Source organism: Polynucleobacter sp. Nonnen-W13 (assembly GCF_018881735.1).
Taxonomy (GTDB): domain Bacteria; phylum Pseudomonadota; class Gammaproteobacteria; order Burkholderiales; family Burkholderiaceae; genus Polynucleobacter.
Genome location: NZ_JACVPU010000003.1, coordinates 114902 through 171754, shown reverse-complemented (window position 1 = coordinate 171754; position 56853 = coordinate 114902). Strand labels below are relative to the sequence as shown.

At 45.6% G+C, this 56853-nt stretch carries 56 protein-coding genes and 1 tRNA gene (2 of these 57 only partly in view); 29 read left to right on the top strand and 28 right to left on the bottom strand.

The window, feature by feature from the left end; translation table 11 throughout:
* Together murU and ICN27_RS09380 are read right to left on the bottom strand one after the other, a co-directional pair.
* On the bottom strand, positions 1-249 hold the start of the coding sequence (gene murU, locus ICN27_RS09385) for an N-acetylmuramate alpha-1-phosphate uridylyltransferase MurU (protein ID WP_216269838.1). Its footprint begins 468 nt before the window's first position; only the first 249 of its 717 coding nucleotides appear in the window; the start codon lies at positions 247-249; the stop codon falls past the left edge of the window.
* 18 nt (positions 250-267) lie between these two features.
* Positions 268-1263, bottom strand: coding sequence for an aminoglycoside phosphotransferase family protein (locus ICN27_RS09380; protein ID WP_216269837.1), 996 nt, complete (start codon positions 1261-1263; stop codon positions 268-270).
* Between the two features lie 33 nt (positions 1264-1296).
* Between ICN27_RS09380 and ICN27_RS09375 the strand changes: the two genes are divergently transcribed.
* From ICN27_RS09375 to rsmA, 4 genes are read left to right on the top strand one after another with little or no spacing between them, the layout of a single operon-like run.
* A complete protein-coding gene (locus ICN27_RS09375) occupies positions 1297-3831 on the top strand; it encodes an LPS-assembly protein LptD (protein ID WP_216269836.1) in 2535 nt (844 codons plus the stop codon).
* Positions 3828-5276: a peptidylprolyl isomerase gene (locus tag ICN27_RS09370; RefSeq protein WP_216269835.1), complete on the top strand. Its 1449-nt coding sequence runs from the start codon at positions 3828-3830 to the stop codon at positions 5274-5276. The genes ICN27_RS09375 and ICN27_RS09370 overlap by 4 nt, the downstream gene beginning before the upstream one ends.
* Positions 5251-6279: a 4-hydroxythreonine-4-phosphate dehydrogenase PdxA gene (pdxA, locus tag ICN27_RS09365; protein WP_216269949.1), complete on the top strand. Its 1029-nt coding sequence runs from the start codon at positions 5251-5253 to the stop codon at positions 6277-6279. The genes ICN27_RS09370 and pdxA overlap by 26 nt, the downstream gene beginning before the upstream one ends.
* Positions 6276-7055: a 16S rRNA (adenine(1518)-N(6)/adenine(1519)-N(6))-dimethyltransferase RsmA gene (rsmA, locus tag ICN27_RS09360; RefSeq protein ID WP_215308460.1), complete on the top strand. Its 780-nt coding sequence runs from the start codon at positions 6276-6278 to the stop codon at positions 7053-7055. Before pdxA ends, rsmA begins: the two co-directional genes overlap by 4 nt.
* A gap of 10 nt (positions 7056-7065) precedes the next feature.
* On the opposite strand, the gene ICN27_RS09355 is transcribed toward rsmA, so the two are convergent.
* The 9 genes from ICN27_RS09355 to ICN27_RS09315 are packed head-to-tail and all read right to left on the bottom strand — an operon-like array spanning position 7066 to position 17061.
* Positions 7066-7800, bottom strand: a complete 735-nt coding sequence (locus tag ICN27_RS09355) for a 1-acyl-sn-glycerol-3-phosphate acyltransferase (RefSeq protein WP_216269834.1) — start codon at positions 7798-7800, stop codon at positions 7066-7068.
* 7 nt (positions 7801-7807) lie between these two features.
* Positions 7808-8380, bottom strand: coding sequence for a D-glycero-beta-D-manno-heptose 1,7-bisphosphate 7-phosphatase (gene gmhB, locus ICN27_RS09350; protein ID WP_216269833.1), 573 nt, complete (start codon positions 8378-8380; stop codon positions 7808-7810).
* Positions 8377-10515, bottom strand: a complete 2139-nt coding sequence (gene glyS, locus ICN27_RS09345; protein ID WP_215308457.1) for a glycine--tRNA ligase subunit beta — start codon at positions 10513-10515, stop codon at positions 8377-8379. Before glyS ends, gmhB begins: the two co-directional genes overlap by 4 nt.
* A 16-nt stretch (positions 10516-10531) precedes the next feature.
* The gene (gene glyQ, locus ICN27_RS09340) at positions 10532-11416 is read right to left on the bottom strand and encodes a glycine--tRNA ligase subunit alpha (protein WP_215308456.1); all 885 of its coding nucleotides are present in this window, start codon (positions 11414-11416) and stop codon (positions 10532-10534) included.
* A gap of 60 nt (positions 11417-11476) precedes the next feature.
* Positions 11477-13000 (bottom strand): apolipoprotein N-acyltransferase, encoded by a 1524-nt coding sequence (gene lnt, locus ICN27_RS09335; RefSeq protein ID WP_255535102.1) that lies wholly within the window; start codon positions 12998-13000, stop codon positions 11477-11479.
* Positions 13001-13008: 8 nt separating this feature from the next.
* Positions 13009-13848 (bottom strand): HlyC/CorC family transporter, encoded by an 840-nt coding sequence (locus ICN27_RS09330; protein ID WP_215308455.1) that lies wholly within the window; start codon positions 13846-13848, stop codon positions 13009-13011.
* A 56-nt stretch (positions 13849-13904) separates the two neighbouring features.
* A complete protein-coding gene (gene ybeY / locus ICN27_RS09325) occupies positions 13905-14381 on the bottom strand; it encodes an rRNA maturation RNase YbeY (RefSeq protein WP_216269832.1) in 477 nt (158 codons plus the stop codon).
* Between the two features lies 1 nt (position 14382).
* Positions 14383-15741 carry a tRNA (N6-isopentenyl adenosine(37)-C2)-methylthiotransferase MiaB gene (miaB, locus tag ICN27_RS09320; protein ID WP_216269831.1) on the bottom strand — a complete coding sequence of 453 codons (1359 nt, stop codon included), beginning with the start codon at positions 15739-15741 and terminating at the stop codon, positions 14383-14385.
* Positions 15742-15798: 57 nt separating this feature from the next.
* On the bottom strand, positions 15799-17061 hold the full coding sequence (locus tag ICN27_RS09315) for a putative Na+/H+ antiporter (RefSeq protein WP_216269830.1): 1263 nt from the start codon (positions 17059-17061) through the stop codon (positions 15799-15801).
* A gap of 81 nt (positions 17062-17142) precedes the next feature.
* Between ICN27_RS09315 and ICN27_RS09310 the strand changes: the two genes are divergently transcribed.
* Both ICN27_RS09310 and htpG read left to right on the top strand, forming a co-directional pair.
* Complete coding sequence (locus ICN27_RS09310; RefSeq protein WP_216269829.1) at positions 17143-17553, top strand: rhodanese-like domain-containing protein; 411 nt, start codon at positions 17143-17145, stop codon at positions 17551-17553.
* A 90-nt stretch (positions 17554-17643) separates the two neighbouring features.
* Positions 17644-19545, top strand: coding sequence for a molecular chaperone HtpG (htpG, locus tag ICN27_RS09305; RefSeq protein WP_216269828.1), 1902 nt, complete (start codon positions 17644-17646; stop codon positions 19543-19545).
* Positions 19546-19629: 84 nt separating this feature from the next.
* Here the strand turns inward: htpG and ICN27_RS09300 are convergent, their stop codons facing one another.
* Positions 19630-19917: a glycine zipper domain-containing protein gene (locus ICN27_RS09300; RefSeq protein WP_215308449.1), complete on the bottom strand. Its 288-nt coding sequence runs from the start codon at positions 19915-19917 to the stop codon at positions 19630-19632.
* 47 nt (positions 19918-19964) lie between these two features.
* Positions 19965-20327: a Rap1a/Tai family immunity protein gene (locus ICN27_RS09295; protein ID WP_216269827.1), complete on the bottom strand. Its 363-nt coding sequence runs from the start codon at positions 20325-20327 to the stop codon at positions 19965-19967.
* A gap of 138 nt (positions 20328-20465) precedes the next feature.
* Here ICN27_RS09295 and ICN27_RS09290 point away from each other — a divergent pair, with 138 nt between their 5' ends.
* Genes ICN27_RS09290 through ICN27_RS09280 form a run of 3 tightly spaced genes read left to right on the top strand, consistent with a single transcriptional unit; the run spans position 20466 to position 23178 of the window.
* A complete protein-coding gene (locus tag ICN27_RS09290) occupies positions 20466-21668 on the top strand; it encodes an ammonium transporter (protein WP_216269826.1) in 1203 nt (400 codons plus the stop codon).
* Between the two features lie 35 nt (positions 21669-21703).
* A complete protein-coding gene (locus ICN27_RS09285) occupies positions 21704-22228 on the top strand; it encodes a gamma carbonic anhydrase family protein (RefSeq protein ID WP_216269825.1) in 525 nt (174 codons plus the stop codon).
* A 20-nt stretch (positions 22229-22248) separates the two neighbouring features.
* A complete protein-coding gene (locus tag ICN27_RS09280) occupies positions 22249-23178 on the top strand; it encodes an AEC family transporter (protein WP_216269824.1) in 930 nt (309 codons plus the stop codon).
* On the opposite strand, the gene maiA is transcribed toward ICN27_RS09280, so the two are convergent.
* A complete protein-coding gene (gene maiA / locus ICN27_RS09275) occupies positions 23149-23829 on the bottom strand; it encodes a maleylacetoacetate isomerase (RefSeq protein WP_216269823.1) in 681 nt (226 codons plus the stop codon). The genes ICN27_RS09280 and maiA overlap by 30 nt on opposite strands.
* An 81-nt stretch (positions 23830-23910) precedes the next feature.
* Between maiA and ICN27_RS09270 the strand changes: the two genes are divergently transcribed.
* Positions 23911-24540, top strand: a complete 630-nt coding sequence (locus ICN27_RS09270) for a trimeric intracellular cation channel family protein (RefSeq protein ID WP_215308443.1) — start codon at positions 23911-23913, stop codon at positions 24538-24540.
* Here ICN27_RS09270 and ICN27_RS09265 read toward each other — a convergent pair.
* Genes ICN27_RS09265 through ICN27_RS09250 form a run of 4 tightly spaced genes read right to left on the bottom strand, consistent with a single transcriptional unit; the run spans position 24527 to position 29253 of the window.
* A complete protein-coding gene (locus ICN27_RS09265) occupies positions 24527-26125 on the bottom strand; it encodes a gamma-glutamyltransferase family protein (protein WP_216269822.1) in 1599 nt (532 codons plus the stop codon). The genes ICN27_RS09270 and ICN27_RS09265 overlap by 14 nt on opposite strands.
* A gap of 37 nt (positions 26126-26162) precedes the next feature.
* Positions 26163-27608 (bottom strand): TRAP transporter large permease subunit, encoded by a 1446-nt coding sequence (locus ICN27_RS09260; protein ID WP_216269821.1) that lies wholly within the window; start codon positions 27606-27608, stop codon positions 26163-26165.
* Positions 27605-28147, bottom strand: coding sequence for a TRAP transporter small permease subunit (locus tag ICN27_RS09255; protein ID WP_215308440.1), 543 nt, complete (start codon positions 28145-28147; stop codon positions 27605-27607). The genes ICN27_RS09260 and ICN27_RS09255 overlap by 4 nt, the downstream gene beginning before the upstream one ends.
* A gap of 20 nt (positions 28148-28167) precedes the next feature.
* Complete coding sequence (locus ICN27_RS09250) at positions 28168-29253, bottom strand: TRAP transporter substrate-binding protein (protein WP_215325756.1); 1086 nt, start codon at positions 29251-29253, stop codon at positions 28168-28170.
* 304 nt (positions 29254-29557) lie between these two features.
* On the opposite strand from ICN27_RS09250, the gene ICN27_RS09245 reads away from it, so the two are divergent.
* Positions 29558-31228 (top strand): MFS transporter, encoded by a 1671-nt coding sequence (locus ICN27_RS09245; protein ID WP_215325755.1) that lies wholly within the window; start codon positions 29558-29560, stop codon positions 31226-31228.
* A 79-nt stretch (positions 31229-31307) separates the two neighbouring features.
* Here ICN27_RS09245 and ICN27_RS09240 read toward each other — a convergent pair whose 3' ends face one another.
* Complete coding sequence (locus ICN27_RS09240) at positions 31308-31919, bottom strand: MOSC domain-containing protein (RefSeq protein ID WP_216269820.1); 612 nt, start codon at positions 31917-31919, stop codon at positions 31308-31310.
* A gap of 41 nt (positions 31920-31960) precedes the next feature.
* On the opposite strand from ICN27_RS09240, the gene ICN27_RS09235 reads away from it, so the two are divergent.
* From ICN27_RS09235 to ICN27_RS09190, 10 genes are all read left to right on the top strand, one after another.
* Entirely contained in the window at positions 31961-32371 is a 411-nt protein-coding gene (locus ICN27_RS09235; RefSeq protein ID WP_216269819.1) for a hypothetical protein, read from the top strand.
* A gap of 100 nt (positions 32372-32471) precedes the next feature.
* The gene (locus tag ICN27_RS09230; protein WP_370624502.1) at positions 32472-33284 is read left to right on the top strand and encodes a fumarylacetoacetate hydrolase family protein; all 813 of its coding nucleotides are present in this window, start codon (positions 32472-32474) and stop codon (positions 33282-33284) included.
* 70 nt (positions 33285-33354) lie between these two features.
* Positions 33355-33431, top strand: a tRNA-Met gene (locus tag ICN27_RS09225).
* 65 nt (positions 33432-33496) lie between these two features.
* The gene (locus ICN27_RS09220; RefSeq protein WP_216269818.1) at positions 33497-34030 is read left to right on the top strand and encodes a DUF2878 domain-containing protein; all 534 of its coding nucleotides are present in this window, start codon (positions 33497-33499) and stop codon (positions 34028-34030) included.
* A 117-nt stretch (positions 34031-34147) separates the two neighbouring features.
* Entirely contained in the window at positions 34148-35236 is a 1089-nt protein-coding gene (gene recA / locus ICN27_RS09215; RefSeq protein ID WP_046330807.1) for a recombinase RecA, read from the top strand.
* Between the two features lie 7 nt (positions 35237-35243).
* Entirely contained in the window at positions 35244-35786 is a 543-nt protein-coding gene (locus ICN27_RS09210) for a RecX family transcriptional regulator (RefSeq protein WP_216269817.1), read from the top strand.
* Between the two features lie 157 nt (positions 35787-35943).
* Entirely contained in the window at positions 35944-37113 is a 1170-nt protein-coding gene (gene sucC, locus ICN27_RS09205; RefSeq protein WP_215308422.1) for an ADP-forming succinate--CoA ligase subunit beta, read from the top strand.
* Positions 37114-37127: 14 nt separating this feature from the next.
* The gene (gene sucD / locus ICN27_RS09200) at positions 37128-38021 is read left to right on the top strand and encodes a succinate--CoA ligase subunit alpha (protein ID WP_215308421.1); all 894 of its coding nucleotides are present in this window, start codon (positions 37128-37130) and stop codon (positions 38019-38021) included.
* 81 nt (positions 38022-38102) lie between these two features.
* Positions 38103-38810, top strand: a complete 708-nt coding sequence (locus ICN27_RS09195) for a TerC family protein (RefSeq protein ID WP_216269816.1) — start codon at positions 38103-38105, stop codon at positions 38808-38810.
* Between the two features lie 119 nt (positions 38811-38929).
* The gene (locus tag ICN27_RS09190; protein ID WP_215308419.1) at positions 38930-39427 is read left to right on the top strand and encodes a pilin; all 498 of its coding nucleotides are present in this window, start codon (positions 38930-38932) and stop codon (positions 39425-39427) included.
* Positions 39428-39503: 76 nt separating this feature from the next.
* Here the strand turns inward: ICN27_RS09190 and moaC are convergent, their stop codons facing one another.
* On the bottom strand, positions 39504-39977 hold the full coding sequence (moaC, locus tag ICN27_RS09185) for a cyclic pyranopterin monophosphate synthase MoaC (RefSeq protein ID WP_216269815.1): 474 nt from the start codon (positions 39975-39977) through the stop codon (positions 39504-39506).
* Between the two features lie 44 nt (positions 39978-40021).
* On the opposite strand from moaC, the gene ICN27_RS09180 reads away from it, so the two are divergent.
* Positions 40022-41719 (top strand): M48 family metalloprotease, encoded by a 1698-nt coding sequence (locus ICN27_RS09180; RefSeq protein WP_255535101.1) that lies wholly within the window; start codon positions 40022-40024, stop codon positions 41717-41719.
* On the opposite strand, the gene ICN27_RS09175 is transcribed toward ICN27_RS09180, so the two are convergent.
* From ICN27_RS09175 to ICN27_RS09155, 5 genes are read right to left on the bottom strand one after another with little or no spacing between them, the layout of a single operon-like run.
* A complete protein-coding gene (locus ICN27_RS09175) occupies positions 41720-42334 on the bottom strand; it encodes a DUF2946 family protein (RefSeq protein ID WP_216269813.1) in 615 nt (204 codons plus the stop codon).
* A 28-nt stretch (positions 42335-42362) separates the two neighbouring features.
* Positions 42363-42797, bottom strand: a complete 435-nt coding sequence (locus tag ICN27_RS09170) for a nuclear transport factor 2 family protein (protein ID WP_215308416.1) — start codon at positions 42795-42797, stop codon at positions 42363-42365.
* Between the two features lie 34 nt (positions 42798-42831).
* On the bottom strand, positions 42832-43869 hold the full coding sequence (waaF, locus tag ICN27_RS09165) for a lipopolysaccharide heptosyltransferase II (protein ID WP_216269812.1): 1038 nt from the start codon (positions 43867-43869) through the stop codon (positions 42832-42834).
* 45 nt (positions 43870-43914) lie between these two features.
* The gene (locus tag ICN27_RS09160) at positions 43915-44106 is read right to left on the bottom strand and encodes a zinc-finger domain-containing protein (RefSeq protein ID WP_082091923.1); all 192 of its coding nucleotides are present in this window, start codon (positions 44104-44106) and stop codon (positions 43915-43917) included.
* Between the two features lie 14 nt (positions 44107-44120).
* The gene (locus ICN27_RS09155) at positions 44121-45044 is read right to left on the bottom strand and encodes a branched-chain amino acid transaminase (RefSeq protein WP_216269811.1); all 924 of its coding nucleotides are present in this window, start codon (positions 45042-45044) and stop codon (positions 44121-44123) included.
* A 211-nt stretch (positions 45045-45255) separates the two neighbouring features.
* On the opposite strand from ICN27_RS09155, the gene ICN27_RS09150 reads away from it, so the two are divergent.
* The 7 genes from ICN27_RS09150 (at position 45256) to ICN27_RS09120 (ending at position 52798) form a co-directional block, all read left to right on the top strand.
* On the top strand, positions 45256-46467 hold the full coding sequence (locus ICN27_RS09150) for a phosphoglycerate kinase (RefSeq protein ID WP_216269810.1): 1212 nt from the start codon (positions 45256-45258) through the stop codon (positions 46465-46467).
* 2 nt (positions 46468-46469) lie between these two features.
* The gene (pyk, locus tag ICN27_RS09145) at positions 46470-47906 is read left to right on the top strand and encodes a pyruvate kinase (protein WP_215308412.1); all 1437 of its coding nucleotides are present in this window, start codon (positions 46470-46472) and stop codon (positions 47904-47906) included.
* A gap of 61 nt (positions 47907-47967) precedes the next feature.
* Positions 47968-49032, top strand: coding sequence for a class II fructose-bisphosphate aldolase (gene fba / locus ICN27_RS09140; protein WP_216269809.1), 1065 nt, complete (start codon positions 47968-47970; stop codon positions 49030-49032).
* 7 nt (positions 49033-49039) lie between these two features.
* Complete coding sequence (locus ICN27_RS09135) at positions 49040-49936, top strand: phosphoribosylaminoimidazolesuccinocarboxamide synthase (protein ID WP_216269808.1); 897 nt, start codon at positions 49040-49042, stop codon at positions 49934-49936.
* Positions 49937-50017: 81 nt separating this feature from the next.
* Positions 50018-50512 carry a 5-(carboxyamino)imidazole ribonucleotide mutase gene (gene purE / locus ICN27_RS09130; protein WP_216269807.1) on the top strand — a complete coding sequence of 165 codons (495 nt, stop codon included), beginning with the start codon at positions 50018-50020 and terminating at the stop codon, positions 50510-50512.
* 4 nt (positions 50513-50516) lie between these two features.
* A complete protein-coding gene (locus ICN27_RS09125; protein ID WP_216269806.1) occupies positions 50517-51701 on the top strand; it encodes a 5-(carboxyamino)imidazole ribonucleotide synthase in 1185 nt (394 codons plus the stop codon).
* A gap of 2 nt (positions 51702-51703) precedes the next feature.
* On the top strand, positions 51704-52798 hold the full coding sequence (locus tag ICN27_RS09120) for an L-threonylcarbamoyladenylate synthase (protein ID WP_216269805.1): 1095 nt from the start codon (positions 51704-51706) through the stop codon (positions 52796-52798).
* On the opposite strand, the gene dacB is transcribed toward ICN27_RS09120, so the two are convergent.
* The 3 genes in view from dacB to ICN27_RS09105 are tightly spaced (at most 38 nt apart) and all read right to left on the bottom strand, a layout consistent with a single transcriptional unit that may run on beyond the window.
* Positions 52744-54300 (bottom strand): D-alanyl-D-alanine carboxypeptidase/D-alanyl-D-alanine-endopeptidase, encoded by a 1557-nt coding sequence (dacB, locus tag ICN27_RS09115; RefSeq protein WP_216269804.1) that lies wholly within the window; start codon positions 54298-54300, stop codon positions 52744-52746. The two genes, ICN27_RS09120 and dacB, sit on opposite strands and share 55 nt — an antisense overlap.
* A gap of 38 nt (positions 54301-54338) precedes the next feature.
* On the bottom strand, positions 54339-56765 hold the full coding sequence (locus tag ICN27_RS09110; RefSeq protein WP_216269803.1) for a response regulator: 2427 nt from the start codon (positions 56763-56765) through the stop codon (positions 54339-54341).
* Positions 56766-56772: 7 nt separating this feature from the next.
* Positions 56773-56853: the 3' end of a response regulator transcription factor gene (locus tag ICN27_RS09105; protein WP_046330786.1), read on the bottom strand. 543 nt of this gene lie beyond the right edge of the window; only the last 81 of its 624 coding nucleotides appear in the window; its start codon lies off the right edge, out of view; its stop codon occupies positions 56773-56775.

Sequence of the window (56853 nt, the reverse complement as noted above, 5' to 3'; positions counted from 1 at the left end):
GGAGTAGCTAATGTTGAGTCCAAATTGGCTGCCGTTTCCTAGCGCTTCCTCAATCTTCTTGCCAAGCCAGGCATGATTAATCACCACATCTTGAATACCTGCCGCACTCAATGCCTCCAAATGCCAGGCAAGTAAGGATTTATTGTTGATAGTCAGGAGTGGTTTAGGTAGTTCATCTGTCAGGGGGCGCATGCGCTCGCCTCGACCTGCTGCTAGTAAAAAGCATGGAATGAGATTGGGCTTATTCATGATGAGTGACTATTCATCCTAAGTAGCACGCGTTGATTCTAAAATGCGTGCCAAGGGCTTTAATTCGATATAACGATTCGCAGTGGCAATCGCATACTCGAGTACCAAAGGAATATCTTTGAGATAGCCATCTTTGCCATCGCGATGAAATAGCCTTGCAAAAATACCCAAGATCTTTAGATGTCTTTGTAAACCCATCCATTCAAAGTCACGATAGAACTGACCAAAATCGTTTGGCATTGGCAAGCCTACTTGACGACCTTCTTCCCAAAATTTAATCACCCAGTCAATCACACGTTCTTCAGGCCATGAAATATACGCATCACGCCAGAGTGAAGATGCGTCGTAAGTGATGGGGCCATAGACTGCATCTTGAAAATCAATTACGCCAGGATTATTTTTTTCAGTGACCATCAGATTACGTGAATGGTAGTCACGATGAACATAGACTTTTGCCTGCGTAAGATTGTTTTGAATAATCAGTTCAAATGCTTGCTTAATCTGTAAATTCTGAAGTTTGCTTAATTCGATGTGCAGATGTTTCCCTAAATACCATTCAGGAAATAAATCTAGCTCACGCTTCAGTAATGCCTCATCGTAGTTTGGTAGCACGTCTGCTTTGCTTGCTAATTGCATTTGCACTAAGGCATGTGTCGCATCTTTATAGAGATAGTCTGCACTCTCTGAATTGAGTTCTGCAAGGTAAGTTTTGGTACCCAGATCGTTGAGTAAAAGAAAGCCCTCAGCCACATCCTTTTCTAGGATTTTCGGAACATTTAAACCGGCACTTTCGAGTAATAAATCAACTTGAATAAAGCTATCTAAGGGCTCGTGTTGGGGTGGGGCATCCATCAAGATCAAAGTTGGAAAATCCGGGTTTTTGGACGCAATCCTGAAATACCGCCTAAAGCTGGCATCTGCCGAGGCGGGGGCCAAAGTGGGGAGATCTAATTGCCAGCTAGGTTCAAGGCCTTTTAGCCAGTTATGGAGGGTGTCTAAGCGAGAGTCAGTCATGGTCGATTCGTATAATAAGGCGGGTCTGGATCTATGAGTCATTATCGCCGTCGTGCCGGCCTTTGCGCCCCTCTTTTTGTAGCTGTTACCCTGCGCTTAATGATGGGGGTTGTATTGTCGCAATTTGCACTTGCAAGTCAGGCCCAGGCACCCGCACCTTTACCTCCTTCTGCACAGTCTTTAGGGAGCTCTGCCAACTCCGTTTTAATTCCTGATCGTGGCGATGTCACTGTCTTGAAGTTGGATGATCAATTACGGGTTGGTAAACCAATCAATGATGGGCAAGCTTTAACATTTACCTCTAGTGACTCGATTGATGGAATCGTTGATCGAGAAATGCGCCTGAAAGGGCGCGCACAAATTCGTCGCAATGGCGCAGTCATCAAAGCGGATGAAATTAAATACGACCCCGATTCTGATATAGCTAATTTATCTGGTAATACCGAATTTTCAAAAGGTAACGCATCCTTCAAGGGACCTAAAGCACGCTTTAGAGTTGATGCACGTGAAGGGGAAATGGAAACCCCCAATTACGAACTACGAGATAACCGAGCGAGTGGTAATGCAAAAAAACTGACGATCGAAACTGCTGATGTATTTGTGTTTGATAATGCCACCTACACTACCTGTACCCCCGAAAATTTAGATTGGTATTTCACAGCAACTACGCTGGAGATTGATAACGAGCAAAAAGAAATGGTTGGTACGCACGGCGTGATGCGATTCTTTGATGTGCCTATTGCTTACACGCCCTACTTCACTGCACCCACCTCTAATCAACGTCGTTCTGGAATCTTGGCACCGGTAGCTGGCTACAACTCTAATAATGGTATTGATGTAACGCAACCTTACTACGTCAATATTGCACCTAATCGTGATTTGCTTTTACTGCCTCGCGTTATGGGCCAACGTGGAGTTCAATTGGGTGCTAAGTATCAGTTTCTAGATAAGCAGTACTCTGGTAATTTGATGGGTGACTATCTTCCTTACGATCGCAAGACTGGTACGGATCGTTGGCGCTATGACTGGCAGCAGAGGCAAAACTTTAGTGGCGACTTGTTGGGTATGGGTGGGCTCCCCATTGCTGGTGCTTGGACGGGTTATGCCAATGTGGCGCGGGTTTCGGATAACTTATATCCAACTGACTTTTCGCAAAGCATGGCTGGTGCAATTACTAGCCAGTTCCGACAAGAGGTTGGCACCTCCAAGAACTTGACTGGTAGCTTAAGTAATTGGACTGTGGGAGCCAGGGCGATGACGTTCCAGACCTTGCAGCCGGATCCAACGGTAACCGTTCAGTCTCCATACAATATTTTGCCGAATGTCACAGCTGCTTACAATAATCGTTTAACACCTGCAGTTGCTGATACCAGTGGGAAATACATCACCTTACCCTCGGGCCCTGCAACCACTTTTTCAACCGATTTCACGCGCTTTGCCTACAATATTGGTGGTAACTTAGCAGCAACTGCCCCGGGTGCTTATAGCCAAGCTGATCGAACAGTGATCAAGGGCGCCATGGCTCTTCCCCAAATTACGCCTGGTTACTACATCACTCCGAAAGTGAGTTTTCAGTCCAATACCTACAACGTAACACCGTACAACCCTGTGGGTGCGCCAGCCGCTCAAGGCTTCACTATTCCGACCTTTAGTCTGGATTCAGGACTGGCGTTTGAAAGAGATGCCGCTGAGTTAAAAGGCTTCTTTGGACGCGATATGTTGCTCACAATGGAGCCAAGAGCTTTTTATGTTTACACGCCATTTGAGAGCCAGGCTCAAACTCCTTTGTTTGATACGGCGGATGCCGGTTTTGGCGTAAGTCAAATTTTTAGTGAAAATACTTTTGTTGGTAATGACCGTATTGCAGATAACAATAAGTTAACCGGCGGTATTACCAGTCGCATGATTGAGTCCAATACAGGCGCAGAACGAGCCAATGTAACCTTGGCGCAACGTCAAGCCTTTACGGGGCAGAAAGTGGGTCTCAATGGCACCATTGCAAATCCTACAACTTATTCGGACACATTGGGCTCCGCTTCAGTTCGCCTGCTTGGTAACTTCAGTACAGATGTGTTTGGGCAGTACAACACGCAATTGAATCGCTTAGTCCAAACAACAGTAGGCGGTAGTTGGCGACCTACACCTGGAAGAAGCTTGAATTTTGGCTATCGAAATGTTTGGACTCCACCAACACAAGCATCCGTTCAGAATAACCAGGCTTTTGTCCCTTCAGCAACCACTACTGATCAATACAATATTTCAGGCCAATGGCCTATTACGCGTGAAGTATCTGTCTTGGGTCGCTGGGGTTACGATGCTTTAACGACCAAAACGCTCAATACGCTAGTAGCTTTAGAGTGGATGCGTGATTGTTGGACCTTACGTGGTGCCTACTCTCAGATGCTCAACACCTCACAAATCACCACTACTCAGGTTTTATTCCAAATAGAATTTAGGGGCTTTGGTAGCGCTGGTAGTAATCCAGTTGATATCATGAAGCTAAATGTTCCTGGATATATGCCTACTTCCAAGCCTATACCACCTTCAATTTATGAGAACTATCAATGATGCGTAGGAATCAATTTAACCAAGCACTTGCGGCTATCATTTTGGCTGGCCTTGCTTTGCTGCCTCAGTTCGCGTTTGCGCAAGATAGCTCAAAGATTTCAGCTGATAGCAAAATTCGCAATATTGATGGTGTTGCGGCAGTGGTGAATACAGGCTATGTGACGCGTAAAGAAATTGATGATCGAATTGTTGCCCTACAAAAGCAGGGAGGTAAGCTTCCTGATGCTGCTGCGTTGCGCAAGACGGTGATGGAGCGCCTCATCCTTGAAAAAATTCAATTACAAAATGCAGAGCAAGAGGGTATTGCGGTTAGTAACAAAGAGTTAGATAAGATTATTGGTGATATTGCTGCCAAGAATAAATTAACACTTGCAGAGTTAAAAGTAAAAATTGCCGCTACTGGTAGTACTTATGAGCGCTATAGTCAAATGCTACGCGATGATGTGATTATTAGTCGTTACCGTGAGCGGGAGGTTGAGGGCAAGATCAAGATTTCTGATGCGGAGGTGGATAACTTTATTTCTGATCGTAATCGTGAGGCAGCTGGTGGAGGAAAGCCCGTACGCTCAAGCCCTGCTGTAAAAGGTGAGCCAGAAGAGATTGACGTTGCGCAGATTTTTATTCCTGCAGATGCTAATGCCGGTGCTGGTGCTCAGGCTGAGGCAAAGAAGAAGGCAGAAGTCCTTTTACGTGAAGCGCGTGGTGATGTCGATTTCTTGCAGTTAGGTGCAATGGCTGTAAAAGACAATCCAAAAATTAAGTTTCAAGATTTGGGTTACCGTACCCCAGATCGCCTGCCACAATTGTTTTATGAGGCCGTCAGAAATACAGGTAGTGGGCAAGTTGCTAACGCCGTAGTGAGGAGCCCAGCTGGTTATCATGTTTTGAAAGTTTTAGACCGTCGTGCGCTAGTTGCTGGTGCTCCCGAGCCTCAGCAAGCTGCACCTCAAGAAACTTCTACCACTCCACAAAATATCATGGTGACTCAGACTTTGTCTCGTCATATTTTGTTGCGTAGTCGTGCAGGCTTGACAGACCAAGATGCTGAAAGACGCCTCGCAGGTTACCGTGATCAGGTTCGTGCAAAAACTGCTGATTTTGGTGATTTAGCTAAAAAATATTCTGAAGATGGATCTGCTGCTAATGGAGGCAACTTAGGTTGGATGGGACCCGGTGATTTAGTTCCCGAATTTGATCAGGCAATGAATCGCTTGCAAATAGGTGAAGTTAGTAATCCAGTGAAGACTGAATTTGGTTGGCATTTAATTCAGGTTCTCGAGCGCCGTGAAGCACAGTTGACTTTAGAGAAGCAGCGCCAATTCGCCCGCGCAGCCATTCGTGAACGCAAGTTTGAGCAGGCTTATCAAGATTGGCTACGTGAATTACGCGACACCGCTACGGTAAAGATCATTAATGCAGATGATCCAGCAGCCAGTCCCCGTTAATCTCGTCATTAGCTCTGGAGAGCCTGCAGGGGTTGGTCCAGAGGTCTCTATTGCGGCTGCATTGGCCTTCTTGGAAGAGCAGCCTTCAAGCTCGATTACTTTGCTTGGCGATTACAGCTTATTTTCAGCCACTGATATCCCTAAAGAACTTTCTAATCGTTTGAAGCTTGAATCTATTGCGCTAGCTTCTCCAGTTACTGCGGGTCAATTAAATCCTGCTAACGCGCAATATGTTCTGAGTCTTCTGGACGCTGCGGTTAAGGGCTGCCTTGATGGTCGTTTTGATGCCATGGTGACTGCGCCAATACAAAAGAGCGTGATCAACCAAGGCCATACTTTAAATGATGATGTATTTACCGGACATACGGAATATCTAGCAAAGCTTTGCCATCAAGATCATGTTGTCATGATGTTGTGCGCGACATTACCAGCCGGCTTCTTAGGCTTGCATAAAAGCTGTGACCTTCGGGTGGCTTTGGTCACAACTCACCTACCTTTGAAGGAGGTTTCTGGTGCACTCAACCAACAGTATGTTCTGGAAACTATTCAAATTGTCGATCGAGATCTGCGGGCAAAATTTGGCATTGCTAAACCTATTATTCGGATGGCGGGGCTCAATCCACATGCAGGTGAATCTGGTTATCTAGGGCGCGAAGAAATTGATGTCATTCTTCCTGCTATCGAGGCTGCGAAAGATTTGGGTATTCAAGTCAGTGGACCTTATCCAGGAGATACGATGTTTGATGCCAAGGCTTTAGATGGCGTGGATACATTTATTGCGACGTTTCACGATCAAGGTCTAGCGCCATTCAAATTTGTCAGCTTTGGTGGTGGCGTGAATGTTACCCTAGGCCTACCGATTATTCGTACTTCAGTGGATCATGGTACTGCACTAGATATTGCTGGACAAGGTATTGTAGATCCAGGCAGCATGTTAGAGGCTTTGCGACTCGCCTATCAATTAGCGGTAAATGTAAAGAACACAAAGAATCTATCAATATGACCCATCAAGCTCGTAAACGATTTGGTCAGAACTTTTTGCAGGACTCCGGAGTAATCTATTCCATAGTTGCGGCAATTAATCCTAGTGAAAATATGCATGTGATTGAGATTGGCCCCGGCCTTGGTGCATTAACAAGACCTTTATTAAGTAATCTAGAGCACCTAGATCTTTTAGAGATTGACCGAGATTTAGTGGCCTACTGGAATCAAGAGAATCTCAAGGGTCTGAATGTAATTGAGGGAGATGCCCTCAAGTTTGATTTCCTGGAATGGGCAAATGCCCGGCCGGCTAATAGTGGTCTGTGTAAGGTGGTTGGTAACTTGCCTTACAACATCTCCTCCCCATTACTCTTTCATCTTGTTTCTGCTGCCCACGCAATTGATGAGCAGGTATTCATGCTGCAAGCTGAAGTGGTTGAGCGTATGGTCTCTAAAGCTGGTGGATCTGAATTCAGTCGGCTTTCCGTTATGTTGCAAGCGCGCTACGATATGGAGCAAGTCTTAGAGGTTCCCCCTGAAGCATTTGATCCTCAGCCTAAAGTCAATTCTGCTGTAGTGCGTATGATTCCGCGCAGAGATTTCAACTTGAGTGATGCGCAGTGGCATGCTTTAGAAAAATTAGTGGCTGCAGCATTCTCTCAAAGAAGAAAAATGCTTCGTACGAACTTATCGGCCTTTGCTGATCGACTGTCTCTATCTGAATCTGAATTAAAAGCGCGTGCTCAGGATATTCCCGTAGAACGCTACATTGAATGGGCTAAAACTTTAGCCCATTAAGCATCTGGTTTTACTGGTAAGCAGCAGGATCAATCACTCGCATTTCAGCTTCAATCCACTTCTCTACTTCTTGATGAAGTTGGCCACCTGTTTTTCCAGTAGAGCTAATGGCAGGACCGATTGAGAAGATCACTGTGCCTGCTTGCTTTAGAAAACTATTTTTAGGCCAGCAACGGCCGGCATTATGGGCAATCGGAATCACTAAAGCTTCAGTAGCGCTCGCTAGTCTTGCTCCGCCTTTGCTGTAGGGCTTGTGAGATCCAGTGGGCGTTCTAGTTCCCTCTGGAAATAACAAAATCCATTTACCTTCAGCCAAGCGTTTTTTCCCTTGGCCAACAACCGAGATAGCAGCCGTTTCTTTACTATTGCGATTGATATGAATCATCTTGAGTAAAGCCAAAGCCCAACCAAAGAAAGGGATCCAAAGCAATTCCCTTTTGAAAACAAAGCAAACCTGCTTAGGAAGCAGGGCGATATAAAAAATAGTTTCGTAAGCAGATTGATGCTTACTTAGAACGACAACAGGCTTATCCAAAACCGCCATCATGTTCTCTATCCCACGAATTTCGTAACGAATTCCACAAAGAGGCTGCAAAATCCAGATGACAGCTTTATTCCAAAGCCCAATAAAGCGATAACGATTCTCAGGATTGAGGAAGGGAAAAACTAGGATACACAGCACCGACCAAATCGGCGTGAATATCAGCAAAAAAAGGGTGAATATGGCTGAGCGGATAAAAGTCATATTGGCATTAAACCTGATCTTGTAGGAGTGCAGTAGCAAATGCCATCAAATCTATATGAATCTGCGTTCCCTCCGGTAGACCACCTTTATCTAGGGTTTTACTACCCTTACCGGTTAATACTAAATGCGGACTAGCGCCCAATGCAACTCCTGCCTGCAAGTCACGCAAGGAGTCGCCCACAATCGGCACTCCCAATAAAGGCGTGACACTCTGATTTTTCTTGTAGCGTAGTGCTATCTCTTTCATCATTCCCGGTAGGGGCTTGCGGCAATCGCATGCATTGGCATCAGTATGGGGGCAAAAGAAAATACTATCGATATGACCGCCCAAGGGTTTGAGGAGTTTATCCATCTTGCTATGCATTGCATGCAGGTCATTAATATTGAAATGGCCTCGCGCCAAACCAGATTGATTGGTTGCTACAGCGATTTGATAGCCAGCTTGATTCAGTAGTGCAATAGCTTCAAGACTACCTGGCAAGGGAACCCACTCATCACTCGACTTGACATAATCATCTCGGTCTTCATTGATCACGCCATCGCGATCAAGAATGATTAGTTTGGAAGAGCTGTTGCTCATGCTAATTTGCCGAGGTCGGCAATAAGATTCATTTTCTGGTGAAGTTGTTGCAGGAGAGCTAGGCGGTTATCACGCAGCTCTGGATTGGGGTCCATCACCATGACATCGGCAAAGAATTGATCGATTGGAGCACTTAAAGCTACGAGAGCTTTTAATAGATCCACAAACTGACGTTGCTCATAAGCAGTGGTCAGTGTTGGGGTGAGCTTCTTAAGCGCTTCGTATAGGGCGATTTCAGCAGGAACTTGTAAGAGCTTGCTTGAGCAGGCTCCCGGAATAGTAGCGGCATTCTTCTTCAGAATATTACTGATACGCTTGTTTGCAGCGGCTAACTGAGCAGCTTCTGCCAAGGCGTTAAATTCACGCAATGCAGTTAAGCGATCAATTAAGTCATTTAATTGGGCAGGTGATTGACTTAACACCGCATCAATCTCTTCGGTAGTGAATGACTTGCCAGCAACGGCCTGATCACGCAAGTAAGCACGTAGACGATCGATAATGAAGGCGTAAATATCTTCAGCCTTCGCTTTCTCTTGAACGTCTTTCTGGGGAAATTGTTTGCGTGCCAGTTCAATGAGCTTAGGTAGGCTAAGGCTGAGATTCTTCTCTAGCAAGAGCCGGCAGATTCCAAGAGCATGTCGACGCAGGGCGTAGGGGTCTTTATCACCAGTTGGCGCAAGGCCAACACCCCAGATACCAACAAGAGTTTCTAGCTTGTCGGCAATCGCTAAGATGGTCCCAGTTTGAGTTTGGGGTAATGCGTCACCAGCAAAGCGAGGCATGTAATGCTCGCTACAAGCAGAGGCTACTTCAGAATTTTCACCATCATGCGTGGCGTAGTAACGGCCCATAATACCTTGGAGCTCTGGGAACTCGCCAACCATATCGGTTAATAAATCCGTTTTAGCAATCTCAGCAGCACGGCTAGCAAGTGTCTCATCAGCCGATAAAGTTTTTGCAATACCAGAAGCAATACCTTGAACACGCTTGGTGCGATCTAATTGATTACCAAGCTGATTGTGATAAACCACTTTTCCTAGATCAGCTACGCGAGATGCCAGTGGGCGCTTTTGATCTTGCTGGAAAAAGAAGCGTGCATCGGAAAGTCGTGGACGTACTACACGTTCATTGCCAGAAATAATTGCTTCGGGTTTATCGGTCTGAATATTAGAAACGATTAAGAAGCGATTCCGTAACTTACCTTGCTGATCAGTCAGAGCAAAGTATTTTTGATTGGTCTGCATTGTCAAAATCAAACATTCTTGTGGAACCTCTAAGAACTCTTGATCAAAGTGACACTCGTAAATTGCTGGCCACTCTACTAAGGCCGTCACTTCGTCTAACAGACTATCTGGCATCAGCGCTAAATCAGTCCCAGCAGCTTTTAATAATGCAGATTCGATAAATTCACGACGTTTTTCAAAGCTGGGTAACACTTTTGCTTTAGTGGTGAGATCTGATTCATACTGATCTGCAGAGGCAATAGTAATGACGCCTGGAGCTAGGAAGCGGTGGCCTTCTGTTTGGTTGCCTGCGTCAATGCCTAATGCACTGATGTGCAATGTTTGTTTGCCGTGAAGAGCAATGATGCGGTGCGCCGGACGTGCAAACTCAACGTCAGCTAATTCACCATTTTTCTGTAGTACTTGGTAGTGCATCATTTTGGCAATGGGTAACTTACCCAGTGTTAGCTCGAGGGCTTGCTGTGCAGTTTTTTCTAATGCGGCACCTTTGGCAATGACATTGAGATAGAGCGCTTCATTTTTTCCTTCACCGGATTTTTCTAAGGTGGAGAGGTCGATATCAGGGTAACCCAGGGAAGCTAATTTCTTTTGTAGTGGTGCAGTTGGCTTCCCATCAACATCAAAAGCAATGCTGGTTGGCAGTAATTTTTCACGTACTGGATAGTCTGGAGCTTGGCTTAAGACATTAGTAATTTGAACAGCAAGGCGACGCGGTGTAGCGTAGCTAGTAGTAACAGAGTGATCGCCCAAAAGACCTGCGGCCTTTAGATGTGAATAAATACCTTCACTAAAAGCATCTCCTAAGCGGCGTAATGATTTTGGTGGAAGCTCTTCAGTAAACAATTCAAGCAGAAGGTTGTTTGCTTGAGAGAGGGAATTCGGTGTACTCATAATTAGTTTGAGTTGCTTAGGCTTTAGATTGACGTTGGCACATCGGGAATCCCAATTTCTCACGAGACTCAAAGTAAGCCTGCGCTACTGCGCGCGAGAGATTACGGATCCGTCCGATATAGGCTGCACGCTCGGTAACGGAGATAGCGCCACGGGCATCCAGTAAGTTAAAAGTATGTCCTGCCTTCAGTACCATTTCATAAGCGGGTAAGGCTAATGGCACTTCCATCAAACGTTTGGCTTCACTTTCATAGTTAGTGAAGTTTGCAAACAAGAGATCGGTGTTGGAGTGTTCAAAGTTATAGCAAGACTGCTCCACTTCATTCTGGTGGTACACATCACCATAAGAGATGCCATCTGCCCAAACGAGGTCGTAAACGTTAGAGCAATTTTGGATATACATTGCCAAGCGTTCAATACCGTAGGTGATTTCGCCTAAAACAGGTTTGCAGTCAATGCCGCCCACTTGCTGGAAATAGGTGAACTGCGTTACTTCCATGCCATTGAGCCAGACTTCCCAGCCTAAGCCCCAAGCACCTAAAGTTGGATTTTCCCAATCATCTTCAACAAAACGCACATCGTTTTGTTGAAGATCAAGACCCAAGGCAGCAAGCGAACCTAAGTAGAGCTCAAGGATATTTTCTGGTGCGGGTTTCAGTACTACCTGGTACTGGTAGTAGTGCTGCAGGCGATTTGGATTTTCTCCGTAGCGACCATCCTTGGGTCTACGTGAGGGTTGGACGTAAGCTGCTTTCCATGGCTCAGGGCCAATGGCTCTCAAGAAAGTAGCTGTATGAGATGTACCGGCACCGACCTCAAGGTCAATAGGTTGCAATAGGGCGCAACCTTGTTGGTCCCAGTAATCTTGGAGTTTAAGAATAATTTGCTGAAAAGTAAGCATGATTTACCTGGCTAAGTCTTTGATTTTACATGGCTAAGCAAGCCAACTAGGAAATTGCGATTAGATGCGTTTTTGGCGAATGAGGCCCAAGAGGAGCAAGAGGCATGAAAGACTCAGAATAGGTAGATTTCCCCAAAATACGTAAGGAGTTGTGCCTGAGTAGGCTTGGATCTTCAGGCTGAGCACTCCTTGTGTAAATTCATCGAGTTGTGACAGTACTTTGCCATCTGGCCCGAGCGCTGCCGTGATGCCTGTATTAGTGGCACGTAAGGCTGGAAGGCCAGTCTCTAAGGATCGTAACTGGGATAACCGCAACTGCTGAGCTGGTGCTTGAGAATCCCCAAACCAGGCTAGATTGGTCATGTTGATTAATAGGTTGACGGGTTGACTGCTGTGATGAATGCGGGAGGCTAATTCACCGCCAAAGACATCCTCATAGCAAATCGTAATGGCTGCATGAATCACATCTTTTCCAGAGCGAATAATGCTGAAAGGAGCTTGGTCTAGCTTGCCTCGTGCGAAGTCGCTCATAGGTACGTTAAAAGCATTTACAAACCAATGAAAGCCGGGCGGAATAAATTCTCCAAAAGGCACTAAGTGTGATTTGTCATATTGATAGCTTGCTACCTTGGGAGAGAGTCCAAGCGCACGGTTGGTGTACTGCACCCCAGCAGAATTACCCGTCTCTCCAATTAGGCCAAGTAAGACATTGCTAGAGGTATTAGTAGAAAACTGTTGGAGTGATCCCAATAAGCCAGCAGGCAAATTGCTTTGGGGCCAAGGATAAGCAGTCTCTGGAGTGATGATGAGATCGGCTGATTGACTCTCAATGGCATTGGTATAAAAACTAAATTGCTCTTCAATGGCTTTGGGATTGAATTTAAGGCTCTGCTCAAAATTACCTTGAATTAAACGAACACTGAGTGGTTCGCCAATTGGTTTTGTGAAAGTCCAGAGGCTAGCAAGTTGCGCAAGGGTAATGGCAGCAATAATGCAGGCACTACTAAATAAGATATTTTTCTTTAGTTGGCTGATTTCCCAGGAGACCCACACCACTAAAAATGTGCATGCCAGACCGCCGAAGAATGGCGCTATTGGTGCGAAGGGGCCATTGAATTGTGCCTCAGCAAATCCCATCCAAGGAAAGCCAGTTAACACTATGCTGCGCAGATATTCAATCATTGCCCAAGAGGCCGCTAGTACCAAACCCGTCAGGCGCCGATGTCTTGTTAGGCAGAGGGAGAGAGAGGCGCCGGAGAAAAATAAAGCCATTCCAGCAGCCAATAAAAATACCGCTGTGCAAGAAAGAACAGCATGCATTCTGCCTATGTCATGCAGGCTAATGTAGATCCACCACAGACCCAGAACAAAGTAGCCTAGTCCAAATAACATACCTAAAAAAAATTGATTTTTAATCGAAGGGCTTAACTGCTGATCCATTCGCCACCAAATTAAACTCAAGATGGGGATCTGTATCCAGCCTCCAAGAGGTAGTTCTGCTACAGCGGCTAGTAAGACTCCAAGAAAAAATAACAGCAATGCATTGGCACTATTACGAAGCCTTGTTGATTGCAAATCAATCAAGATGATTCTCAGGAGGGTTGTTTCGGGAGCTGTCGCGCAAGCAGAATATGAATCTGTCTCGGATCAGCACGCTGAACCTCAAATTCAACCCCGTCAATTTCAATCAGTTCACCCATCTTCGGTACTCGACCAAGATGCTGAATGACTAAACCGGCAACCGTTTCAATACCTTCAACTTCAAATTGCGTACCCAGGGTCTCGTTAAATTGCTCGAGCTCAGTAATGCCTTTCACGCGAATATCACCATTGTCTAAAGAGATCAGGTTATCTGCCTCTTCATCAATATCGTGCTCATCTTCAATGTCGCCAACAATTTGCTCAAGCACGTCTTCAATTGTAATAACGCCAGCGACGCTGCTGTATTCATCGACGACAATGGCTAAGTGATTGCGGTTATCTTTAAAGTCTCGTAGCAACACGCTTAAGCGCTTAGATTCAGGAATAAATACGGCAGGGCGAAGCCAATCGCGCACCTGAAAATCTTTTTCAGTGGAGTGACGCAATAAATCTTTCGCCAGCAGTATGCCAACCACATTGTCACGAGTACCTTCAAATACGGGGAAGCGTGAATGAGCGGCAGTAATCACACTTTTGATGATTTCCGACAAAGGCTGGCTAATGTCAATCCAGTCAATCTGCGCTCTGGGAATCAAAATATCGCGAGCACATAATTGCCCTACTTGGAATACACCCTCAATCATGGAGAGGGCATCTGCATCAATTAAGCCCTCTGTCTGGGCTTCTCTGAGGGTATCAATCAGTTCTTGACGACGTTCAGCTGGGCTGCTTGGCTGTGGCGTTAAAAAATCAGCCAAGCGTTCTAGAAGGGATTTGTTGGGGTCAGGCATATAGCAAGAATATCGCAGAAATAAGTAAATTCAATGAAGGAGGCATTAGGGACGCCTTAAATGGGTGCGTAGGGATTAGTAAAGCCCAAAGATGTTAGGAGGACGATTTCTTTGTCTTCCATTTTCTTTGCTTCTTTGTCGCGCTCATGGTCAAGACCTTGGGCGTGTAAGCAGCCATGTATTACTAGATGGGCTAAGTGCGCCCTCATAGGCTTACTTTGCTCTAATGCCTCTTTTTGAATCACGGGGAGGCAAAAAATAATGTCGGCAGTCACAGTCTTGTTGCTGAGCTCGTAGGAAAAAGTGAGGACATTAGTTGCGTAGTCTTTACTACGAAAGGCAAAATTCAGTTTTTTCCCTTCAGCTAAATTAACAAATCGTAAGGTGATCAGACCATTTAAATGAACCGTTGCTTTTACCCATTTTTTGATTGCTGCTGAAGAGGCTAACGCAAAAACTTTTTCTTCAATTGCTGCACTGGCAAACTGAATATCTATCTCTAATTTAGAGGGGGATGATTGCTTGGTAGACATCTTAATGGACTTGCGGAGCAGTGAACTCACTGATGAGATCACCTCGCAGCGTGTAATTGAGTACTTCAGTGATGCGGATGTCCACCATCTGACCGATGAGTAATTCAATATCTGTATCTGGCGCAGTAAAGTGAATTACCCGGTTATTTGCAGCACGACCTTGCAGATTTACGCCATCCTTTGCTAAGCCTTCAACAAGAACCCGTTCAGCGCTACCCAACATGTTTTTGCTAATTTGATTTGCTTGAGATTCAACTAGTGCCAGTAAGGTTTGCAGTCGCTTGAGTTTGACCTCATAAGGGGTCTCATCACTGAGATTAGCTGCCGGTGTGCCTGGACGTGCGCTGAAGATAAAGCAAAAGCTATTATCAAAATTGAGTTCTTCAACCATTTTGAGCAGTTTTGCAAAGTCTTCATCGGTTTCGCCAGGAAAGCCCACAATGAAGTCACTAGAGAGCGTCAGGTCGGGCCTCACAGCGCGCATCTTGCGAATAATACTTTTGTACTCAAGGGCGGTATAGCCACGTTTCATTGCAGATAAAACGGAGTCTGATGCATGTTGCACTGGAAGATGTAGGTGACTCACCAGCTTAGGAACTTTTGCGTAGACATCAATCAAGCGCTGAGTAAATTCCTTTGGGTGGCTAGTGGTAAAGCGAATTCTTTCAACGCCTGGTATTTCTGCGATGTATTCAATCAGTAGTGCAAAATCTGCAATCTCTTCCGTATTACCCATTTTGCCAAGATAAGCATTGACGTTTTGACCGAGTAAAACAATTTCTTTCACGCCTTGTGATGCAAGGCCGGCCACTTCTGTTAATACGTCATCAAAGGGACGCGAAACTTCTTCGCCACGAGTGTAAGGAACCACGCAGTAGCTACAGTACTTTGAGCAGCCTTCCATAATAGAGACGTAGGCTGAGCCGCGAGTTTGACGAGAGGCGGGTAGATGATCAAACTTTTCTATTTCTGGAAAAGAGATGTCAACTTGAGGTCTGCCGGTTTCGCGACGTTGTGTAATGAGATCAGATAAGCGATGCAGTGTTTGTGGACCGAAAACCACATCTACAAAAGGAGCTCTATTAATAATTTGTTGACCTTCTTGACTGGCAACACAACCGCCAACACCAATCAATAAATCGGGTTTGCTTTTCTTGAGCTCACGCAGGCGTCCTAAGTCAGAAAATACCTTGTCTTCCGCTTTTTCACGAATCGAGCAAGTGTTCAATAGAACCACGTCTGCATCTTCGGGGGTATTAGTCATGACCATGCCTTCATTGGCATGTAGGAGGTCAGCCATCTTGCCCGAGTCGTACTCGTTCATTTGGCAGCCAAAGGTTTTGATATAGAGCTTTTTCATATGCCGTTCTCAGGTTTATAGCTGGGGGCGAAGCTGAGATTTTACGGGATAAATCGCCTAGAGCAGGCGTAGAGCCAGAATCGCAACAATGGTTGGTGGAATAGCGGCTATGAGTAGTAAGCCTGCCGAAACAGCTGCATTTGGGAAGTAACTACGCAAAATAGCCAGTCCAGCAGGGTTAGGAGCATTGGCGATGACTGTGAGGCCGCCGCCTGCTACTGCGCCGCCAACTAAAGCTAACTTGAATTCTGGGGAAGTACCCTGCACTAGTGAGCCTAAGTACGTGAGTGCTGCATTATCGGTAATCGCAGTTAATGCCAGGCTGCCATAGAAAACGGCCGTTGGGCTCATGTTTTCCAGAATTGGCTGTAGCCACCAACCTTGCAGTCCGCCGAGCACTACGAGTCCGGCCAAGAAAAAGCCAACCAATAAAGCCTCGCGCAAAATCAGTGGGTTTTGATGTTTTGGATAAGCCGTGGTGTAGCCAATGAAAAAGAGTAGTAACCACATGAAAATTACTGGGTCATGTGCAAAAGCGACGATACCCAGTAAAAAAAGTAGATGAATGACTGTAATGGTGAGTGGAATACGAGTCTGATCTGCTTTGCTGATGGGCTCAATTAATTGCTTGTGAAAGAGCAGCGTTACGATTGTTGCATTAATAAAAATGGCGATCATCGCTTCAAGGCCAAAGTTGGCAAACATAAAAGCGCTACTCCAGCCCCAAGTGGATGCCACCATAAGCACCGGTGGTGCTGCAAAATTAGTTAGCGTGCCACCGATTGAAATATTGACGAACAGCACACCTAGAGTGCCGAACAGTAGTGGGGTTGAGCATTTATGGCGATAGACTAGGTCACGTAATAAGAATGCTGCCAGCGTCATTGCTGCAGGTTCAGTGATTAGCGAGCCTAACAACGGTGTGATGCTGAGGGTCAAGAAATATAGTGTAGGAGCTTGCTTAGTGCGCAAGAGGAGTTGAATTAGCTTGCCGAGTTTGTGAAGCAGCTGAGTGGCAAAATGCAAAATTGGCTTGCTACCAGCGACCACCATGATGGCAAAAACAAATAGCGGCTCGGTGAAGTTGCGTTTGTTGGCGTACTCTTTTGCTGTGGCTAGATCATTAGCAAGCCACATAAAAATAATGAGGATGGCCGCCCAAAATCCAAAAACGATTTCTACTTCGCCAAGGAGATGCCATAAGCCAGCGTGCTTTGGAGATTTTTTAGCAAGCGCTTCAAAATACGAAGTACAAAAGGTATGGAGTACTGCAATGGCAAAAATAAGGCTGGCACCAAGCTCGGTAGGGGTAAAGTTCATAAGTACATATTATCAGGGCAGAGTCGATATATCGCTCTTCATAACGACCAAATAAAAGTATTAGTAATTTAGGAGATTTTCATGAAATTGAAATTAGGCTATCAAGAATTAATTGCCAATGCGATGTCACAAATTGAGACCGTTCCATTGGAGCAAGCCCAGCAATTGCTGGATGATCTGAGCACGGTATTTGTAGATATTCGGGACGTGAGGGAGTTAGAACGTGATGGGATGATTCCGAATGCAATTCATGCGCCGCGCGGCATGTTGGAATTTTGGGTTGACCCAGACAGTCCTTATTTCAAGCCGGTTTTTGGTGAGGGCAAGCGTTTAGTGCTCTATTGCGCATCCGCATGGCGCTCTGCCCTGGCAACAGAAACCCTTCAAAAAATGGGAGTGCCCGGTGTTTGTCATCTCGAAGGCGGTTTTAGCGCCTGGAAAAAGGCTGACTTGCCTGTAGCTGAGAAACATTCAAAGCCACCCTCCGTCTAAATTTCTAGAGCTAGGGATCTTGAAATAGATTAAATAAGCCCCACTTACGTGAGGTGATGTTCATTGATTAAGAGGGAAGAGGGAATACGCATGACTGTAGCTAGCAAAGAAACTTTAGGCTTTCAGGCCGAGGTAAAACAACTTTTACAACTGATGATCCATTCCTTATATTCCAATAAGGAAATTTTCCTACGCGAGTTGATCTCGAATGCATCTGATGCTTCAGATAAGCTGCGCTTTGAAGGGATTGAGCATCCCGAGTGGTATGGCGATGATCCTGATTTGAAGATCAAAGTCAGTTTTGATCAGGCTGCCAGAACCGTGACTATTGCTGATAATGGCATCGGCATGAGCCGCGATGAAGCCATTGCAAACTTGGGCACCATTGCCCGCTCGGGTACGAAAGAATTTTTTTCCAAGCTATCCGGCGATCAGCAAAAAGATGCCGCTTTAATTGGCCAGTTTGGCGTAGGTTTTTATTCAGCATTTATTGTGGCCGACCGCATTACTGTAGAGACGCGTCGTGCTGGTCTGCCGGCGACCGATGGGGTTCGTTGGGAGTCTGATGGTTCTGGCGAATTTACGGTTGAAAGTATTGATCGCCCTCAACGTGGAACATCGATCACGATGCATTTACGTGAAGGTGAGGACGATTTCCTTTCTACCCATAAGCTCAAGTCGATCATACGTAAATACTCTGATCACATCTCTTTGCCGATTCAGATGAATAAAGAAGAGTGGGATGCGGATAAAAAAGAGCAAGTGATTAAAGATGAGCTTGAAAGTATTAACCAGTCAAGTGCTCTATGGGCGCGCTCTAAGGCGGAGATTACTCAAGAGCAGTATGACGAATTTTATAAGCACTTGTCTCACGACTACGAAAATCCATTGTGCTATTCCCTAAATCGGGTTGAAGGCCGTAGTGAATTTACACAGCTACTATATGTCCCTGCACGCGCACCATTTGATTTGTGGGATCGTAATAAGCGTGGTGGTATTAAGTTGTATGTGAAGCGGGTATTCATCATGGATGATGCCGAGCAATTAATGCCGATGTATCTGCGCTTTGTCACTGGTGTGATTGATTCAACTGATCTGCCTTTAAACGTTTCCCGTGAGATTCTCCAGGAATCACGTGATGTCAAAATCATTCGCGAAAGCTCTACCAAGCGTGTGCTCAGCATGTTAGAGGATCTGGCCAATAGCGATGATGAAGCTAAGAAAGAAAAGTACCGCACCTTCTGGACTCAGTTTGGACAAGTGCTCAAAGAAGGTGTTGGTGAAGATCAGCCAAATCAAGAGCGCATCCTAAAGCTCTTGCGTTTTGCAAGTACACAGATGGATTCTGCGGATCAAACTGTTTCCTTGGCTGAATATATTTCACGTATGAAGGAAGGTCAGGACAAGATTTATTACGTGACTGGCGATACTTTTAATGCTGCTAAAAATAGTCCGCATTTAGAAATCTTCCGCAAGAAGGGTGTCGAAGTGTTGCTGCTTACTGATCGAGTGGACGAATGGATGCTTTCTTTCTTTGCTGAGTTTGATGGCAAGCAGATGACCTCAGTAGCAAAGGGTGGTCTTGATCTCGGTAACTTAAGTGACGAGAACGAAAAGAAGGAGCATGAGGAAACTGAGAAGAATTTCAAAGGCTTACTCGATCGTATGAAAGCGGTATTGGAAGACAAGGTGAAAGATGTGCGTGTGACCTTCCGCTTGACTGATTCTCCAGCTTGTTTAGTCTCTGATGAGAACGAGCTTTCTGGAAATTTATTGCGCATGCTTAAAGCGGCGGGCCAGCAAGCGCCAGACACTAAACCTATTTTAGAGATCAATCCAGAGCATCCTTTGCTCCTCAAGTTGAAGTCAGATGATCAGCACTTTGATGAATGGACTCAGGTTTTGTTTGATCAAGCTCTTTTGGCAGAAGGTGGCCAATTGAATGATCCGGCCGCTTATGTAAAGCGTATTAATCAGTTGCTACTGTCTTAAATGACTGAAGTCTTAAAGAAAAACCCGACTTGCATTACGCAGGTCGGGTTTTTTTGATTTTCTTGCTACTAGAAATATTCAGTATTACTGAGGAGCTTTAGCTGGTTGATTATTTTTTCCAGCGTTATATCCAGAGTTGTACTCAGAAGCCTGCTCTTTTTTGTAGGCATCGTATACGTAACCAGAAGCTGCACCAACTGCTGCGCCACCGACTGCACCCCAGATTGGGTTGCCGTGGAAAATAGCTGTACCAACTGCACCAGCAGCTGCACCGATACTGGCGCCAGATAAAGTACGTTGTTCTGTATTGCTCATATTTGAGCAACCTGCGATTGCTAGAGTTGCGGCAGTAATGGCGATCATTTTTTTCATATCAACTGTTCCTTAGTCTATAGATTGAATTGGCTAAATAATTTTGATTATTTTTTGGCACAAGGGAAGCGTGATGCCAAGAAGCCCAAGAAAACACCTGCTGCTGGTTTGTCAGCAGTTTGTTGGTTGGATTGCCCAAATTTTACAAATTCACCAATTACTTCATCACGTGACGGCGCTGGTTGCTTTACACAAATATAGGGTTTTGCGCGCTGTGGATGGCGTGTAGCCAAATAGGTATCGTAAATGGCAGTTGTATAGCCTACGCAAAAGCTGCGGGATTCAGGACTTGCTGGCAATTTACAGACGTTAACAAGCTCTTGTGTGCTCAGGACCTGAATTTTTTCTTGAGCCTGAGCTAAGCCAGAAAATGCCCCTAAAGCAGCTAATAGAACTAAAACTTTTTTCATGGGTTCTCCCTTGGGTGTATGTAAATTTGATAATAAACCATATTCAAGGCCTTAAATTGCACTAAATAAGTGCATTAATATCGAAATTCTGTCTCGATATTCCCCATAATGATGCAAAAAACATGGGGAGTTATTTCAGTGGAAACTTTGAAATCAGGCAGTGATGTCTTATTTATTTTGCTCGGCGCCATCATGGTTTTGGCTATGCATGCAGGATTTGCATTTCTTGAGCTCGGCACTGTGCGCAAAAAAAACCAAGTTAATGCTTTGGTCAAAATCCTAGTGGACTTTGCAGTATCAACCATTGCCTATTTCTTTATTGGGTATAGCATTGCTTACGGCGTTGATTTTTTCTCAGGCGCTGAAATCTTGGCCGAGAAAAATGGCTATGAACTAGTCAAATTCTTTTTCTTACTGACTTTTGCTGCTGCTATTCCGGCAATTATCTCTGGCGGTATTGCGGAGCGTGCGAAGTTCAATCCCCAGCTGATAGCTACTTTTATTCTGGTGGGTTTCATCTACCCCTTCTTTGAAGGCATTGCCTGGAATCAGCATTACGGTATTCAAGCGTGGATTAAGACGCTGACTGGTGAGGAGTTTCATGACTTTGCGGGATCGGTTGTAGTGCATGCGGTCGGTGGTTGGATCGCATTGCCAGCAGTCATTCTCTTGGGCGCTCGTCGCGGTCGCTACACCAAGGATGGCAACGTTGCAGCGCATCCACCATCTAGCATTCCATTCTTGGCATTAGGTGCCTGGATTTTGGCGGTAGGTTGGTTTGGATTTAACGTCATGAGTGCGCAGACTATAGATAAAGTCAGTGGCTTGGTGGCCATGAATTCCCTCATGGCGATGGTTGGTGGTACTTTGGCTGCATGGGTAATTGGTCGCAATGACCCAGGCTTTACTTATAACGGGCCGCTAGCTGGCTTGGTAGCAGTTTGTGCTGGCTCAGATCTAATGCATCCAATGGGCGCCTTAGTAGTTGGCTTAATTGCTGGTGCTCTCTTTGTATATATGTTTACTTTGGTGCAAAACCGCTGGAAGATCGACGATGTGTTGGGCGTCTGGCCACTTCATGGTTTATGCGGTTTATGGGGTGGCTTGGCTGCGGGTATTTTTGGGACAAAAGCACTAGGCGGTCTTGGCGGAGTGACTTTCTTAGGGCAGTTGATTGGAACTGGCTTGGGGGTTGCAATTGCCCTTATTAGTGGTTTTGTAGTTTATGGATTGCTAAAAGTTGCTTTAGGTATCCGCATGTCACAGGAGGAAGAGTACGAAGGTGCCGATTTAAGTATTCACCGGATTTCTTCTACTCCTGATCGTGAGCCTAACTGGTAGGCTGTCATAAATATAGCCATTACCTATAATGGGTCATGGCTATATTTGAACTAGATGGAAATGCTCCTCGCTTAGACGACGGAGCTTGGGTTGCCGAGAGCGCAGAAGTGATTGGTAGAGTCGAGCTTCACAAAAATGCGAGTGTGTGGCCCAAGGTCGTGATCCGTGGCGATAACGATCTGATCCAAATAGGTGAGGGCAGTAATGTTCAAGATGCTTCTATCTTGCATACTGATCCTGGCTATCCCCTCATCCTCGGAAAGTACGTTACTGTTGGACATCAAGTAATGCTCCATGGTTGCCAAATAGGCGATGGTAGCTTGGTGGGCATTGGCGCAGTCATTTTGAACGGAGCCAAAATTGGCAAGAACTGTTTGGTAGGTGCCGGCGCATTAGTCACAGAAGGCAAAGAATTTCCTGATGGCTCGATGATTTTGGGTTCACCCGCCAAGGCAGTGAAGTCACTAACACCAGAGCAGATTGCGGGTATTGAAGATATTTCTGGTCGTTATGTCAAAAATGCGCAGCGATATCAGCAGACTCTGAAGAAAATTTCCTGATCTAAAAAAGCCCATCTAAATTGTTCTACGTTTTTAATGTTGTCTTTCCGGTATTTGCCCTTATTTTGATTGGCTATGCTTGTGGACGTACGGGCAAATTAGGTGAGAGTGCATCCATCGAGTTAAATCGCTTTGTCGTTTGGCTTGCGTTACCTGCGCAGTTATTTAATTTCGCATCGAGTAGTGGTTGGCAAACACTTTGGCAGCCTGGCTTTATTACTGCTTTCTTTCTAAGTTGCTTGCTAGTATTTACTTTGGTAATGGTAGTTAGCTGGGTTCGCAAGCGAGATTTGGCAGCCGCTAGTTTTTCAGGTTTAAGTGCGTCTTACTCCAACACGGGATACATGGGTATTCCGCTCTGTGTTTTGGCGCTTGGTCAAGATGGTTTGGCGCCAGCAATTATTGCGACCTTTATTGTCTTTGTGATGTTTGCTATAGCCACAGTACTCATTGAGGTTGGCATACAGTCCCATAAAAAATCCCATGAAATTATTTGGAATGTACTGCAGTCGCTTTGCACTAATCCACTATTGATTGCCCCAGTGGCAGGTTTACTATGGTCATCTACAGATTTGGTTCTATATGACCCATTAGCGCAAGTCATCGCTTTCTTAGCTACGGCTGCAACACCCTGCGCATTAGTTTCTATTGGGCTGTTTTTGATACAAAAAGAAAAGTCAGCATCACAGCAGGCGTGGGGTATTAGCGTCGCAAAACTCATTATTCAGCCGCTAGTCGCTTGGTTGATTGCCGGGCCAATCTTAGGTTTATCGGACTTATGGGTGAGTGCTGTAGTGATACTAGCCGCACTTCCTACTGGTACCGGCCCATTTATGTTGGCTCAATATTACAACGCAGATGGTCGAATTATTTCTCGAGTAGTGCTTTTAACTACAGTGGGATCTTTGCTAACACTGTCTTTATTCCTGTGGTGGAGTAAAAGGGTTTAATCCCTCAGCATCGATTTGCTTTTCCCAGGATGCATCAATAAATGCAGGTAGTGTCATACATTGATGAAATATTTTCATGAGTGTTGGGTAACTCGTCATATCGATCTTTGCACTGAGTGCATTAAAAATTTGCGGCACTAGGCAAATATCAATCAAGCCAGGCTGATCTCCACAAGCAAAACGACCCACTCTCATATCTACGTTTAATTGCTTTTCTAGGCTTTCTAACCCCAAAATCATCCAATGATGACTCCAGGTATCTTTTGCCTCTGTACTCACGCCCATGGTTTTCATGAGATAGCGCAATACCCTGACATTATTCAGTGGGTGAATTTCCATGGCGATATCCATGGCTACTGAACGCACCCACGCTCGATCGATTGCAGTTTGAGGTAGTAGCGGAGGATTTGATCGAACCTCTTCTAGATATTCAATGATGGCAAGCGATTGGTGAATGGTGTGAGAACCATTGGTATAAAGGGGCACTAAGCGATTGGGATTTTTTTTTGCATACTCACCAGCAGTTTGGGCGCCTCCACTTTGAATAATATGAATTGGAATCACCTCATAATCTAGACCCTTTAAATTGAGTGCAATGCGCACCCGAAAGGCTGCCGAGCTACGCCAAAAACTATAAAGCTGAGTTTTCATAACAGTTTCCTTAATGACATTCCCCTGAGTATATTGAGGACTTCATTGATTGGGTGCTATCGGTGATTTAGACTAGACGCTATGGATCAAATTAATTTCTGGATTGGCATCATTGCTACGGTGGCTTTTGCAGTCACTGGTGTACTCGTCATTGCTGATCGGGGCGTTGATCTTTTTGGCGTCATGGTATTGGGTGTGATTACTGCCATTGGTGGCGGAACTCTCCGCGACATCATTTTGGATGTCCCTTCATTTTGGTCGATTGCGCAAATTTACATCTGGGTAGCCTTGGGGGCGTGCGTCGTGACTTTTATAGCGGAATCTTTTTTTACGCAGCCGCAGATTTATCGCTGGATGCTCTATATCGACGGCCTGGGTGCTGCTTTGTTTGGTATTCAGGGTGCTGATAAGGCTTGGAACTTAGGGTTTGGTTTACCAGTTGCCCCGGTGATCTTAGGTGTAGTGACGGCTATCGGTGGTGGCTTGTTGCGGGATATTTTGGCCGGTAGAAAAACTTTACTCATGTCGCATGAGCTATATGCAATCCCCGTCACTTTGGGTTGCTTCATTTATGTTCTGATTCTGAATTTTTCCCCCGAATACACACTCGAAGGATCGGTGCTTTGCATGCTCGCTATTTTTGGATTACGCGCAGCTGCCATCTACTGGGATCTGCGCGTACCCAAATTATTTATTACTAAAACGCGCTAACGGCGCCATCACTGCGGGGATCCCAACCGCCATGCAAGGTACCAGAAGGATCGCGAATAATACAACCAGCGTGGCCAACGGTTTCATCAAAGGCATCGAGCATTTCAATCTCGTGTCCGAGGGCATGTAGTTCTTTAGCAACCCATGGACTAAAGCGCGATTCTAATTTCAAGCTATCACTAGTTTGTCCCCAGGTTCTACCAAGTAACCAGCGTGGGCGACTGATAGCGTCCTGAGGATCAAGTCCATAAGTTGCGGTGCGAGTGAAGACGGCACACTGAGTCTGTGGTTGACCATCGCCACCCATAGTGCCGTAGACCATCGATCGACCATCCTTGAATAAAGCCATCGCCGGGTTCAATGTATGGAATGGTTTGCGATAGGGTTCAAGGTGATTGAGTGTTTTTGGATCCAGCGAGAAGCTGCATCCGCGGTTCTGCCAGTTCACACCAGACTTGGGCAATACGATGCCAGCGCCAAACTCGTGATAAATACTTTGAATAAAGGAAACGCAATTTCCATTGCCATCAACCACGCCCATCCAAATTGTATCGGCTGGTCCTTTACCCTGACCCCAAGGCAGTGCCTTTTCAGGATCAATATTTTTTGCCAATTTCTTTAAGAATGCAGGATCTAAGAAAGACTGCGCATTTTTTATCATATACGCTGGATCGGTGACAAATTGATCGCGTACCTTAAACGCCTGTTTGGTAGCCTCAACACAGTGATGAACATACTCAGGACTATCGACTTTGAATCGTTTGAGATTGAGTTGATCCAAGATGCCAATGATCATCAAAGACACAACGCCTTGGGTTGGCGGCGTCATGTTGTATACATTGCCTGTGCTGTGCTTGAGCTCAAGCGGGTCAATCAGTTTCGCTTGATGGCGATGAAGGTCAGATAGTCTCAGAGGGCTACCAATCTCTGTAAGCTCTTTTGCGAGTAATTCAGCTAAATCGCCACGATAGTAATCTTCTGTTCCCTTGCGAGAGATTTGCCGCAGGGTTCTTGCAAGACGTTCTTGTTTAAAGATGCTGCCCACTTCAGGGGCTTTACCGTTCACTAAAAATGTCTCTGCAAATCCGGGAATGGGGCTTAACTCTACCCTCTTTTTCTCGGTCAAACTTGACTGACTGTGAGTAACCGGGACTCCAGCTTCAGCATAGTGAATAGCATCTGCCAGCAAGCGGGAGAGTGGAAGTCTTCCACCTAAACCTTGTTGTGATAGTTTCTGGGCGGCGCCCCAACCAGAGATGGTGCCTGCAACTGTATTGGCTGCAATGGCACCTCTAAAAGGAATGGCCTTGGTGATTCCACGCTCCGCATACCACTGTTTAGTCGCTAGACCAGCGGCTGCACCACAAGCATCAATGCCACCCATCGCTTTACCGGGAGAGTGAACTACCCAGAAAGAGTCACCACCAATCGAGTTCATGTGGGGGTAAACAACGGCAATGGTTGCTGCTGCTGCAATCATTGCCTCTAATGCATTACCGCCTTCACGTAGTACCGCTAATGCCGATTCAGATGCTAGTGAGTGTGGCGCTACCGCCATCCCTCGAATTCCCCATTTTTGTTGCATTACCAAATCCCTTTGACTGCTGTCTCAATAAGTATTGTTATTTATTCTCTCGTAGCTGACGTTCAATGTCAGAGCTGGAGTCTACCGTAATCTCATTTTGCTCTACACCAGCTAATGGATCAACCGATGGACCGCTAGCATCAAAGACAGCAGCAGGTTTATCAACAAAATAGGTCACAGTTTCTGGGATAAAGATAATGATGGCAACCAATATGAGTTGTAAGCCAACCCAAGGTAGCGCCCCATAGTAGATATCCGAACTTTTGAGAGATTTGGGTGCAACCCCACGCAAATAGAACAATGCAAAACCAAATGGCGGATGCATGAACGAAGTTTGCATATTAGCGCCCAGTAGAACGCCGAACCAAATCAGATCAATGCCAAGCTTTTCGGCAACTGGTGCCAATAAAGGGATGATGATGAAGGCAATCTCAAAGTAATCTAGGAAGAAGGCTAAGAAGAATACAAATAAGTTCACCGCAATTAGGAAGCCAACTTGACCACCTGGTAGGCCAGATAGCAGGTTCTCAATCCATAGATCACCATCCACTCCTCTAAATGCAAGTCCAAATACAGTTGAGCCAATCAAGATAAAGATCACCATGGCATTGATGCGCATAGTGGAAGTCATTGCTTCCCAAACCAGTGCTTTTTGCAGACGCTTATTCATCGCTGCCAGAATTAAGGCGCCAACTGAGCCCATTGCGCCACCCTCAGTCGGTGTAGCTAGACCCATCAAAATAGTGCCCAATACTAAGAAGATCAGGGCAATCGACGGGACAATTCCCCAGAGAATTTTCTTGAGTAACTTCCAATCAATTTTCGGACGAGCTTCTGGTGGCAGCGCTGGTACGTCTTGTGGTCTAAAGATCGATAAAAAGAAAATGAACAAGCAAAAGAGCGTTACTTGGATGATAGATGGGCCGATAGCACCGGCATACATATCGCCAACAGACTTACCCAATTGGTCTGCCAGCACGATCAATACCAATGATGGAGGAATCAATTGGGTGATCGTGCCAGAGGCTGCGATCACACCAGTTGCTACTCGTGGGTTATAGCCGTAACGCAACATTACTGGTAATGAGATTAATCCCATGGCAATGACGGACGCTGCCACTGTGCCAGTAATAGCACCCAAAATTGCGCCAACAATAATCACTGCATATGCAAGACCGCCACGGATCGGACCAAATAATTGCCCCAAGCCCTCAAGCATGTCTTCTGCTAAACCACACTTTTCAAGAATGGCTCCCATAAAGGTGAAGAAGGGGATCGAGAGCAATAGATCATTTGAAAGAATTCCAAAGACCCTGTCTGGCAGTGCTTGCAAAAAGGTGGGCTGGAACATGCCCATCTCAATGCCGATAAAAGAAAAGAATAAGCCAACTGCGCCAAGTGAAAAGGCTGCTGGATACCCAATCAATAAAAATATAATTAAGCCCCCAAACATAATGGGGGCCATCAGATCATGACTAATCATTGCAAAGGTCTTTCGTACTTAGGATCGATTTTGATCACACCAATAATGGCTGCGTATCGTTTGATAATTTCAGAGAGACCCTGAAGGGTCAGCAAGAAGAAGCCTAGAGTAATGGCACCTCGGACTGGCCAGCGAATCAGGCCGCCAGGATTGCTTGAGGTTTCATTCTGAATAATGGATGTGATGAAAAATTCCCAGGAGTAGTAGCCAATGATGATGGTCACTGGTAGGAAGAAAATAATGCCACCCCAGAAATCTAACCAAAGACGAACTCTGTTGGGATAGAGCGCATAGAGCACATCTACCCGAACATGTTCATTTAATCGAAACGTAGTGGCGGCACCAAACATCACCATTCCAGCAAACAAATACCACTGCGCTTCTAGCCAGCCATTCGAACTGACATTAAAGCCGTACCGGATCAGCGCATTTGCGGTGCTGACCAGTACGGCAATTAATACCAACCAACTCGCAAAGACACCAAAACGGTCATTTAGGCGATCAACGAAACTTGAAAAAACTAATAATTGTTTTGGCATATCAACTTATCGGTAGGTTCTTATTTGACTGGGTTGCTTAGCATGAAGCTCATGAGCGTTTGCTCTGCAACCTTATTCCACAGCATTTGGTCATTACGGAACTTCTTCCATGGCTCATAAATTTTCTTGAACGATGGATTTTTGGCAGCCTCTTCTTCATACATCTCGAACGCGGCAGTAGAGGCTGCTTTCATGATCTCAGTTGAGTAAGACTGGAGCTTGACTCCATTCTTGATGAGGCTTTGTAGGGCGATCGGATTTTTGTAATCGTATTCAGCCATCATGTCGATATTGCATTCTGCACATGCGGAGGTAAATGCCTCTTGATATTGCTTAGGCAATTTTTCCCATTCCTTAATATTGACGTACATGGAATACATTGAGCAAGCTTCCCACCATCCTGGGTAGTAGTAGTAAGGCGCAATTTTGTAAAAGCCTAATTTCTCATCGTCATACGGACCAACCCACTCAGCCGCATCGATAACACCTTTTTCTAGGGCGGGGTAAATATCGCCGCCAGCGATTTGCTGAGGGATTGCGCCTAGGCGTGACATGACTTCACCACCTAAGCCTGCAATACGCATTTTTAGGCCTTTGAGGTCAGCAACTGTTTTGACGGGTTTCTTGAACCAGCCACCCATTTGTGTCCCGGTATTTCCTGCAGGGAAGGAGACGATGTTGTAATCACGCAAGAATTCACGTTGGAGCTTTAAGCCTCCACCCCAATACATCCAGGCATTTTGCTGGCGTTGGTTCATACCGAAAGGTACGGTGGTATCAAACGCAAAGGTTTTATTTTTTCCAACGAAGTAATAGCCAGCCGTATGAGTGCACTCAACAGTACCTTGTTGAACCGCATCTACCGTACCAAACGCGGGAACAATCTCACCAGCACCAAAAATACGGATTTGAAACTTACCATCAGTTAGTGCGGCAACGCGCTTGGAAATATATTCGCCACCACCGTAAATCGTATCTAAGCTTTTTGGAAAGCTAGAGGCGCAGCGCCACTTCACTTCAGGCATGGACTGCGCAATTGCAGGAGCTGCTAGTACACCAGCAGCTGCGCCCAATGCAGTTTTGCTTAAAAAGTCACGTCTTTTCATTTGTATAGCTCCTTAATTAGTTATCTTTTTAGTGCGCTGCCAGATACTGACCGCTCATGCCATTAAATCGGGATACCGTTGGATGCTCATTTACATTTGCACCTAAATTGGGCGGCTTGCAATATCTTGGTGCAAACGCCTGCTTAGAGAATGCATCGAATGCGTTGCAACAAATCCACATTTATGGGGAAAACCCCGATCTAATTTGATGGGGAATTACCCTAAGTAGTGGATTTCTTTGATTTTTTTCAAAGCATAATCGCCTAGTTGTTTTTTATTTAATAAAAATAGTTAGGAGCTACTGATGTCAACATCAACTAAAGCAGCCCCAATGACCGCTGAAGAACGCAAAGTTATTTTTGCTTCCTCTTTAGGTACGGTTTTTGAGTGGTACGACTTTTATCTTTACGGTTCATTGGCCGCGATTATGGCCAAGCAGTTTTTCTCTGGCTTAGATGCAGGTTCTGCCTTCATTTTTGCATTGCTTGCGTTTGCTGCCGGCTTTATCGTTCGCCCATTCGGCGCATTGGTATTCGGTCGCCTAGGTGATTTGATCGGTCGTAAGTACACCTTCTTGGTAACGATCATGCTCATGGGTGGCGCAACCTTCATCGTAGGCCTATTACCTAACTATGCAACTATCGGTGTTGCTGCCCCAGTGATCTTGATCGCATTGCGTATGCTTCAAGGTTTAGCTTTGGGTGGTGAGTACGGTGGTGCTGCTACTTATGTGGCGGAGCATGCTCCTCACGGTAAGCGTGGTGCATACACAGCTTGGATTCAAACTACAGCAACATTAGGTTTGTTCTTGTCCCTGCTCGTGATTTTGTTCACACGTGAATTTACAGGTCCAGACTTTGATGTTTGGGGCTGGCGTGTTCCATTCCTTTTATCCATCTTGTTGTTGGCCGTTTCTGTTTACATCCGTTTATCGATGAACGAATCTCCAGCTTTCAAGAAGATGAAAGATGAAGGCAAGTTGTCTAAAGCGCCTTTGACAGAGTCATTCGGTCAATGGAAGAACTTGAAGATTGTGATCTTGGCATTGTTTGGTCTGGTTGCAGGTCAAGCGGTGGTTTGGTACACAGGTCAGTTCTATGCTTTGTTCTACCTCACTCAAGTATTGAAGGTAGATCCTAAGACTGCGAACTTGTTGATTGCTGCTTCATTGGTAATCGGTACACCATTCTTTGTGATCTTCGGTTCTTTGTCAGACAAGATTGGCCGTAAGGTCATCATCATGGGTGGTTTGTTGCTTGCCATCATTCTGTACATCCCGAACACACCAGTTTCCTTGTTTAATGGCTTAACCCACTTTGCTAACCCAGCGTTAGAAAAGGCAATGGCGACTGCACCAGCAAGTATTACTGCTGATGTGAACGAATGTACTTTCCAGTTCAACCCAACAGGTACTGCGAAGTTCACTAGCTCTTGCGACATTGCAAAGCAGGTGATGGCTTCTAACTCTGCAAGCTACACAACTATTGCTGGCCCAGCCGGTGGTACTGCTGTTGTGAAGATTGGCGACACAGAGATTCAGGGCTACTCCGCTAAGGGTATGGCTCCAGCTGATGCGAAAGCAAAAGATGCTGAGTTCAAGAAAGCCATTCGTGATGCATTGAATGCTGCTGGTTATCCTGCAAAGGCTGACCCTGCTGGCATCAACCATGCAGCAATTCTTGGTATCTTGGTAATTTTGGTGATCTTGGTAACCATGGTTTATGGCCCAATTGCAGCGATGTTGGTTGAGTTATTCCCAACCCGTATTCGTTACACCTCTATGTCCTTGCCATACCATATTGGTAACGGTTGGTTTGGCGGCTTGATGCCAACAATCGCCTTTGCCTTGGTTGCGCAAAACGGTAATATTTACTACGGTCTCTGGTACCCAATCATCATCGCTACGGTGACATTGGTAATCGGTACACTGTTTATTAAAGAAACTAAAGACGTAGATATTTACGCTAAAGACTAAGTTTCATTAGTCTGTTTCAAAAACTAAACCCGACCACTCTGTGGTCGGGTTTTTTATTGCCAAAAATCAATCACAACAATTAATCCCAAAGATCTTTTTGATTGCCCCGATTAAAGAGGGCTTGATTTTGATCCGCAATGGATGTCAGTCTTTGGCCTGGCAGGACCGTAATCTCGGCACCAGCTGCGAGTGCACCAGTTTGATTGACGCGTAGATACCATCCACTAAAGCCTGATTGCAACATAGCTTTGGCAGCGCCCTTGTATTTCATCTTCGCATTGAACTTAAAGCAGGGTTCGCGTAGCTTGACTACAGTAAATTCAAGGGTGCCAATGCGCATTTGATCCCCAACAAATATCTCATTTTCTAGCAAGCCTTCAATCGTGAAGTTTTCACCCAAAGCACCTAGGGGGAGATCGACTAATTTTTTAGTTTCGCGGGAAAGTAGTTCGTTCCAAAAGGCATAGTGCTCCATTGGATAAACGTAAATCGCTTTTTCAATGCCGCCATGCACTGATGGATCGGCTTGCTCATCGCCCACAACACCAAGTCGAGTAATTTCTATAGGGGCAGGGGAGACGAGATTACTGATCGATTTTTTTTCGATAGCCGAGGCTACGGTGGAGTAATTTGGGTGATGAGACGCAAAGAGCGGCAGTACTTTGCCGGTGGATATAGAGAGTAGTCGCATAAGTGTTTTGGCTGATAAGATGAAATGAACTCAGAAAGTAAATGATGCCTTTGTATAGATTATTCATAGTAGCAATTCTTTGGGTGCTTACCAGCCAGATAGCACTCGCTAAGTGGGATGAGGAGCGGGATGTCACCACTAATGGCAAAGATGAATTGGTCTACTATTACAAGACAAATGACCTGGGGCAAAAGCTGGTCTTAGATAAGTATGTCAAGCGCCTGATTTTTATTCAGCCTGACCGCCTATATAAGCGCACTATTCGACTGATCAAATTAGATGGGCAATCTATTGAGGTAATGAGCGATCCTTTTTCTCGCTTTCCAGAGCAAACGGCGATTACTTTTGAAAACAAAGATGAGGTCTTAAAGAAACTCTTTTTATCCAAAAAAATTGAAGTTTTCGTACGCTATAACCGGGATGAGGCGGTGAGCGTCTTTCAGATTAAGTAAGGCCGTATCTTTTTGTTGGTGGTAATTATGCTGGGGGTTTTCCTGATATACATATTTAGTAATGGGATTACGATAACTTATCTTTTTAAAGGGGTTGGGCATGTCAAATCAAGAAAACGATCTTCTTAGTCGACGTAATGCGATTAAGTTTGGTGTTGCATCACTCTCCACGGCGGGCATGGTTACCGCTGCTCAAGCTCACAAGTCGGGTGACTCAATCCAGACCCCTTTTGTAGTTGCGCAAACACTGATACCCATTGCGGGGAGTGACGCTGAATTTCCTGTACGTCGTATTTATTGTATCGGTAGAAATTATGCAGCCCATGCACGTGAGATGGGATCTGACCCTACTCGGGAGCCACCATTCTTTTTTCAGAAGCCAACAGATGCCATTCAGTTCGTAGCGCCTAATAAGCTAGTGGATCATCCCTATCCATCGCTGACTAAAAACTATCACTACGAGGTTGAGTTGGTTGCAGCTCTCAATAAGGGTGGAAAAAATATTTCTGTAGAGAAGGCGCTGGAGCATGTCTTTGGGTACGCTTTGGGTTTAGATATGACGCGCCGTGATTTACAACGCTTTATGGGTGACCAGAAAAAGCCCTGGGAAATTGGTAAATCTTTTGATTACTCTGCCCCTATTGGACCGATTTTTCGGGTGGGTCAGGTGGGCCACTTTACTAAAGGCACAATTTCACTTTCTGTAAACGGTGTTGTGAAACAGAAGGCCAATTTAGATCAAATGATTTGGTCGGTAGCAGAGCAAATTGCCAAGCTATCCGAGGCGAATGAATTATTTCCCGGCGATATCATTTATTCTGGCACCCCTGAGAATGTTGGGCCAGTGATTCGTGGAGATGTCATTCGATGCGCTATCGATAATTTGCCGGATTTAAGCATTAAGATCGTCTGATGCTCTATGTTTATCAGTTCAAAGTAGATTAATTGAGCATTCTGACCAAATAAGCTAAAATCTGACCTTCGGCGATTTAGCTCAGTTGGTTAGAGCGATGGAATCATAATCCACAGGTCCGGGGTTCGAATCCCTGAATCGCCACCAAATCAAGAGGCCATTGCCCATCGGCAGTGGCCTTTTTCTTAGGTAATTTTGCTTGGAGCTGATCGATGGCTAAATTTTGGAATTTCGTGCTTTTCCAAATCGGTTGGTTTGCCTGCATTATTGGCGCTGCTAATGAGCAGGTTTTATGGCCCGTCATTGGCACCCTTTTCTATCTTGTCATACACATTTGGCGTTCAGAGCACTCAAAGCTAGAGCTAAAGCTAATATTTAAGGCGGTTATATTTGGAGTGAGTGCTGACACACTTATAGCTAATCTAGGCTTTCTGTACTTTAAAGACGCTTGGCCTAGCGCCTACTTATCCCCATTTTGGATGTGGACCCTATGGGCATTGGTGGCTAGCACTATTAACGGATCTTTATCCTGGTTGCGTGGCAGACCATGGCTGGGAGCGGTCTTGGGGGCAATTGCGGGCCCAATGTCTTATGAGGCTGGTATTCGCATGGGCGCAGGTTCATGGGGGCCCAATGGACAACTGGGGGGAATAGTGCTCTTGGCCATCATTTGGGGGGTTGCTATGCCACTCTTTTTCCATTGGCATAGTCGTCATGTCAGTGAGGGACTAATTCAAAAGCAGTAAATTCTTTTTAAAAGGCACTTGCAAATAGTACTGTTTTTATATACAGTAAGTTGCATGTTGACAAAAAACACAAAAAACTCGAAAAACAGCCTAACAAATAGTGAAAAGGGATCAAAAATGGCCTTGGACGATAAGAGAAAATCAGCCTCATCCGAATTTGACGGAATGAGCGGAGATAAGCAAAAAGCGTTGACTGCAGCCTTAGCGCAAATTGAAAAGCAATTTGGTAAGGGCTCAATCATGAGATTGGGTGATGCAGAGATTCATCAGGACATTCAGGTAGTCTCCAGTGGTTCATTGGGCTTAGATATTGCACTTGGGGTAGGTGGTTTAGCCCGCGGGCGAGTCATTGAGATTTACGGCCCAGAATCTTCAGGTAAGACCACGCTAACTTTGCACGCGATTGCCGAGATGCAGAAGATTGGTGGAACTTGTGCCTTCATTGATGCGGAGCATGCTTTAGATGTTCAGTACGCCTCACGTTTAGGTGTAGACGTGAATAATCTGTTGATCTCTCAACCGGACACTGGTGAGCAAGCCTTGGAAATTGCGGATGCCTTGGTGCGCTCAGGTTCAATTGATTTAATCGTAATTGACTCAGTAGCAGCATTAGTTCCAAGAGCTGAGATCGAAGGCGATATGGGCGACTCATTACCAGGCCTCCAAGCCCGCCTGATGAGTCAAGCTTTGCGTAAATTGACTGGTGCGATCAAGCGTACCAATACAACAGTCATCTTTATTAACCAGATTCGCATGAAAATTGGTGTGATGTTTGGTTCACCAGAAACTACAACTGGCGGCAATGCACTGAAGTTCTACGCTTCTATGCGCTTAGATATTCGTCGTATTGGTAGCATCAAGAAAGGCGATGAAGTAGTTGGTAACGAGACTCGCGTGAAAGTAGTCAAGAACAAGGTATCTCCACCATTCCGCGAAGCCATCTTTGACATCATGTACGGCGCTGGAATTTCTCGAGAAGGTGAAATTATCGATATGGGTGTTGAGGCAGATATCGTTGAAAAGTCAGGTTCTTGGTATGCGTATAACGGTGATCGTATTGGACAAGGAAAAGACAATGTGCGAGAGTTCTTGAAAGAGAATCCTGCCATCGCTCAAGATATTGAAGCCAAAATTCGTGCGAAATTAGGAGTAAAGACTGGCACAGCAATAGTCAGTGACGTTTTGAGCGAAGAAGAGGAAGCGTAATTCTTCGATGTCAGAGTTAGGTAGTACTGTTCAAAAAAAGAAGAAACAAAGCCCGAGTCTCAAAGCTCGGGCTTTGCGCCTTTTATCTATGAGAGAGTACAGTCGCAAGGGGCTAGCAGCAAAACTTGAAGAGTCTGCGGCAAGGATGTTGAAGTTCAAGCCTGCCGAGGATGATTCAGACGAAGTTGCACCAAGCACTTCCACTTCCCTCACTGTTCAGATCGAGGCTGTCTTAGATGATTTTGAGACGCGCGGCTGGCTTTCCGATCAGCGATTTGCGGAGGCTCTTGTGCGACGTCGTAGCGAGCGATTTGGCGCCCGAAAAATACAGGACGAGCTCACACAGGCAGGTATCGATAGCTCAAAGACTGCGGACCTTCTCAAGACCTTAAAAGAGACTGAATACCAGCGTGCACATGAATTGTGGTTGCGTAAGTTCGGTGTAGTGGCAAGCGAGCAAAAGGAACGGGCTCGGCAATATCGTTTCCTGGCTTCCAAGGGCTTTAGCTCAGCCGTGGTATCTAAGATAGTGGCAGGGCGTACAGACTAGGGCAATTACGGAGCAAATAGACCAAGTTGACGCATTGCAGCATGATAGACTTACGAAGTCGGCTAAACCGCTACCCTTTGCTTAAATAGGTGGACAAGGTTAATTCGGTTTTACTAATCCTCATCGCTTGCTAAAAGATATCGTTTCGGGAGTAATAATGAAAATTCACGAGTACCAAGGCAAAGAACTACTGCGCCAATTTAATGTGCCTGTTCCAAACGGCATCCCTGCATTTAGTGTTGATGAGGCAATGAAAGCTGCCGAAAAGCTTGGCGGACCAGTATGGGTTGTTAAAGCACAAATTCATGCGGGTGGTCGCGGTAAGGGCGGCGGTGTGAAGTTAGCCCGCAGCATGGACGAAGTGAAGAAGTACGCTTCTGAAATTTTGGGGATGCAGCTGAAAACTCATCAAACAGGCCCAGAAGGTCAAAAAGTAAATCGTCTCTTGATTGAAGATGGTGCTGACATCAAAAAAGAGTACTACTTTAGTATCGTCACTGATCGTGGCACACAGAAGAATGTGATCATGGCGTCCAGCGAAGGCGGAATGGATATTGAAGAGGTTGCAGAATCTCATCCGGAAAAAATTATTAAAGTGTTTGTTGATCCCTTAATTGGTTTGACGGATGCTGATTGTCAGATTATTGCGAAAGGCATTGGTGTTCCAGATGCTTCAATTCCAATGGCAAGTGATGTATTTAAAAACTTGTACAAAACCTATTGGGAAACCGATGCTTCATTAGTGGAAATCAATCCACTCATTCTTGAAGGCAACGGCAAAATCAAGGCGCTTGATGCCAAATTCAATTTTGATCCAAATGCTTTATATCGTCATCCAGAAATCATGGCTTACCGTGATATAGATGAAGAAGATGCAGCCGAGATCGAGGCTTCTAAGTTTGACTTAGCCTACATTTCACTTGACGGTAATATCGGTTGCTTAGTGAATGGTGCGGGCTTAGCTATGGCAACGATGGATACCATTAAATTATTTGGCGGAGAGCCAGCAAACTTCTTGGACGTTGGCGGTGGCGCAACTGCGGAGAAAGTAACAGAAGCTTTCAAGATCATGCTCAAGAACAAGAGCGTTGAAGCAATTTTGGTGAATATTTTCGGCGGCATTATGCGTTGCGACGTGATTGCCGACGGTGTTGTTACAGCGTGTAAGGCGGTGAACTTGACTGTACCTTTGGTCGTGCGTATGAAGGGTACCAATGAGGAGTTGGGCAAGAAGATTCTTGCAGACTCTGGTTTACCAATCATTAGCGCCGATTCAATGGCAGAAGCTGCTACTAAGGTAGTTGCTGCTGTTGCGAAAAACAAATAATCAAGGAAATCAATATGTCTATTTTGGTAAATAAAAATACTAAAGTAATTACTCAAGGTATTACTGGTAAGACTGGCCAATTTCATACAGAAAAGTGTCAGGAATACGCTAACGGTAAAAACTGTTTTGTTGCTGGCGTTAATCCTAAAAAAGCTGGTGAGTCTATTTTCAATATTCCAATTTATGGAACAGTAAAAGAGGCCGCCCAGCAAACTGGTGCCACCACTTCTGTAATTTATGTCCCACCTCCTGGCGCTGCTGCTGCTATTTGGGAGGCTGTTGAAGCCGATCTTGATTTTGTGATTTGTATTACTGAGGGCATTCCAGTTAAGGATATGTTGGAAGTTCGTAACAAAATGCATGCAAAAGAAGCAGCCGGCGGTAAGAAGACTTTATTGCTTGGCCCAAATTGCCCTGGAATCATTACTCCAGATGAAATCAAAATCGGCATCATGCCTGGCCATATTCATAAAAAGGGCCGTATTGGTGTAGTGAGCCGTTCAGGTACTTTGACATATGAAGCAGTTGGTCAACTGACAGCGGTTGGTTTAGGTCAGTCCACAGCGGTAGGTATTGGTGGCGATCCAATCAATGGTCTGAAGCACATTGATGTGATGCGCATGTTTAACGAAGATCCAGATACGGATGCAGTTATCATGATCGGCGAAATCGGTGGTCCAGATGAAGCTGAAGCAGCGCGCTGGTGTAAGGCCAATATGAAGAAGCCTATTGTTGGCTTTATCGCTGGTGTAACGGCGCCTCCTGGTAAACGTATGGGCCATGCTGGCGCATTGATTTCTGGCGGTGCAGATACAGCGGATGCAAAGCTTGCTGTGATGGAAGAATGTGGCTTTAAGGTAACTAGAAACCCATCAGAAATGGCTGCTTTACTTAAAGCCATGTTGTAATAGAAGATTCATGCCGATTCGTCGGCATGAGTTTTGTAGCATCTTGTAGTTAAAACTAAAATATAAAAGTACGGAGACATCATGGATTTTTCAGCATTTTCTGATGCAGCCTTCTGGGCGGCATTACTTTCAATCATCATTGCGAATATTTTGTTATCTGGGGATAACGCAGTGGTGATCGCACTGGCGTCACGCAACCTTCCGCCAGCCCAGCAAAAAAAGGCAATCTTTTGGGGTAGTGCTGCAGCCATCATTTTGCGTGTTGTCCTTACGATTACTGCAGTTGCTTTATTAACGCTGCCATATTTAAAAATCGTAGGCGGCTTACTATTACTCTATATCGGCATTCAGTTGTTGTCCGATAGTGGTGGCGAAGAGCATATGGAAGCCAAGACCAGTATTTGGGCGGCCATTCGTACGATTTTGATCGCTGACTTAGTAATGAGTTTAGATAACGTTTTAGCCGTTGCAGCAGCGGCTCAAAAAGGCCCCGAAGAAACTCGCCTATTACTCCTGATCATTGGTTTGGCGATGTCTATTCCATTGATTATTTTTGGCAGCGCGATGTTGCTAAAGGTAATGGAGCGTTTCCCAATCATTATTACTATTGGTGCAGGGCTTTTAGGTTTCCTGGCCGGCGGCATGTTGGTTGACGACCCTGCGATCAAAGATAGTATTCAGTCTGCGCTAGGCGATGCGAAGCTAGCCTTTGAAGTGATTGGTATAGCGATTGTGATTTTGGTTGGCAGCTATTTCAAGAAAAAGAACGCAGCTCAAGAAGCGCATTAATTTTTTAGCATTAATCAGAAAAGCCGGCCTTCAAAGCCGGCTTTTCCTACATTTGGGCATCTTGAGTCCCATGGGTATAGACTGGATGATGAGGTATTTAACCTCAGGAGCTAATCACCATGCCTATGCAAGATCAACAACAAGAATCCGGTTTTACCTTAATCGAGGTGATGGTTGTCGTAGCCATCATTGGTATTTTGGTTGCCGTTGCGGTTCCTCAGTACCAAGATTACATTGCACGTAGTCGCATAGTAGAAGGCATGAATCTATCTTCAAGTGCAAAATTGGCTGTGACAGAAGCATTTGCTAGCAGAGGTACAGTGCTGATGGATGAAGCAACTAGCGGTTCATTTACCTTTGTGCCAACGCGCAGTGTGAAGTTAATTGAGATTACACCTTCAGGCGCTATTGCCATTGACTTTCAGAATAACGTTGCGCCAGACAATAAAAATACATTACATCTCATTCCGACAAATGATCCAGATGCCAATGTTCCCAAAGCAATTGATTTATCTAAGCCAGAAGGATCGATTTGGGCTGGTGGATGGTCTTGTCGCTCCTCTGAAACGAATCTGCTACCTCAACTGTTACCTTCAGAGTGCCGTATTAGCAAATAAGAAACTCATCACTACTTCATCAGAAATAAAGCCACCTTGGGGTGGCTTTATTATTTTCATAGTGAAGCTTTGTGTATTAAGCCTTCCACTCCCCAGATTTACCACCACTCTTTTCTAGCAGGTGGACATCGCCCATCACCATGCCCCTATCAACAGCTTTGGCCATATCGTAGATAGTGAGAAGGGCAACTTGAACTGCGGTGAGGGCTTCCATTTCAACGCCAGTAGGACCGGTTGTTTCAGCTCTGACTTGGCAAGTAATGCTGCTAGTGTCTTCGTTTAGAACAAACTCCAGGCTGACGTGGGTCAGTGCCAAAGGGTGGCAAAGAGGGATCAAGTCAGAGGTCTTTTTAGATGCCTGAATACCAGCTATTCGGGCGATACCTAAAACATCTCCTTTTTTATGGGTGCCTGCTTTAATCATGTCAAAGGTCTCTGGGAGCATGGTGATCTTGCCTGTAGCAACGGCAATTCGGTGGGTATGAGGCTTATCGCCAACGTTGACCATATGGGCTTGGCCGCTGGGATCAAAATGAGTTAGTTTGTTCATGGGATAAGTTTTACCATATAGGGATGCAAGTCATAAAGACATCAATGGGTATATCGTTTTTTAGACGAATCTTGGCTACTCAGCTCATTCTGAGTTTGGCCTGGCCAAGTGCTGGATTTGTCTATGCAGCTGGACCTGCACCTTCCTCGATAACGGGGGATGTGTCGGTGCAAGGGGAGTCGGCTGCCTTGCAAAACTTGGGTAGAGCGGTCCAGTCGCCTGATGCTCGCTCCTCAAATCTGCCATCACGCAATGCACCTCTTAGCCAACCCAGTTTTGTGCTCCCGGATATGGGTGACCCAGGTGGGGATAGCTTGAGTCGCATGGATGAGAAAAAGTATGGCGAAATGATCATGCGGCAGATTCGTCCGGATCCGGATTATTCGAATGATTTACCGATCTATGACTATTTAAATCAAATGGAGCGACGCTTATTGCAGGCGGCAAAACGTCTGCAATTGGGCGGTGCGAATGAGCAGGGTAGTGGCGCCTATAACTTTGAGGTATTTGCCGTTAAAGACAGCAGCATTAACGCATTTGCATTGCCAGGTGGGTTTATTGGTTTTCATACGGGGTTGCTGGTAAGTGCTGAAACGGATTCAGAAGTAGCTTCTGTTATGGGTCATGAGACCGGTCACGTATTGCAACGTCATTTGGCTCGCCAGATGGATAGGCAGACTACCAATACGATGATTGCCCTCGCTGGCATATTGTTGGGTGCCTTAGCTGCCTCACGTAATCCGGGTGCTGCTTCTGGTCTCATGCAGGGTGGTCAAGCAGTAGCAATCAATAACCAACTCTCCTACTCAAGAGATGCTGAGCGCGAGGCTGATCGGATTGGCTTTCAGATTCTGGCGGCGAGTGGCTATGACGTCAATGGTGCTCCAGGTTTTTTCCAGCGCCTACAAAAGGCGACAGGCATTATGGATAGTGGTGTGCCCTCTTATGTACGCACCCATCCATTAACCACTGATCGTATTGCGGATATGCAAGATCGTGCTCGTAATATCGCGAGTAAAAATGTACCTACGGCAGTAGAGTTTTATTTCATCAAAGCTCGTGCTCGCATGGAGCAGTCTGGAAGCTCTAGCCAGATGTATGACTTAAAAAATATCTTTGAGGGATTGGGTAAACAATCAGCCCCTGGCAAACAAATGGAAGGTTTTTATGGGCTTTCGCTCGTTGCACAAAAACAAGGGAAGTTAGACCAGGCTGCTGGCTATTTGCAACAAGCTCGTAATTTAGCAAATAGCGCTAGCGCACCAGGATCACCCATTTTGCGCCAAAGCCTCTCCTTAGACATTACAGCTTCCGAGTTGGCATTGGCTAGGGGAAAGGGTGATGAGGCTTTGCAAATTGCTCAAGCTACTTTGAAAGCTTTTCCACAATCCTATGCTGCTGGAGCGGCGATGATGAATGCGTATCTGAAACTAGGTCGTACCAGTGACGCTATCAACTGGTTAAAAGCGCGCACAAGATTGCAGCCAAATGAAGTGGTTTGGTGGAGCATGCTTTCTAATGCTTATGATCAAGCTAAAAATGTGCCGATGCGTCATTACGCCCTCGGAGAAAAGTATGCGCTTGAGGGTGCATGGCCATCTGCTATCGAGCAACTCAAGATTGCCAGATCTTCTGGTGGAGCAGATTTCTATCAGGCTTCTAGTATTGATGCACGTCTTCGTGAAATGCAAAAGCAATATCAAGAAGAATTGAAGGAGCAGGGCAAAAATATGCCTAGCTAATTATTCGCTTGGTGCTTTAATGAAATTAAAGCGATGAGCTAATTCTCTAGAGTGAATAGGCTCAATGGGCAGTTGATTGCCTTGCCATTGCCAAAAGCCTCTAAAGCTGCAAGCATCTTCATGGACCTGAGATTGCTCCGAAAAGAGATCTAAATCATGATCATGCAAGAGTGCAACAGATAGAGATTCTGTTTTTGTAAATACCGCGCTATCGACTTGATCAGAGAATGCTTGTTGAAATAATCCAGTGATATAGATATTCCCTTTTTCATCACTTAGGACACCCTGTGGTTTTATTTCTGTGCCGCATTGGGTTAATAGCTCAGGACCGCTTGCACTCGGAATTATTCGAGCAATGAAGGGCGTAGCATCTAGTGTAATAAAAACCCGTTGCGGCCCATTCTGGAAAAAATATCTACCCAAAGAGTCGTGTGCGTAATTTCTGGAGATATATTCATTCAGGGTTGTATGGCGAATCACATTCCCAGCTAGTTGATTGGCTTGGGAAAATTCATCACGCATACGCCATTGACCGCGACGATCGAGGGCTAGCCAGCCAAAACAGTGTGGGACATTTGGCCACTTGATTAGTGATCGAAGAACCTGCTCATCCATGAGACACCAATCTATATGGCATTACTAGTTAATGCAGTCCATGTGGAGTAGAGGGCGCATCAAAGGTATCTTCAGTGGAGTGGCTGGCATGCAGATGTGCAATCCGCCAACCTTGACTATCTTGTAGAAGAACTAAGGTGATATTAAGAAAGAATGCTGCTTCAATTTGATCGGGTCTGATATGAACAGCCTCAGTGGTGTCGTAGACTGCGGCCCCTAAAACAGAGTGACTAATGCAGGCAATCGGCTCTAAAAAAAGAGCTTGCTTCGCTAAGAGGCGCTCTAGCCCTTCCCGAATTTCTGCATGACCACTGAGTCGCTGGCCTTCTGGTAGTACGCAAGTAATCGAATCATCATCCAGCCAGATTGCCAAGGCCCCTTTGACATCACGATTCTTTAAGGCATCACGCCAAGCATCCACTACTTCATCTGCGTTATGAAAAAGTCTGGCTAGTTTTGACATGACTTACTTTCTGGTGATGTGTGGTGCTGCAAAATTAATGGAGTGTTTGAATAGCGTCTAGTACGGTGTTAGGCAAAATATCGTTTAAGCATTTTAGGTGACCTAGTGGACACTCTTTTTTATGGCATGGGCTACAAGCTAGATTTAGCCAAAGTACTTTAGCTTTATCAGACAGTGGTGGGGTGTGATGTGGATCACTTGAGCCAAAAATAGCGACCTGTGGAATTTTCAATGCAGCACCAATATGCATTAAGCCCGAGTCATTACTGACCAGTGCCTTGCTCGCCCCAATGAGTGCAATTGCTTCGTCTAGTGAAGTCTTACCGCACCAGTTATGTATTTGTAAGTCATTCCCTGTCTCAGCCTTAATACTCTCACCCAGCGCATGATCACCCTTACCGCCTAGAAGAATCACATGAGCATCTGACTCATTGGCGATTAACTGCTGTGCGAGAGAGGCGAAGTGATCGGCAGGCCAGCGTTTTGTTGCGCCATACTCAGCGCCTGGGCAAAGTATATAAATTAAATTTCCGTTAATTTCTGCAGCTCGTAACTTCGCGCCGATTGATTCTTTGGCTGTAGGTAGGATATTGAGCCTAGGATCTGAAGGCTTGCCGGCATCAATCTCTTGTGAGTGCTCCAGCACATTAGCAAGTGCAAAGTAATGATTCGCCATCGGTGGACGATTTACTTTGCTCGGATTATCTAGAGCAAGATTAATAAGCCCAAAGCGCATCTCTCCGCGATAGCCAATTCGAAAGGGAATATTAGCAAGCCAAGGAATGAGGGCAGACTTGAAACTATTGGGCAGAACGAAGCAGACCGTGTATTGGTTTAATTCAAGTTGCTTTGCTAGTTGCTTACGTAAGCCCCATTGCAATTGCTTATGCTCTAGTTGCGCTTCAATGACTTGATGTACTTCTGAGCAAGCACGATAAATCGGTGCAACCCAAGGACTTGCTAAAACATCTATCTGTGTTTGCGGGTAAATTGCTTTGAGATTCGCTAGCAGTGGCTGGGACATAACAGCATCACCAATCCAATTGGGAGCGATGATCAGAATACGATTCATATGAGGTATCCCGACACAGCACCCCGCGCTGGGGTGCCGCTAGGCTTAGTGCCCGTGAGGCTCGGTACCGGGAGTGAGTTTGTACTCAGTGCCGCAGTAAGGACACTTAGCATCACCCGTTTTAGCTACATCAAGAAATACACGTGGATGCGAATTCCAGCTAGGGGTTTTATTGGTTGGGCAATGTAAAGGTAAATCTTTATTGCCATCAACCATTACAACTTGAGCTTCACTCATGATCTGATTTCCAATCACTTCACGTAAGTTAGCCAAGACTGATATTGATCGGTTCTGCCGTAGACCGCATCAAAGTAAGTCTTCTGGATTTGCTCAGTAATCGGACCGCGCTTACCAGCACCAATGGTGCGGTCATCTAACTCACGAATAGGCGTTACTTCAGCGGCAGTACCGGTAAAGAAAGCCTCATCTGCTGAGTACACTTCATCGCGAGTAATACGCTTCTCACGCAATTCATAGCCAAGATCTTTAGCGATCTGCATGATGGAGTTACGAGTAATGCCGTCTAAACAAGAGGCTAGATCTGGGGTGTAAATAATGCCGTTATTAACAATAAAGATGTTCTCGCCAGAACCTTCCGATACATAACCTTCTGTATCTAGTAGGAGGGCTTCATCGTAGCCATTAGCTGTTACTTCTTGGTTGGCCAAAATGGAGTTGATGTAGTAACCAGAGGCCTTAGCACGAACTAGTGAGGAGTTCACAAAGTGGCGGGTAAATGAGGATGTCTTAACGCGAATACCCTTGTTAAGACCATCTTCACCCAAATAAGCGCCCCATTCCCATGCAGCGATTGCGGTGTGGATGCTATTGCCTTTGGGGGAGATACCGAGTTTTTGGGAGCCGATAAAGATAATCGGTCGGATGTAGCAAGCTTCCAGCTTATTGCTGTTTACGACCTCAATAATGCCGCTGGAGATCTGCTCGGGGGTCCAAGGCATATTCATCTGAAAAATCTTAGTTCCGTTGAATAAGCGCTTAACGTGCTCTGGAAGACGGAAAATGGCGGTACCTTGGGGGGTTTTATAGGCACGAATACCCTCAAATACACCCATTCCGTAGTGAAGACTGTGGGTTAGCACATGAACATTGGCCTCACGCCAGGGAACAAGCTTCCCATCGGACCAAATAAAGCCATCGCGGTCGGACATCGACATTTTCTCTACCTTTTAAATATTTAATAAATTGGGTGATTCAATTCAGTAAAACAGGGGTCCAAGCTCCTGAGGTGCCCCAAGACCTAAAATACGCCTAAGCCTTTATTGTAGAGCAGGCAGGACAGTCTGACAGCCCAATTCCTTTGGGGTAGGAAGCTCAGACGATTTAGAATGGAGCATTCCCTATAAACCACTCTATTTGCCTATTCTCATGCCGGAAACCCTCTTTAAAGTAAAGCGCCTTAGTGAACTAGCTGCAGCAGGTCTTCTCAAGGGAAAGCGAGTTTTGATCCGTGCCGACCTTAATGTTCCTCAGGATGAGGTAGGTAACATCACGGAAGATACCCGGATTAGAGCGTCTATGCCAGCAGTACAAATGTGCTTGGATGCGGGTGCGGCAGTCATGGTGACCTCTCACTTAGGGCGTCCAACTGAAGGTCAATTCAAACCCGAAGATAGTTTGGCTCCCGTAGCCGACAGGATTGCTACGCTCTTAAATCGTAAAGTGCCTTTAATTAGCGATTGGGTAGAGGGTAACTTTGAAGTCAATCCGGGTGAGTTGGTATTACTAGAGAACTGTCGCCTCAACGTGGGCGAGAAAAAGAATAATGATGAGTTGGCTAAGAAGATTGCCGCTTTGTGTGATGTGTATGTCAACGATGCCTTTGGTACTGCTCACCGTGCTGAAGCAACTACGAATGGCGTAGCCAAATATGCACCGATTGCTTGCGCTGGCCCATTGATGGCAGCAGAGTTAGATGCCTTGAGCCGTGCTCTAGCAAGCCCGAAGCGCCCATTGGTAGCGATTGTGGCAGGATCCAAAGTATCTTCGAAGCTCACTATTCTCAAGGCCTTAGCTGACAAAGTAGACGAGTTGATTGTGGGTGGTGGTATTGCAAATACTTTTATGTTGGCCAGAGGCTTGCCAATTGGTAAATCATTAGCAGAGCCGGATTTAGTTAATGAAGCTCGAGAAATCATGGAGATTATGGAAAAGCGCGGTGCGCATGTGCCTATCCCTGAAGATGTCGTTGTGGCAAATGAACTTTCTCCATTAGCGCGTGCAAATCGTGTCGCTGCTGATCAAGTGGCTGATGACGACATGATTTTGGATATCGGCCCCAAGACTGCAGCGCGTTTATCTACCATGCTTGCGCATGCTGGCACGATTGTATGGAATGGGCCATTGGGCGTATTTGAGATTGATCAGTTTGGTGGTGGCACTAAGATGTTGGCGGCAGCGATTGCCCATTCACCCGCATTTTCTATTGCTGGTGGTGGCGATACCTTGGCGGCGATTGCGAAGTACGGTATTGAAAATCAAGTGGATTACATCTCTACTGGCGGTGGCGCTTTCTTGGAATTCTTAGAAGGTAAAACCTTGCCAGCCTTTGCAGTATTGGCTGAACGAGCGAAAGACTAAATATGTTGAGAGCAACTAAGATTATTGCCACCTTGGGACCTGCATCAGAAAAGCCTGAAGTATTGCGAGACATGATTCGTGCAGGTGTAGACGTTGTGAGAATGAACTTTTCTCATGGCACCATTGCAGATCACAAAGCGCGTCACGATTTGGTGCGAAGTATTTCCGCAGAAGTTGGCAAAGAGGTTGGCATCATGGCCGATCTACAGGGCCCCAAAATTCGTGTGGGTAAATTTGTTGATAGCAAAATTCTCCTCAAAGAAGGCGCGCAATTTATTTTGGATGTTGCATGTGAGCTTGGTAATCAAGAGCGCGTAGGTTTGGATTACAAAGAGTTACCACAAGATGTCAAGCCGGGTGATCGACTGTTATTGAATGATGGCTTAGTTGTTCTTCGAGTCGAGAGCGTAAAAGGTGGAGAAATTTTTACCTTGGTAGAGCAAGGTGGCCCACTCTCAAATAACAAAGGTATTAACCGTGCTGGCGGTGGCTTGACTGCACCAGCACTAACGGAAAAAGATATTGCTGATTTAGATGCCGCGATTGCGATGGGCGTAGATTTTCTGGCGATCAGTTTTCCAAAAGACGGTGCAGACATGGTCTATGCCCGCAAACTGGCAGATGCGGCTAGTGCAAAGCATGGCGTTGGTAGGGTTCGTACGATTGCTAAGGTGGAGCGTGCTGAAGCTATTGAAACTGAAGCTCTAAAGAGCATTATCGCGGAGAGTGACGGCATCATGGTTGCGCGTGGGGACTTAGCGATTGAAGTTGGTAACGCAGCCGTTCCTGCTTTGCAAAAACGCATGATCAAACTCGCACTCGAGGCTGATAAGTTTACGATTACTGCCACGCAAATGATGGAGTCCATGATTAATGCTCCAGTACCTACGCGTGCTGAGGTGAGTGACGTGGCCAATGCAGTTCTGGATGGTACGGATGCGGTCATGTTGTCAGCTGAATCTGCTGCAGGTAACTACCCAGTGCAAACTATCAAGGCAATGGCCGAGATTTGTGTTGAGGCGGAAAAGTCAGACCGTGTAAAACTAGATACGGATTTCTTGGATCAGACTTTCTCACGCATTGATCAAACGATTGCCTTGGGCGCTCTATTTACAGCGCATCACCTTAATGCCAATGCGATCGCCGCCTTAACCGACTCCGGATCTACTGCAGTTTGGATGAGTCGCCACAATATCCATTTGCCTATTTTTGCTTTGACTTCAAAGATTGCTACTCAGCGCGCCTTGAGTACTTATCGCAATGTATTTCCTATTGGCTTAAATTACACCAAGCATCGTGATACCGCGTTGCAAGAAGTAGAGGATTGCTTAAAAAAGATGGGCGCAGTGAAGAAGGGTGACGTCGTTGTCCTGACATCTGGTGAGCCAATGGGCGAGCCGGGTGGTACAAATTCACTCAAGATTATTCAAGTGAAGTAATTCACTTTTGTAAATATTGATTCATATTATTTATTACTAACATTTCAATTAAGAGACCATCATGGCTTTAGTATCTTTACGACAACTCTTGGATCACGCTGCTGAAAATGGCTACGGCCTGCCAGCGTTTAATGTCAATAATTTAGAGCAGGTAACTGCGATCATGGAGGCTGCTCATGAAGCAGATTCCCCAGTCATCATGCAAGCCTCTGCCGGTGCTCGTAAATATGCTGGCGAATCATTCTTGCGTCATTTAATCTCAGCTGCAGTCGAGGCCTACCCCCATATTCCAGTTGTGATGCATCAAGATCATGGCCAAAGTCCTGCAGTATGTATGGCTGCTATCAAGAGTGGTTTTACTAGCGTGATGATGGATGGCTCATTAGAGGCTGATGGCAAGACTGTTGCTAGCTATGAATACAATGTTGGTGTCTCTAGAGAGGTTGTCAAGTTCTCCCACTCTATTGGAGTTACTGTTGAGGCTGAGTTAGGTGTTCTTGGCTCACTAGAGACTATGCAAGGTGATAAAGAGGATGGTCACGGCGCAGATGGCAAGATGACGCGCGAGCAACTATTAACTGATGTTGAGCAGGCAGCTGACTTTGTAAAAGCTACCCAATGTGATGCCCTGGCGATTGCGATTGGCACTAGTCATGGTGCTTATAAATTTACCAAGAAGCCAACAGGTGACATCTTAGCGATTGAGCGTATTAAGGAAATTCATACCCGCATTCCAAATACACATTTAGTGATGCATGGTTCATCTAGTGTTCCACAAGAGTTGCTCGCTGAGATTCGTGAGTTTGGTGGTGACATGAAGGAAACTTATGGCGTGCCTGTTGAAGAAATTCAAGAGGGTATTAAGAATGGTGTTCGTAAAATTAATATCGACACTGATATTCGTTTGGCGATGACTGGCGCTATTCGCCGTTATCTGTTCGAGAATCCAAGTAAGTTTGATCCACGTGATTACCTCAAGCCTGCACGTGAAGCGGCCAAGAAGGTTTGCATTGCCCGCTTCAATGCTTTTGGCTGTTCAGGTCAGGCATCCAAAATTAAACCAATTCCTTTGGAAAAAATGGCTGAGCTATACAAGAGTGGCAAATTAGCCCAGATCGTGAAGTGAGTTAAATATGCCCGCTTTGTACGCCACTTCCATTAAGTCACTCCCTTTACTCTCTAAAGGAAAGGTGCGTGATGTATATGCACTAGGTGATGACAAGTTGCTCATGGTCACCACAGATCGCCTATCTGCCTTTGACGTAGTGATGGGTCAACCGATTCCTGAAAAGGGAATCGTGCTCAATCAAATGGCTAATTTTTGGTTTGAGAAGCTGGCTAAGGTGATTCCGAATCACTTGACGGGTATTGATCCTGAAAGCGTAGTGCCAGTCGATGAGCTTGATCAGGTCAAAGGTCGTGCAGTAGTAGCTAAACGCCTCAAGCCAATCTTGGTTGAAGCGGTAGTGCGAGGCTACCTAGCTGGTAGTGGTTGGAAGGATTACAAAGAAACTGGCAAGGTGTGCGGTATTGCATTGCCAGCAGGCCTTGAAAATGCGCAGAAGTTGCCTGACCCTATCTTTACTCCTGCTGCTAAAGCGGAAATGGGTGAGCATGATGAAAATATCTCTTTTGACAAAGTGATCGAGATGATTGGTGAGAAGTTGGCCAATCAAATTCGTGAGGTTAGTATTCGTTTGTACAAAGAAGCCTCTGAATATGCCGCGACTCGTGGAATCATCATTGCTGATACCAAGTTTGAATTTGGCTTAGATGACGCTGGTCAATTGGTATTAATGGATGAAATCCTCACTGCCGACTCTTCTCGCTTTTGGCCGGCAGAAACCTACTATGTGGGTGCAAATCCCCCTTCCTATGACAAGCAATTTGTGCGGGACTGGCTCGAAACAGCAATAGTTGATGGCAAGCCTTGGCCAAAAACAGCTCCGGCACCTGCTTTGCCAGTAGATGTGATTGATAAAACAGCGGAAAAGTACCGCGAAGCCCTCGCTCGCTTAACTAAGGCCTAATTTTTATAAAGCCTTCAAAAGGCTGGGATAATAAGGCCTCGGATAGATTAACGATGTAGATCAGGGCATTTGGAGAGGTCAATGAGCAAAAAGCCAGTAGTCGGAATAGTAATGGGATCCAATTCAGATTGGGACACCATGCAGCATGCTGCTCAAATGCTAGAGCAGTTTGGCATTGCTCACGAGGCTAAAGTCGTTTCTGCCCATCGCATGCCAGACGATATGTTTACCTATGCAGAAAATGCCTCCAAAAATGGCCTTAAGGCGATTATTGCTGGCGCTGGTGGTGCGGCGCATTTGCCGGGCATGTTGGCATCAAAAACAATTATTCCGATTTATGGCGTTCCAGTCGCTGGCAAATACTTACGTGGCGAAGACTCTCTGTATTCGATTGTGCAAATGCCTAAAGGAATCCCGGTAGCAACGTTTGCGATTGGTGAGGCTGGGGCTGCAAATGCAGCCTTACATGTCATTGCCAATCTGGCAGTGAACGATCCTGCTTTGGCAAAACAGCTGGAAGAGTTTCGTGCAAAGCAGTCTGCTACTGCGCGCTCCATGAATTTGCCGGGATATTAATCAGATGGTAGATCGTTTGGAGCCCATCTTGCCGGGCTCGTATTTAGGAATATTGGGTGGCGGTCAATTAGGGCGGATGTTTACTCAAGCTGCTCAAGCGATGGGCTACAAGGTCTGCGTTCTGGATCCTGGATCAGATAGTCCAGCTGGCTCGATTGCAGAAAAATTTATTCAAGCCGATTACACCGACTCTGCAGCGCTAAAAGAGATGGCAACATTATGTAAATCCGTTAGTACGGAATTTGAGAATGTTCCTGCACAAGCTTTAGACGAACTCGAATCTTTAGGCGTCTTTGTAGCGCCTCGCAGTAGTTGCGTATCTTTGGCACAAAACCGCGTGGCTGAAAAAAAATTCTTGGCTACTTGGAAAGCGGAAACCAGTATTGGGCCTGCACCTTACTCTGTCATTGAGCATGATGCAGATATTGCTCATGTTCCTGCAGATCTATTTCCTGGCATTCTGAAAACGGCTCGCATGGGTTATGACGGCAAAGGTCAAATTACAGTTCATGACTCTGCCAATCTAGTTGCTGCTTGGACCCAATTGAGTAAGGTGCCTTGTGTTCTTGAAAAGCGGATGGATTTAGATTTCGAAGTTTCTGCTTTAGTAGTGCGCGGATATGATGATGCAGTAGTGGCATATCCTGTTTCTCAAAATATCCATCGTGATGGTATTTTGCATACTTCTACCGTACCAGCCCCATCACTGAAGCCTGCTCAAGAGAAAAAAATTATTGAGGCTGCTAAAGCGCTGATCCGTAAGATTGATTACGTGGGCGTGTTATGTGTGGAGTTTTTCGTGCTCAAGAGCGGTGACATCGTTGCTAATGAAATTGCTCCGCGTCCGCATAACTCAGGCCACTACACCATGGATGCCTGTATTAGTAGTCAGTTTGAACAGCAGGTCAGAAGTATGGCTCGCTTACCTTTAGGCGACACCCGCTTGCTAGCGCCAGTCTCCATGCTCAATCTCTTGGGAGATCTTTGGTACGAAGGCAGCGAGGATAAGGCAAGAGAGCCTGCTTGGGATAAGGTGCTTTCTCATCCAGATGCGAAGCTACACCTATACGGTAAATCTGACCCACGTATGGGTCGAAAGATGGGCCATATCAATTGTTTAGGTGAATCAATTAACCAGGCTCGCCAAAATTGCGCAGCTGTCGCAGTTGAATTAGGGATCGAGCCTTAGTAATGTCCAGTGACAGTAGCGCACTGCATTCATCTGCAGTCATGAACGAAGCGGTACAAACTTTGCGAGATGGCGGCTTAGTAGCCTTTCCGACTGAGACGGTTTATGGCTTGGGAGCGGATGCAAAGAATCCTGATGCAATTAAACAAATTTTTACGGCCAAGGGTAGACCCTCTAATCACCCACTAATTGTTCACTTAGCAGCACCTGATCAGTTTGATCAGGCTCAAGTAGATTGGGTGCCAGTACTTGCGCCGTGGGTAAGAGATTTGTCGGAATCTGCGTTAAAACTCATCAATGCTTTTTGGCCGGGTCCGCTGACCCTAGTCTTTAAAAAAGATAAAAGCGTTTTAAACGAACTTACTGGCGGTCAGGATACGGTAGCAATTCGAGTACCTGCCCATCCAATTGCGCAGGAGTTACTCCGTAAATTTAAGGGTGGGGTTGTTGCACCATCGGCGAACCGTTTTGGAAAAGTCTCACCAACCAGTGCTGCTGATGTCCGAAGTGAGTTTGAAGGCATATTGGATCTTATGATTTTGGATGGTGGTGATTGCGAAGTCGGCATTGAATCAACCATCATTGATTTATCTTCAGGCGATCATCCAGTCTTATTGCGTCCAGGCCTCATCACTCCCAAAGAAATTCTTTCGAAGACGGGCATCAAAGTCTATTTACCTGGAGAGCTCAGTCCAACGCAGTCAGAAGATGTCCTGCCAAGAGTTTCTGGTAATCTACGTGCGCATTACGCGCCGACAACCCCATTAAGAATGTATCCACCAGGTAGAGTCTTGGACGCTCTGAGTGAGTTCCCAGATATCAAGTCACGGGTAGCGGTTGCAGTTTGGGATTCAGATTCTTCACTAGGTGAGGATGGACATCCATCGGCGCATTTTGAAGAGCTTATTGTGCCCAGTGATAGCGTTGCATTTGCAAGCCGTCTGTACCGATCCCTGCGAGATCTAGATCAACAGGGTTGGGATTTGATTTTGTTTCCTGAACCCCCAGCAGGCGAAGAGTGGGATGGGGTTCGAGACCGACTTCAGCGTGCCTGTTTTGGGTCTGGCCCATCATTTAGTAGCCACGCCAATAATTGATCATGCGCCTCTAAGCCTCTCAAAGCATTGGGATGGTTTATGAAGGAGGTCACCGCATACATCCTTCCAGATTTACTCATCACATAGCCTGATATTGCCCTTACATCCGCAAGTGCCCCTGTTTTGATTCGAGCCTCAGGTTTTTTCTTCAAATGCAAAAATTTCCGTAAATGTGTCATGAGGCGATTTTTCATCGTGCCATCTGTTCCTGCAATTGGAAGGCTGTTATAAAACGCATCCGTAACGGATAAATTACGAGCCGTAACTAATAATTGCGTCATATGTTCAGCAGAGATCGCTTCATTGCGGGAAAGACCAGAGCCATTCTCAATGACGAGTTCTGGAAACTGAAGTCCTAAACCCTTTAGCCAGCTCTGAATTACGAGCTCACCATTTTTAGTGCTTGCAGGCTTACCCATCTTCTCTAGAGCCAAGGTCAGCATCAATTGTCTGGCCATGACGTTATTCGAAAACTTGTTAATGTCTTGTACGTCATCAGCCAGGGGGATGCCCTCAAACTGGAGTAGTAGTCGGGCTGCTAGAGGGACCGTAGCAGATTGTCCGGTGGGCGCTTGAATCCAAGACCCACCAGCTAACTCCCAAGCTGCGGCGAAGCCTTGAGTGAAAAAGGTATTCGCATCCAAAGCAACGACGTTATAGCTCACCCCCTTGCAGCCTTTTGGAAAGCTACCAGAAAATTGAGCAGTCAGAAGTTGGTTAGTATTTGCTCCATCGCTCTCCGGATCTAAGTTAAAGCGAATGTTACCTTTCCAGCTATCGCAGGATTGATCAACCAATTGCATCTGATTGATCACTTTGAGTTGTGATAGTGGAGGTGTGTAACTTATGTCAATAAAGTCTGCAGTCCGCGATTTACCTAACTGAAATGAGAGGGTTCTAAAAGCATATAGGAGAGGATCTGGCGGCACGTTATAGGCGCGCAAGGATTCCCCATCAATTGTGTTGTGCTCCATGGCATTAGGGGCATAGGCGCTTCTATCAAAAAATAAATTACCATCAATTTTTTGAATCCCCAGATTTTGCAAGGCCTTCATCATTTTGGCCATTTCTTCGGGAACCAGCTTTGGATCACCGGTACCTTGCAAATATAGATTCCCTTTAAGGGTGCCCTGACGAATAAGCCCATCGGTATAGATATTTGTACGCCAACGATATTGCGGTCCTAGTACATCTAGACCAGTGAGTGTAGTTAGCAGTTTCATGGTTGACGCAGGATTCATTGCCTGCTTAGAACGCCAGTCCACCTTTGTTTTTGCTGTTATTTTCCCCGGCTGGCCTGGCTCTATTTCCATCACTGAAATGCTGATAGCTTCTTTTGGAATCTGGCTCTTTTCAAGGCTGGCAGCTACGGCCTTAGGGATGTACTGAAGAGCAGTATTTTGAGCAACTATGTCAGCGGAGTGGGCTTGACAAGTAATCAGACTAGCCCATAAAAAGGCTAATAGACGGATGGCAGAGGGCGAATAGGGTTTGGTGCGCATTACCCATAGGATAAACCTTGGCGCTCACCAGCCCGTGGCTATTGATATTTTTTCTTATAAGCCTCAATAGTTTGGTTTTGCTCTTCTAGAAGGGCGGTGAATCTCTCAATGCGCTCGGTAAGTGATCCATTCACTTCAAGTGATTCGCAGGCACGGGTAAATTCAGTAGCTTGAAGTAGTTGTGCCCCACCTTTGACTTTATGAACTAGACTTTGAAAATGGACTTCATCAATGCGGATTTGCTTGCCGTCTGATTGCAGTTGATCCAGAGCGTCTAAGTGAACCTTCTCAATTTCCTCTAGGATCACTATGATCTGATGGGAATCATTTTTGATGAGATTAGAGAAGGTATCAAACGAATAGGGCTCACCAGAGGAGGCTAACTCTTGGCTGGCGTCAAAATAGCGCATGAGTTCATTCTCGAGGGCGCCCAAACTCAAAGGCTTGATGAGTACGCCATTCATACCGGATGATAAAAGTTGATGGCGAGAGTCTAGGGCATAAATATCTGCAGTGACGCCAACAATAATCAAATCACGATTACCTAGAGATCGGATTTGTTTGGCTAACTCAGAGCCTTGCATTCCGGGCATCGATTGATCTGTGAGCATCAGATCAAAATGACGCTCCTTCATTAATTCGAGTGCCGCAACTGCATTCTCACAAACGCAAGTGCTGATACCAAGCGCTTCTAATTGCAGCGACAAAATTTGCCGACTAGCTGGGTGGTCTTCAACTACTAAAGCATGAATATGAGAATTTCTTCTACCCGGCTTTTTTGAGATGAAGTTCTTAGATAATGGCCCTAGAGAATCAAAGCCTGGAGCCTGTGCGGCAGCAACACTGGTTCTAGGAAAGGCTGCTGAAAAGTAGACATTACTTCCAAAGCCTGGGGCGCTCTCAAAATAAAGATGACTGTTCATGGAAGTCACCAAATGATTAGTGATGGTGAGCCCAAGGCCCGTCCCCCTCTTTTGCTCTGATAGACAGGACTCTTGTGTGGCTGGTAATTGTTCAAAAGCTTGTAGAGCCAATTTGATTTGATCATTTCCCATTCCTATTCCAGTATCAATCACCCTGAACTCAAGTAATTGGCCGGCATGATCATCAGCGAGGACGCTAATAGAAAAGTACACCTCACCTTCAGCGGTGAACTTAATCGCATTGCTCAGTAAATTCTGCAGAACTTGTCTCAGACGTAAAGAATCAATCATGAGCACTTCAGCGATTCTGGGATCAATCGAGGTATGGAGTAGCAAATTCTGTTTCTTAGCTACCGTAGAAAATGCCGCATGAATATCCATAATCAATTGATATGGATTACAAGGCTCTAGGTTGAGAGTAAGTTTGCCAGCCTCAATCTTGGAAATATCTAACACTTGATTGAGCATACCTAAAAGAGATTCGGCAGAAGCTTGAGCACTCTTTAATAACGGCTTATCTTTCTTGGGAAATTGTGCGCTACCAAGCAGTAGTTCTTGAACGCCTAAGATGGCATTCATTGGTGTCCGAATTTCATGGCTCATAGTTGCTAAAAATGCAGACTTCGCAGCATTTGCTTTTTCAGCCAGCTCTTTTGAATGTAGTAATTCCAGAGCAGTTTTCTTTTGATAGAAATATTTTCTTTGGAGTTGATAAAACATCACTAAACCAATTATTAGGATGAGAGCGGTGCTCAGCCAGGGTAGTACATTTGACTTTGGTTTGTGTTCATCCCCTAATGCAAAAAGTTGGCGTGATGCCATGGGATCTAAGTCATTTAGAAAGTGGCTTAGTACATCATGAAGAGGGGCATTATGGTCTGAGATAAGCCAGCGATAGGCAAATGGATCGCGACTATATAAACCATCAATTTTTAGATCTGTATTTTGGGTTTCGCGAATCAGTTGCTGTGCCAAGCGAATGGGTAGGACTAGCGCCTCGATATCATTTTTAAGGAGGGATTGAATTAAGCTAGTGGGAGATTTCGCTTTTTTGCTCTCATTGTGGCTACCAGCACCGGAGGGCGAATTTTCAAAGCCTCGATCAAAGTAGCCAATCTTGGTATAAGGTGAATCCAATCTGTTTGAGGCCTTAGTAAGGACGGCATCATGACCCCAAAAGATGGCTTCAGATAGAGATCCAAATTGCAACACGTGATCGTCAATGCTTGGCGGATCGATGATGAAATCCACTTCACCTTTTCTGAGTTGCTTTAAGCCTTCAGGATCTGATGTTCTCCATACCGGCACATATTGCTGTCGTGTGCACTCTTCCATTTTTGACAGAAGCGCCATAAAGGGTGCTGCACCATATTGTTGGTTGGATGGCTTGAGATAGGATGCATATTTTTCGTGAATACTAAATCGCACTACTGGATGGGCATCGATCCATGATTGCTCTGAAGTGCTAAATGATCCGGCATGCGCCAAACCTGTATAGATACAGCAGAGTGTGAATACTTTTTTCAATATGAATCGATGCATGTGCTGCTTAGCTTTCGATGATGTTGTTCATGCGACAGAACAGGATCAAATCAGCAATATTGTTAATGCCTAGTTTGTCAAAGACTCT

Bases quoted from the DNA above. Each gene is read 5' to 3' on its own strand.
- ICN27_RS09330 (WP_215308455.1), bottom strand. From the start codon at position 13,848: ATGCCTGACCCCAACAAATCCCTTCTAGAACGCTTGGCTGATTTTTTA.
- sucC (WP_215308422.1), top strand. From the start codon at position 35,944: ATGAAAATTCACGAGTACCAAGGCAAAGAACTACTGCGCCAATTTAAT.
- ICN27_RS09125 (WP_216269806.1), top strand. From the start codon at position 50,517: ATGGTAGATCGTTTGGAGCCCATCTTGCCGGGCTCGTATTTAGGAATA.
- ICN27_RS09150 (WP_216269810.1), top strand. From the start codon at position 45,256: ATGCCGGAAACCCTCTTTAAAGTAAAGCGCCTTAGTGAACTAGCTGCA.
- ICN27_RS09375 (WP_216269836.1), top strand. From the start codon at position 1,297: ATGAGTCATTATCGCCGTCGTGCCGGCCTTTGCGCCCCTCTTTTTGTA.
- ICN27_RS09220 (WP_216269818.1), top strand. From the start codon at position 33,497: ATGGCTAAATTTTGGAATTTCGTGCTTTTCCAAATCGGTTGGTTTGCC.
- ICN27_RS09265 (WP_216269822.1), bottom strand. From the start codon at position 26,125: ATGCAACAAAAATGGGGAATTCGAGGGATGGCGGTAGCGCCACACTCA.
- ICN27_RS09370 (WP_216269835.1), top strand. From the start codon at position 3,828: ATGATGCGTAGGAATCAATTTAACCAAGCACTTGCGGCTATCATTTTG.
- ICN27_RS09170 (WP_215308416.1), bottom strand. From the start codon at position 42,797: ATGTCAAAACTAGCCAGACTTTTTCATAACGCAGATGAAGTAGTGGAT.
- ICN27_RS09155 (WP_216269811.1), bottom strand. From the start codon at position 45,044: ATGTCGATGTCCGACCGCGATGGCTTTATTTGGTCCGATGGGAAGCTT.
- fba (WP_216269809.1), top strand. From the start codon at position 47,968: ATGGCTTTAGTATCTTTACGACAACTCTTGGATCACGCTGCTGAAAAT.
- ICN27_RS09120 (WP_216269805.1), top strand. From the start codon at position 51,704: ATGTCCAGTGACAGTAGCGCACTGCATTCATCTGCAGTCATGAACGAA.
- ybeY (WP_216269832.1), bottom strand. From the start codon at position 14,381: ATGTCTACCAAGCAATCATCCCCCTCTAAATTAGAGATAGATATTCAG.
- ICN27_RS09355 (WP_216269834.1), bottom strand. From the start codon at position 7,800: ATGACTTTTATCCGCTCAGCCATATTCACCCTTTTTTTGCTGATATTC.
- pdxA (WP_216269949.1), top strand. From the start codon at position 5,251: ATGATCCAGCAGCCAGTCCCCGTTAATCTCGTCATTAGCTCTGGAGAG.
- ICN27_RS09260 (WP_216269821.1), bottom strand. From the start codon at position 27,608: ATGATTAGTCATGATCTGATGGCCCCCATTATGTTTGGGGGCTTAATT.
- ICN27_RS09255 (WP_215308440.1), bottom strand. From the start codon at position 28,147: ATGCCAAAACAATTATTAGTTTTTTCAAGTTTCGTTGATCGCCTAAAT.
- ICN27_RS09315 (WP_216269830.1), bottom strand. From the start codon at position 17,061: ATGAACTTTACCCCTACCGAGCTTGGTGCCAGCCTTATTTTTGCCATT.
- miaB (WP_216269831.1), bottom strand. From the start codon at position 15,741: ATGAAAAAGCTCTATATCAAAACCTTTGGCTGCCAAATGAACGAGTAC.
- htpG (WP_216269828.1), top strand. From the start codon at position 17,644: ATGACTGTAGCTAGCAAAGAAACTTTAGGCTTTCAGGCCGAGGTAAAA.
- ICN27_RS09235 (WP_216269819.1), top strand. From the start codon at position 31,961: ATGATGCCTTTGTATAGATTATTCATAGTAGCAATTCTTTGGGTGCTT.
- recA (WP_046330807.1), top strand. From the start codon at position 34,148: ATGGCCTTGGACGATAAGAGAAAATCAGCCTCATCCGAATTTGACGGA.
- ICN27_RS09300 (WP_215308449.1), bottom strand. From the start codon at position 19,917: ATGAAAAAAATGATCGCCATTACTGCCGCAACTCTAGCAATCGCAGGT.
- sucD (WP_215308421.1), top strand. From the start codon at position 37,128: ATGTCTATTTTGGTAAATAAAAATACTAAAGTAATTACTCAAGGTATT.
- ICN27_RS09285 (WP_216269825.1), top strand. From the start codon at position 21,704: ATGGCTATATTTGAACTAGATGGAAATGCTCCTCGCTTAGACGACGGA.
- waaF (WP_216269812.1), bottom strand. From the start codon at position 43,869: ATGAATCGTATTCTGATCATCGCTCCCAATTGGATTGGTGATGCTGTT.
- ICN27_RS09380 (WP_216269837.1), bottom strand. From the start codon at position 1,263: ATGACTGACTCTCGCTTAGACACCCTCCATAACTGGCTAAAAGGCCTT.
- ICN27_RS09135 (WP_216269808.1), top strand. From the start codon at position 49,040: ATGCCCGCTTTGTACGCCACTTCCATTAAGTCACTCCCTTTACTCTCT.
- ICN27_RS09210 (WP_216269817.1), top strand. From the start codon at position 35,244: ATGTCAGAGTTAGGTAGTACTGTTCAAAAAAAGAAGAAACAAAGCCCG.
- moaC (WP_216269815.1), bottom strand. From the start codon at position 39,977: ATGAACAAACTAACTCATTTTGATCCCAGCGGCCAAGCCCATATGGTC.
- ICN27_RS09110 (WP_216269803.1), bottom strand. From the start codon at position 56,765: ATGCATCGATTCATATTGAAAAAAGTATTCACACTCTGCTGTATCTAT.
- ICN27_RS09310 (WP_216269829.1), top strand. From the start codon at position 17,143: ATGAAATTGAAATTAGGCTATCAAGAATTAATTGCCAATGCGATGTCA.
- rsmA (WP_215308460.1), top strand. From the start codon at position 6,276: ATGACCCATCAAGCTCGTAAACGATTTGGTCAGAACTTTTTGCAGGAC.
- ICN27_RS09295 (WP_216269827.1), bottom strand. From the start codon at position 20,327: ATGAAAAAAGTTTTAGTTCTATTAGCTGCTTTAGGGGCATTTTCTGGC.
- ICN27_RS09250 (WP_215325756.1), bottom strand. From the start codon at position 29,253: ATGAAAAGACGTGACTTTTTAAGCAAAACTGCATTGGGCGCAGCTGCT.
- ICN27_RS09180 (WP_255535101.1), top strand. From the start codon at position 40,022: ATGGGTATATCGTTTTTTAGACGAATCTTGGCTACTCAGCTCATTCTG.
- purE (WP_216269807.1), top strand. From the start codon at position 50,018: ATGAGCAAAAAGCCAGTAGTCGGAATAGTAATGGGATCCAATTCAGAT.
- ICN27_RS09270 (WP_215308443.1), top strand. From the start codon at position 23,911: ATGGATCAAATTAATTTCTGGATTGGCATCATTGCTACGGTGGCTTTT.
- ICN27_RS09175 (WP_216269813.1), bottom strand. From the start codon at position 42,334: ATGGATGAGCAGGTTCTTCGATCACTAATCAAGTGGCCAAATGTCCCA.
- ICN27_RS09190 (WP_215308419.1), top strand. From the start codon at position 38,930: ATGCCTATGCAAGATCAACAACAAGAATCCGGTTTTACCTTAATCGAG.
- ICN27_RS09160 (WP_082091923.1), bottom strand. From the start codon at position 44,106: ATGAGTGAAGCTCAAGTTGTAATGGTTGATGGCAATAAAGATTTACCT.
- ICN27_RS09240 (WP_216269820.1), bottom strand. From the start codon at position 31,919: ATGCGACTACTCTCTATATCCACCGGCAAAGTACTGCCGCTCTTTGCG.
- glyQ (WP_215308456.1), bottom strand. From the start codon at position 11,416: ATGCTTACTTTTCAGCAAATTATTCTTAAACTCCAAGATTACTGGGAC.
- maiA (WP_216269823.1), bottom strand. From the start codon at position 23,829: ATGAAAACTCAGCTTTATAGTTTTTGGCGTAGCTCGGCAGCCTTTCGG.
- glyS (WP_215308457.1), bottom strand. From the start codon at position 10,515: ATGAGTACACCGAATTCCCTCTCTCAAGCAAACAACCTTCTGCTTGAA.
- ICN27_RS09195 (WP_216269816.1), top strand. From the start codon at position 38,103: ATGGATTTTTCAGCATTTTCTGATGCAGCCTTCTGGGCGGCATTACTT.
- ICN27_RS09230 (WP_370624502.1), top strand. From the start codon at position 32,472: ATGTCAAATCAAGAAAACGATCTTCTTAGTCGACGTAATGCGATTAAG.
- dacB (WP_216269804.1), bottom strand. From the start codon at position 54,300: ATGCGCACCAAACCCTATTCGCCCTCTGCCATCCGTCTATTAGCCTTT.
- gmhB (WP_216269833.1), bottom strand. From the start codon at position 8,380: ATGAGCAACAGCTCTTCCAAACTAATCATTCTTGATCGCGATGGCGTG.
- ICN27_RS09245 (WP_215325755.1), top strand. From the start codon at position 29,558: ATGTCAACATCAACTAAAGCAGCCCCAATGACCGCTGAAGAACGCAAA.
- pyk (WP_215308412.1), top strand. From the start codon at position 46,470: ATGTTGAGAGCAACTAAGATTATTGCCACCTTGGGACCTGCATCAGAA.